The 56293-nt window shown below is 64.4% G+C and carries 55 protein-coding genes, 1 tRNA gene and 2 riboswitches (2 of these 58 cut by a window edge); of the genes, 44 read left to right on the forward strand and 12 right to left on the reverse strand.

Annotated elements, in window-relative coordinates; genetic code table 11:
* The 5 genes from parE to AC2FMM_RS08815 form a co-directional block, all read left to right on the forward strand.
* Positions 1–142, forward strand: the final stretch of a protein-coding gene (parE, locus tag AC2FMM_RS08795) for a DNA topoisomerase IV subunit B (protein WP_496796340.1). 1817 nt of this gene lie to the left of the window's left edge; only the last 142 of its 1959 coding nucleotides appear in the window; its start codon lies off the left edge, out of view; its stop codon occupies positions 140–142.
* A complete protein-coding gene (locus AC2FMM_RS08800) occupies positions 139–1014 on the forward strand; it encodes a hypothetical protein (RefSeq protein ID WP_496796341.1) in 876 nt (291 codons plus the stop codon). The genes parE and AC2FMM_RS08800 overlap by 4 nt, the downstream gene beginning before the upstream one ends.
* 234 nt (positions 1015–1248) lie before the next feature.
* Positions 1249–2022: a hypothetical protein gene (locus AC2FMM_RS08805; protein WP_496796342.1), complete on the forward strand. Its 774-nt coding sequence runs from the start codon at positions 1249–1251 to the stop codon at positions 2020–2022.
* Between the two features lie 86 nt (positions 2023–2108).
* On the forward strand, positions 2109–2846 hold the full coding sequence (ygfZ, locus tag AC2FMM_RS08810; protein ID WP_496796343.1) for a CAF17-like 4Fe-4S cluster assembly/insertion protein YgfZ: 738 nt from the start codon (positions 2109–2111) through the stop codon (positions 2844–2846).
* A gap of 106 nt (positions 2847–2952) precedes the next feature.
* Positions 2953–3897: an ABC transporter transmembrane domain-containing protein gene (locus AC2FMM_RS08815; RefSeq protein ID WP_496796344.1), complete on the forward strand. Its 945-nt coding sequence runs from the start codon at positions 2953–2955 to the stop codon at positions 3895–3897.
* Between the two features lie 55 nt (positions 3898–3952).
* Here AC2FMM_RS08815 and efp read toward each other — a convergent pair whose 3' ends face one another.
* On the reverse strand, positions 3953–4516 hold the full coding sequence (gene efp, locus AC2FMM_RS08820; protein ID WP_490361604.1) for an elongation factor P: 564 nt from the start codon (positions 4514–4516) through the stop codon (positions 3953–3955).
* Between the two features lie 216 nt (positions 4517–4732).
* On the opposite strand from efp, the gene AC2FMM_RS08825 reads away from it, so the two are divergent.
* Both AC2FMM_RS08825 and AC2FMM_RS08830 read left to right on the forward strand, forming a co-directional pair.
* Positions 4733–5053 carry a DUF6280 family protein gene (locus tag AC2FMM_RS08825; protein ID WP_005982071.1) on the forward strand — a complete coding sequence of 107 codons (321 nt, stop codon included), beginning with the start codon at positions 4733–4735 and terminating at the stop codon, positions 5051–5053.
* Between the two features lie 155 nt (positions 5054–5208).
* Entirely contained in the window at positions 5209–6666 is a 1458-nt protein-coding gene (locus AC2FMM_RS08830; RefSeq protein WP_496796345.1) for a cobyric acid synthase, read from the forward strand.
* A 3-nt stretch (positions 6667–6669) separates the two neighbouring features.
* Here AC2FMM_RS08830 and AC2FMM_RS08835 read toward each other — a convergent pair whose 3' ends face one another.
* The 3 genes from AC2FMM_RS08835 to AC2FMM_RS08845 form a co-directional block, all read right to left on the reverse strand.
* Positions 6670–7251 carry a hypothetical protein gene (locus AC2FMM_RS08835; RefSeq protein ID WP_496796346.1) on the reverse strand — a complete coding sequence of 194 codons (582 nt, stop codon included), beginning with the start codon at positions 7249–7251 and terminating at the stop codon, positions 6670–6672.
* Between the two features lie 302 nt (positions 7252–7553).
* Positions 7554–8972, reverse strand: a complete 1419-nt coding sequence (locus AC2FMM_RS08840; protein WP_496688960.1) for a TolC family outer membrane protein — start codon at positions 8970–8972, stop codon at positions 7554–7556.
* A 95-nt stretch (positions 8973–9067) separates the two neighbouring features.
* Positions 9068–9721 (reverse strand): protein-L-isoaspartate O-methyltransferase family protein, encoded by a 654-nt coding sequence (locus AC2FMM_RS08845; protein ID WP_496796347.1) that lies wholly within the window; start codon positions 9719–9721, stop codon positions 9068–9070.
* Positions 9722–9947: 226 nt separating this feature from the next.
* Between AC2FMM_RS08845 and AC2FMM_RS08850 the strand changes: the two genes are divergently transcribed.
* A tRNA-Cys gene (locus AC2FMM_RS08850) sits at positions 9948–10021 on the forward strand.
* Positions 10022–10163: 142 nt separating this feature from the next.
* Here AC2FMM_RS08850 and AC2FMM_RS08855 read toward each other — a convergent pair.
* Positions 10164–11120, reverse strand: coding sequence for an NAD(P)-dependent oxidoreductase (locus AC2FMM_RS08855; RefSeq protein WP_496680206.1), 957 nt, complete (start codon positions 11118–11120; stop codon positions 10164–10166).
* Between the two features lie 108 nt (positions 11121–11228).
* On the opposite strand from AC2FMM_RS08855, the gene AC2FMM_RS08860 reads away from it, so the two are divergent.
* The 8 genes from AC2FMM_RS08860 to cobJ all read left to right on the forward strand — a co-directional run bounded on the left by AC2FMM_RS08860 (position 11229) and on the right by cobJ (position 20432).
* A complete protein-coding gene (locus tag AC2FMM_RS08860) occupies positions 11229–12104 on the forward strand; it encodes a LysR family transcriptional regulator (protein ID WP_496794752.1) in 876 nt (291 codons plus the stop codon).
* Between the two features lie 72 nt (positions 12105–12176).
* Positions 12177–12381, forward strand: a riboswitch (cobalamin riboswitch).
* 82 nt (positions 12382–12463) lie between these two features.
* Positions 12464–12847, forward strand: coding sequence for a DUF1636 family protein (locus AC2FMM_RS08865; RefSeq protein ID WP_496711738.1), 384 nt, complete (start codon positions 12464–12466; stop codon positions 12845–12847).
* A 2-nt stretch (positions 12848–12849) separates the two neighbouring features.
* Positions 12850–13905: a cobalamin biosynthesis protein CobW gene (gene cobW / locus AC2FMM_RS08870; protein WP_496796348.1), complete on the forward strand. Its 1056-nt coding sequence runs from the start codon at positions 12850–12852 to the stop codon at positions 13903–13905.
* A gap of 6 nt (positions 13906–13911) precedes the next feature.
* Complete coding sequence (gene cobN / locus AC2FMM_RS08875) at positions 13912–17205, forward strand: cobaltochelatase subunit CobN (protein WP_496796349.1); 3294 nt, start codon at positions 13912–13914, stop codon at positions 17203–17205.
* Positions 17202–18329, forward strand: a complete 1128-nt coding sequence (locus tag AC2FMM_RS08880; protein WP_496796350.1) for a ferredoxin-like domain-containing protein — start codon at positions 17202–17204, stop codon at positions 18327–18329. Before cobN ends, AC2FMM_RS08880 begins: the two co-directional genes overlap by 4 nt.
* The gene (locus AC2FMM_RS08885; RefSeq protein WP_496742099.1) at positions 18329–18958 is read left to right on the forward strand and encodes a precorrin-8X methylmutase; all 630 of its coding nucleotides are present in this window, start codon (positions 18329–18331) and stop codon (positions 18956–18958) included. Before AC2FMM_RS08880 ends, AC2FMM_RS08885 begins: the two co-directional genes overlap by 1 nt.
* A complete protein-coding gene (locus tag AC2FMM_RS08890; RefSeq protein WP_496711734.1) occupies positions 18955–19683 on the forward strand; it encodes a precorrin-2 C(20)-methyltransferase in 729 nt (242 codons plus the stop codon). Before AC2FMM_RS08885 ends, AC2FMM_RS08890 begins: the two co-directional genes overlap by 4 nt.
* Positions 19680–20432 carry a precorrin-3B C(17)-methyltransferase gene (cobJ, locus tag AC2FMM_RS08895; protein WP_496796351.1) on the forward strand — a complete coding sequence of 251 codons (753 nt, stop codon included), beginning with the start codon at positions 19680–19682 and terminating at the stop codon, positions 20430–20432. The genes AC2FMM_RS08890 and cobJ overlap by 4 nt, the downstream gene beginning before the upstream one ends.
* On the opposite strand, the gene AC2FMM_RS08900 is transcribed toward cobJ, so the two are convergent.
* Positions 20405–21154, reverse strand: coding sequence for a cobalt-precorrin-6A reductase (locus AC2FMM_RS08900; protein WP_496796352.1), 750 nt, complete (start codon positions 21152–21154; stop codon positions 20405–20407). The two genes, cobJ and AC2FMM_RS08900, sit on opposite strands and share 28 nt — an antisense overlap.
* Here AC2FMM_RS08900 and cbiE point away from each other — a divergent pair.
* From cbiE to AC2FMM_RS08945, 9 genes are all read left to right on the forward strand, one after another.
* Positions 21153–22352, forward strand: a complete 1200-nt coding sequence (gene cbiE / locus AC2FMM_RS08905) for a precorrin-6y C5,15-methyltransferase (decarboxylating) subunit CbiE (RefSeq protein ID WP_496796353.1) — start codon at positions 21153–21155, stop codon at positions 22350–22352. The genes AC2FMM_RS08900 and cbiE overlap by 2 nt on opposite strands.
* On the forward strand, positions 22349–22717 hold the full coding sequence (locus AC2FMM_RS08910; protein ID WP_496796467.1) for a cobalamin biosynthesis protein: 369 nt from the start codon (positions 22349–22351) through the stop codon (positions 22715–22717). The genes cbiE and AC2FMM_RS08910 overlap by 4 nt, the downstream gene beginning before the upstream one ends.
* Positions 22714–23508, forward strand: a complete 795-nt coding sequence (cobM, locus tag AC2FMM_RS08915) for a precorrin-4 C(11)-methyltransferase (RefSeq protein ID WP_496796354.1) — start codon at positions 22714–22716, stop codon at positions 23506–23508. The genes AC2FMM_RS08910 and cobM overlap by 4 nt, the downstream gene beginning before the upstream one ends.
* Positions 23501–24817: a cobyrinic acid a,c-diamide synthase CobB gene (locus AC2FMM_RS08920; protein ID WP_496796355.1), complete on the forward strand. Its 1317-nt coding sequence runs from the start codon at positions 23501–23503 to the stop codon at positions 24815–24817. The genes cobM and AC2FMM_RS08920 overlap by 8 nt, the downstream gene beginning before the upstream one ends.
* Positions 24814–25542: a uroporphyrinogen-III C-methyltransferase gene (cobA, locus tag AC2FMM_RS08925; protein WP_496796356.1), complete on the forward strand. Its 729-nt coding sequence runs from the start codon at positions 24814–24816 to the stop codon at positions 25540–25542. The genes AC2FMM_RS08920 and cobA overlap by 4 nt, the downstream gene beginning before the upstream one ends.
* Positions 25535–26278, forward strand: a complete 744-nt coding sequence (gene cobF, locus AC2FMM_RS08930; protein WP_496796357.1) for a precorrin-6A synthase (deacetylating) — start codon at positions 25535–25537, stop codon at positions 26276–26278. Before cobA ends, cobF begins: the two co-directional genes overlap by 8 nt.
* A 44-nt stretch (positions 26279–26322) precedes the next feature.
* Positions 26323–26531: riboswitch (cobalamin riboswitch) on the forward strand.
* 35 nt (positions 26532–26566) lie between these two features.
* On the forward strand, positions 26567–26737 hold the full coding sequence (locus AC2FMM_RS08935; RefSeq protein ID WP_496680184.1) for a CbtB domain-containing protein: 171 nt from the start codon (positions 26567–26569) through the stop codon (positions 26735–26737).
* A gap of 4 nt (positions 26738–26741) precedes the next feature.
* On the forward strand, positions 26742–27440 hold the full coding sequence (locus AC2FMM_RS08940) for a CbtA family protein (RefSeq protein WP_496796358.1): 699 nt from the start codon (positions 26742–26744) through the stop codon (positions 27438–27440).
* A 64-nt stretch (positions 27441–27504) separates the two neighbouring features.
* Complete coding sequence (locus AC2FMM_RS08945; RefSeq protein WP_496796359.1) at positions 27505–27999, forward strand: hypothetical protein; 495 nt, start codon at positions 27505–27507, stop codon at positions 27997–27999.
* Here the strand turns inward: AC2FMM_RS08945 and AC2FMM_RS08950 are convergent.
* Positions 27987–28331: a DUF1636 family protein gene (locus tag AC2FMM_RS08950; protein ID WP_496680180.1), complete on the reverse strand. Its 345-nt coding sequence runs from the start codon at positions 28329–28331 to the stop codon at positions 27987–27989. The two genes, AC2FMM_RS08945 and AC2FMM_RS08950, sit on opposite strands and share 13 nt — an antisense overlap.
* Positions 28332–28475: 144 nt before the next feature.
* On the opposite strand from AC2FMM_RS08950, the gene AC2FMM_RS08955 reads away from it, so the two are divergent.
* The 3 genes from AC2FMM_RS08955 (at position 28476) to AC2FMM_RS08965 (ending at position 31807) form a co-directional block, all read left to right on the forward strand.
* Positions 28476–28937 carry a DUF302 domain-containing protein gene (locus AC2FMM_RS08955; protein ID WP_496796360.1) on the forward strand — a complete coding sequence of 154 codons (462 nt, stop codon included), beginning with the start codon at positions 28476–28478 and terminating at the stop codon, positions 28935–28937.
* 79 nt (positions 28938–29016) lie between these two features.
* A complete protein-coding gene (locus tag AC2FMM_RS08960) occupies positions 29017–30636 on the forward strand; it encodes a thiamine pyrophosphate-binding protein (protein ID WP_496796361.1) in 1620 nt (539 codons plus the stop codon).
* Complete coding sequence (locus tag AC2FMM_RS08965) at positions 30623–31807, forward strand: CaiB/BaiF CoA transferase family protein (protein WP_496796362.1); 1185 nt, start codon at positions 30623–30625, stop codon at positions 31805–31807. Before AC2FMM_RS08960 ends, AC2FMM_RS08965 begins: the two co-directional genes overlap by 14 nt.
* Before the next feature lie 130 nt (positions 31808–31937).
* On the opposite strand, the gene AC2FMM_RS08970 is transcribed toward AC2FMM_RS08965, so the two are convergent.
* On the reverse strand, positions 31938–32753 hold the full coding sequence (locus AC2FMM_RS08970) for a DeoR/GlpR family DNA-binding transcription regulator (protein ID WP_496796363.1): 816 nt from the start codon (positions 32751–32753) through the stop codon (positions 31938–31940).
* Positions 32754–32920: 167 nt separating this feature from the next.
* Here AC2FMM_RS08970 and AC2FMM_RS08975 point away from each other — a divergent pair, with 167 nt between their 5' ends.
* The 5 genes from AC2FMM_RS08975 (at position 32921) to AC2FMM_RS08995 (ending at position 39555) form a co-directional block, all read left to right on the forward strand.
* Positions 32921–34582, forward strand: coding sequence for a Na/Pi cotransporter family protein (locus tag AC2FMM_RS08975; RefSeq protein WP_496796364.1), 1662 nt, complete (start codon positions 32921–32923; stop codon positions 34580–34582).
* 93 nt (positions 34583–34675) lie between these two features.
* Positions 34676–35701 carry an ABC transporter substrate-binding protein gene (locus AC2FMM_RS08980; protein WP_496796365.1) on the forward strand — a complete coding sequence of 342 codons (1026 nt, stop codon included), beginning with the start codon at positions 34676–34678 and terminating at the stop codon, positions 35699–35701.
* Positions 35702–37918, forward strand: coding sequence for an ABC transporter permease (locus AC2FMM_RS08985; protein WP_496796366.1), 2217 nt, complete (start codon positions 35702–35704; stop codon positions 37916–37918). It abuts the gene before it with no gap.
* Positions 37915–38988, forward strand: coding sequence for an ABC transporter ATP-binding protein (locus AC2FMM_RS08990; protein ID WP_496796367.1), 1074 nt, complete (start codon positions 37915–37917; stop codon positions 38986–38988). Before AC2FMM_RS08985 ends, AC2FMM_RS08990 begins: the two co-directional genes overlap by 4 nt.
* Positions 38989–39555 carry a histidine phosphatase family protein gene (locus tag AC2FMM_RS08995; RefSeq protein WP_496680165.1) on the forward strand — a complete coding sequence of 189 codons (567 nt, stop codon included), beginning with the start codon at positions 38989–38991 and terminating at the stop codon, positions 39553–39555.
* A gap of 3 nt (positions 39556–39558) precedes the next feature.
* On the opposite strand, the gene AC2FMM_RS09000 is transcribed toward AC2FMM_RS08995, so the two are convergent.
* Positions 39559–40350, reverse strand: a complete 792-nt coding sequence (locus AC2FMM_RS09000; protein WP_496687404.1) for an inositol monophosphatase family protein — start codon at positions 40348–40350, stop codon at positions 39559–39561.
* A 295-nt stretch (positions 40351–40645) separates the two neighbouring features.
* Between AC2FMM_RS09000 and AC2FMM_RS09005 the strand changes: the two genes are divergently transcribed.
* From AC2FMM_RS09005 to mdoH, 4 genes are read left to right on the forward strand one after another with little or no spacing between them, the layout of a single operon-like run.
* Positions 40646–42016, forward strand: a complete 1371-nt coding sequence (locus AC2FMM_RS09005) for a tetratricopeptide repeat protein (RefSeq protein WP_496796368.1) — start codon at positions 40646–40648, stop codon at positions 42014–42016.
* Between the two features lie 29 nt (positions 42017–42045).
* Positions 42046–43263, forward strand: coding sequence for an OpgC family protein (locus tag AC2FMM_RS09010; RefSeq protein ID WP_496687401.1), 1218 nt, complete (start codon positions 42046–42048; stop codon positions 43261–43263).
* Complete coding sequence (locus tag AC2FMM_RS09015; protein WP_496796369.1) at positions 43260–44759, forward strand: OpgD/OpgG family glucan biosynthesis protein; 1500 nt, start codon at positions 43260–43262, stop codon at positions 44757–44759. The genes AC2FMM_RS09010 and AC2FMM_RS09015 overlap by 4 nt, the downstream gene beginning before the upstream one ends.
* Positions 44756–46627, forward strand: a complete 1872-nt coding sequence (gene mdoH, locus AC2FMM_RS09020; protein ID WP_496796370.1) for a glucans biosynthesis glucosyltransferase MdoH — start codon at positions 44756–44758, stop codon at positions 46625–46627. Before AC2FMM_RS09015 ends, mdoH begins: the two co-directional genes overlap by 4 nt.
* Here the strand turns inward: mdoH and AC2FMM_RS09025 are convergent, their stop codons facing one another.
* A complete protein-coding gene (locus AC2FMM_RS09025) occupies positions 46628–47446 on the reverse strand; it encodes a CE1 family esterase (protein ID WP_496680155.1) in 819 nt (272 codons plus the stop codon).
* Positions 47443–47877, reverse strand: a complete 435-nt coding sequence (locus AC2FMM_RS09030; RefSeq protein ID WP_496680153.1) for a rhodanese-like domain-containing protein — start codon at positions 47875–47877, stop codon at positions 47443–47445. Before AC2FMM_RS09030 ends, AC2FMM_RS09025 begins: the two co-directional genes overlap by 4 nt.
* 258 nt (positions 47878–48135) lie before the next feature.
* On the opposite strand from AC2FMM_RS09030, the gene AC2FMM_RS09035 reads away from it, so the two are divergent.
* Genes AC2FMM_RS09035 through selD form a run of 7 tightly spaced genes read left to right on the forward strand, consistent with a single transcriptional unit; the run spans position 48136 to position 56246 of the window.
* Positions 48136–51009: a monovalent cation/H+ antiporter subunit A gene (locus AC2FMM_RS09035; protein WP_496796371.1), complete on the forward strand. Its 2874-nt coding sequence runs from the start codon at positions 48136–48138 to the stop codon at positions 51007–51009.
* Positions 51009–51368: a Na+/H+ antiporter subunit C gene (locus AC2FMM_RS09040; RefSeq protein ID WP_496680150.1), complete on the forward strand. Its 360-nt coding sequence runs from the start codon at positions 51009–51011 to the stop codon at positions 51366–51368. Before AC2FMM_RS09035 ends, AC2FMM_RS09040 begins: the two co-directional genes overlap by 1 nt.
* On the forward strand, positions 51365–52924 hold the full coding sequence (locus tag AC2FMM_RS09045; protein WP_496796372.1) for a monovalent cation/H+ antiporter subunit D: 1560 nt from the start codon (positions 51365–51367) through the stop codon (positions 52922–52924). The genes AC2FMM_RS09040 and AC2FMM_RS09045 overlap by 4 nt, the downstream gene beginning before the upstream one ends.
* Positions 52924–53421 (forward strand): Na+/H+ antiporter subunit E, encoded by a 498-nt coding sequence (locus AC2FMM_RS09050; protein ID WP_496684569.1) that lies wholly within the window; start codon positions 52924–52926, stop codon positions 53419–53421. The genes AC2FMM_RS09045 and AC2FMM_RS09050 overlap by 1 nt, the downstream gene beginning before the upstream one ends.
* Positions 53418–53687, forward strand: coding sequence for a K+/H+ antiporter subunit F (locus AC2FMM_RS09055; RefSeq protein ID WP_490359877.1), 270 nt, complete (start codon positions 53418–53420; stop codon positions 53685–53687). Before AC2FMM_RS09050 ends, AC2FMM_RS09055 begins: the two co-directional genes overlap by 4 nt.
* A gap of 7 nt (positions 53688–53694) precedes the next feature.
* Positions 53695–54081 carry a Na+/H+ antiporter subunit G gene (locus AC2FMM_RS09060; RefSeq protein WP_496687391.1) on the forward strand — a complete coding sequence of 129 codons (387 nt, stop codon included), beginning with the start codon at positions 53695–53697 and terminating at the stop codon, positions 54079–54081.
* A 5-nt stretch (positions 54082–54086) separates the two neighbouring features.
* Positions 54087–56246 (forward strand): selenide, water dikinase SelD, encoded by a 2160-nt coding sequence (gene selD / locus AC2FMM_RS09065; RefSeq protein WP_496796373.1) that lies wholly within the window; start codon positions 54087–54089, stop codon positions 56244–56246.
* Here the strand turns inward: selD and mnmH are convergent.
* Positions 56186–56293, reverse strand: the end of a protein-coding gene (mnmH, locus tag AC2FMM_RS09070) for a tRNA 2-selenouridine(34) synthase MnmH (protein WP_496796374.1). Its footprint extends 996 nt past the window's final position; 108 of the gene's 1104 nt are visible here — the last part of the coding sequence; its start codon lies beyond the right edge, outside the window; the stop codon is at positions 56186–56188. The two genes, selD and mnmH, sit on opposite strands and share 61 nt — an antisense overlap.

Genomic DNA, 56293 nt, shown 5'->3' on the forward strand with positions numbered 1-56293 from the left:
CAAACTGATCCGCGTGACCATCGACGAGGACGAACCCGGCGAGACCGGCGACCTGGTCGAGCGCCTGATGGGCAAGAAACCCGAACTGCGCTTCCAGTATATCCAGGAGAACGCGCGGTTCGTGGAGGAGTTGGATGTTTGAGAACTGGAGTTTGTTGGCTGTGTGAGAAGGGGGCGGAACTTCATAATAGCCATGTTATTCCCAAGTTTGTTTTTCGCTGGTTAATTGAAACCGGCGGAACACCCTTCTTGCGGGCTGGAGCCAACCCTAATAGGAGGGTTCAAGACGGCGACAAGCATTTTCTGTATTGCTCGGATTGCGAGGCTGCGCTCTCTAAATGGGAGCAAAGAGCCAAAGAGCGTATTTTCGCACCAGCAACTAGAAGTGGCGAGTTAGCGAATAACTACGGTCCATGGCTATCTCGTTTTGCGTGTTCGCTAGCACTGAGAACTTTGCAATCTCAAATTTTTCGAGGGATCGACAAAAAGTATGATCCAACTTCACGAAAGCTCATAGCTGCCGCCGAGAAAAGCTGGAAGCAATTTCTCACCGCCTCCACCAAGCATCCCGGAGAGTTTAGCCAATACTTTCTATACCTTGGATACTTTGATAATTTTGATGATCCAACTTTGCCATCAAACTGGAATACTTGGGTAAAACGGTCCGTTGAAAGGGACATAATTTATACTACAAGCGGCAGTTTTCTTGCCACTTTTGTTAAACTAGGTCCCATCATCTTTTTCGGCAAAATACGCGACCAGAAGCAGATCTTGGGGAAAAATTTTATTCGTTGCTCAGAGGGCGAGTTTCCGCATCCGAGCTCCCTATTAAACTCCACGACATGGAATCTATTTAAAGATAGAGCGTCATCGGCTCAAAAGGTGATGAATTCTATGTCACAAAAACAAAAACAACTTGTTGACGAACAAATCTTGAAAGACCCAGAAAAATTTTTGAACTCGGGCTTGGCAGAATCGTTGTTTCAAGACTTTGAGCAATTCGGAGGAAGTTGACAATCGTAGAATGGGCACTCACACTCATCAATTTTCGCGCATCAAGCAAGCCGCAGCAACCCGTAGGGTGGGTTTCCAACCCACCTCCCCGCCGACAAATCACCTCGCAACGGCGGGGTAAAACCCCACCCTACCCCCGCGCCGCGGCATGGGCTGGCCCCACCCCCAAATCAACCCACCCTACATCTTCGTGAGCCCCATTGCCTGCGCCCCCCGGCCCCGTAGACTCGCCGCATGAGTTTCATCTCCGACAACCAGCTTCTGTTGCTGTTGCTGTTCTTTGCCGCCGGGCTGGTGGGCACCGCCTTTCTGTTCCGCAAACCGGCCGGGCACCGGGCGTGGAAGCTGGCCGATCTGGTCTGGGTCGTGCTGGGCGGGTTGGGCGCGCTGGTGGCCGTGCTGGCGGGGCTCTATACCGCCGACAGTTCGCGCCTGGATCGGCAGATCGACGTGGCCTATGCCGCCTCTCGGGCCTTTGACCGCGACGCCGCGCGCTTTCGCCTGCGCTTCTGCGACCCGGCCTATGACCCCGACACCGCCGTCCTGTGCGACAAGGTCGAATTCCTCTCGGCTTCGACCGCCAACAATGCCGACCTGCCCCTGTTCATCGCGGTCACCAACGAGGTCGCGCCGCTGCAGGGCTTGCACTTTCTGCTGGGCGGCCACAGCCGCGCGCAGATGGACGAGATGCACGAAAAGGCCGCCCGGGCCGACGCCTTCGACATCGAGCAGTTCCTCGTCTTCACCACGCTTGACGACAAAACTCAGGAGGCGATCGACAACATGCGCCGCAAGGTTCCGGCCATCGCCGGCGACTACATCATTCTGGCCCAAAGCTATGACGACCTGATCGAACAGGTCGGGAAGCTGAAGGATGAATGGGAATACCTGCAGGCCAACGCGCATATCCTGGTTCTGCAGATCATCGCGCTGTGCCTTGTCAGTTTTGCCGCCCCGTTCCGTCTGGGAAAATCGGTGGTCGAGCTGCGCAGCAGCCTGGGTGCCTGACCGCATGCGCCTCGTAGCGAAACCTCTGGCCTTGCCGGTCCATTCGCTTATATGAACAGCCGCACCGATTGCACGAGGACCCAAAGATGAGCACCCGCCGCATTGTGCGCCTGACCGGCGCGGATACCGACAGCTTTCTGCAAGGTCTGGTCACCAATGACATCCGCGGGCTGGACCACGGGCTGGTCTATGCCGCGTTGCTGACGCCGCAGGGAAAATACATCGCGGACTTTTTCCTGAAACGCGATGGCGACGGCGTGCTGCTGGACGTGGCCGAGGATCTGGCAGACATGCTGATCAAACGGCTGAGCATGTACAAACTGCGCGCGGACGTGACGCTCGGCGAAACCGAGCTGCATCTGCAGCGCGGAACCGGCCCGGCGCCCCAAGGCGCCCTGTCCGACCCGCGTCATCCGGATTTGGGATGGCGCGCCTATTCGCCCGCCGCCGAGGCCGATGACGGAACCGACTGGGACGCGATCCGGGTCGCCCATTGCATTCCCGAAAGCGGGATCGAACTGACGCCCGACACCTATATCCTCGAGGTCGGGTTCGAGCGGCTGCGCGGCGTGGATTTCAAAAAAGGCTGCTATGTCGGACAGGAAGTCACCGCCCGCATGAAGCACAAGACCCAGCTGCGCAAGGGATTGCAGGTGGTTGGAATCGAAGGCGCCGCCCCGGTCGGCACCCAGATCACGTCCGAAGGCAAACCAGCGGGCACCCTGTTCACTCAATCGGGGGGCAAGGCCATCGCTCATCTGCGGCTGGACCGCGCCGGCGCGGACATGCAGGCCGCGGATGCGCGGCTGTGGCTGATCGACTGACCTCTGTTGCTCAACCGGCACGACCCTGAACGGGGCTTGCGCAGGGCATTCCTCCGGTGCGGTACCCGGAGTAGAACAGGCAGGCACGAATTGAACGGGCCGAGGGATGCTGAGACTGTACGCAACCATCTGGCGCGCCAGCGCCAAGCGGCAGGTCATACTGATCCTGCTGTCTCTTGCAGTTGCTGCGCTGGCCGCTGCGCCGCTGGAATTTCAGCGTGACATCATCAACCACCTGACCTCGGATGCGGTCGAAAAGGCCCAACTGATCTGGATGAGTGCCGGCATGATGGGCGTCATCCTGCTGAGCCTCGCCCTGAAATGGTTGCTTGGATATCGCGCTGGCACGCTGGGCGAGGACATGATCCGCCGGATCCGCCGATTGCTTCTGGCGCGCGCAAAAGATGTTGACGAGGCCGACGAGGATGTCGGGAAAGGCACGCTGACAACGGCCATTTCCGCCGAGGCCGAAGAGCTTGGCAAATTTGCCGGCGGCGCCTTCACCGATCCGGTCGTGCAGATCGGCACATTGGTCAGTGTGATCGCCTACATTTCGTCCACCCAGCCCTGGCTGGGTCTGATCGCCTTGTCGATGATCGCACCGCAGATCGCCATCGTGCTGATTTCCCAGCGCAAGGTAAACCGCTTCGTCGCCGAGCGGGTGCGCATCCTGCGAAACGCCACCGACCATCTGACCACCGACGACCTGCAACGGGTCACCCAGGACATCCACCACCAGTTCGACGCCATCTATGAGACGCGGCGCCGCATGTTTTTGTGGAAACTGTCCGCCAAATTTGCCCTGAGCGTGATCAACGGCGCAGGTACGGTGGCCGTACTGATGCTGGGGGGATGGCTTGTCCTGAACGGAAAAACCGACGTGGGCACCGTGGTGGCGGCCACCAGCGGGCTGGCCCGCATCCAGGGCCCCACCGCGTTCCTGATCGCCTTCTATCGGCAGGTCAGCGCCAATCGCATCAAATTCGAACTGATGCTGGAACTGTTCGGCCCCGACCGCGAGCGATACCGCCAGCCCGATGCACGGGCATGAAACAGGCCGCCCCAGGTCTTCCGGCGCGGCCCTGATCCGTATCCGTGACGCGACGTTACGCGCGCTCGGAATATTCCATGGTTTCGGTATTCACCACGATCATCTCGTCCTGCGCGATAAAGGGCGGAACCATGACCTTGACGCCATTGTCCAGAACCGCCGGCTTGAACGAGTTCGCCGCTGTCTGGCCTTTGACGACCGGCTCGGTCTCGACGACCTTGCAAGTGACCTTTTGCGGCAGCGTCGCGTTCAACGCCTCGTTTTCATAAAATTCGACGACGATGGTCATGCCGTCCTGTAGAAACGGCCGGCGCTCGCCCAGCAAATCGGCAGGCAATTCAATCTGTTCATAGGTTTCGGCATCCATGAATACCAGCATGCCGTCGTTCTCGTACAGGAATTGCTGGTCCTTCTGTTCCAGCCGCACCCGCTCGACCTTGTCCGCCGAGCGGAACCGTTCGTTCAGCTTGGTGCCGTTGCGCAGGTTGCGCAGTTCGACCTGAGCAAAGGCGCCGCCCTTGCCGGGTTTGACATGCTCGACCTTGACCGCTGCCCACAGGCCGCCGTTGTGCTCCAGCACGTTGCCCGGACGAATTTCGTTCCCGTTGATCTTGGGCATGAGATAAATCCTTCACACAAGGTTGATGCGTTCGTTGCCGTCCCTATATCTGGCGGGAACATTCCATGCAAGACAACGAAACCTAGTGCTGCACCCGCAGAGAGCTATGCAAATGACGCAACGCAACCATGCAAAATAGGTGTATCCGAATCGCACTAAATCGGTCATAAGGACCGCCACGCCGAAAATTACAAGAGCAAGAACAAGGAAGACGAGATGAGAGATTTCGTTGACGGCACCGCCTTTAACAATGAACAAGGCAACCGTGCCCGCAAACTTTTCGCGGCTGTTGTACTGGCTGCCCTGGACGACGCCATTGCCGATGACAAGAAATACGGCAACGGCCCGGAACAGATTGCCCGCTGGGCCCGCTCGCGCGATGGTCGTGAGGTGCTGACCTGTGCCGGTATCGACCCGAACGAACGTGTCGTCAAAGGCCTGATGGAATTCGTGGGCCGCGGTGTGCGGACCTCGGTTGCCCTGTCGCGCGAAGAAAGCGAGCGTCGCAACGCTGCACAGCAGGCCGAAGCCGCCTGAGGCTTTGCGGTATCTCAAAAAGGCGCGCCCGCGATTGCGGCGCGCTTTTTTGTTGCCCGGACACCTGATGTCGGATTCAGCGCGCCATTCGCCCGTTCCGCGCTTTCCTTGGCCGCTCAAATACGATCATCTGCCACCAACCGCAGGAGGCATGAATGGTGCGCGCGATCATGATTCAAGGCACCGGCAGCAATGTCGGGAAATCGGTTCTGGTGGCCGGCATGGCGCGGGCCTTTGCCCGGCGCGGCCTTCGGATGGCGCCGTTCAAGCCGCAGAACATGTCGAACAACGCGGCCGTCACCGAAGACGGCGGCGAAATCGGCCGCGCACAGGCCCTTCAAGCCCGCGCCGCAGGCCGCGCCCCACATACCGACATGAACCCGATCTTGCTGAAGCCAGAGACCGACACCGGCGCCCAGGTCATCGTACAGGGCCAGCGCGCCGGAACTATGCGGGCCAAGGATTACCGCAAGGACAAGTCGCGCTTGCTGGCCGCCGCGCTTGAGAGCTTTGACAGACTGTGCGCCGATGCCGATCTGGTTCTGGTGGAAGGCGCGGGCAGCCCGGCCGAGACCAATCTGCGCAGTGGCGACATCGCCAATATGGGCTTTGCCTGTGCCGCCGGTGTTCCCGTGATCCTGGTGGGCGACATCCACCGGGGCGGCGTAATCGCGCAGATCGTGGGAACACAGGCGGTTCTGGAAGCGGGCGATCTGGCGATGATCCGGGGCTTTGCGGTCAATCGCTTCAAGGGAGACGTCAGCCTGTTCGATGATGGCCGCGATGACATCGTGGCCCGCACCGGGTGGCCCTGTCTGGGCGTGGTGCCCTGGTTCGACGACGCGTGGAAACTGCCCGCCGAGGACATGATGGACATCCGTTCGGCCCCGGGCGGAGCGGTCAAAGTGGCCGTGCCACAGCTTGAGCGGATGGCGAATTTCGACGATCTCGATCCGCTGTCAGCCGAACCCGGTGTCACGGTCGAAATCGTTCCCGCCGGCCGCGCCCTGCCCGGCGATGCCGATCTGGTGCTGCTGCCGGGCAGCAAATCCACCATCGGCGATCTTGCATTCTTGCGCCGTCAGGGTTGGGATATCGACCTGTACGCGCATGTGCGCCGCGGCGGCCATGTTCTGGGCCTGTGCGGCGGTTATCAGATGCTGGGAAAGACCATCTCGGACCCCGACGGCGTCGACGGGCGGCCGGGTACGGTCGAAGGCCTGGGCCTGCTGGATGTCGAAACGGTCATGGCCAAGGACAAGCAAGTCCGCCTGCGCAGGGCCAAAGCACGGCCCGGCGGCGAACCCGTCAGCGGATATGAAATCCACATGGGGCGCACCGACGGCCCCGATTGCGCACGCGCCTGGCTCGAGGTCGAGGGCCGTGCCGAAGGCGCAGCCAACGCCAGCGACCGGGTCCGCGGCAGCTATCTGCATGGGGTATTTTCCTCGGATGCCTTTCGGGCGCGCTATCTGCGGCAGTTGGGCGTCAAATCGGACCTGGCCTATGAGGACGGCGTCGAACAGACCCTCGATGCCCTGGCCGATCACCTTGAAAAGCACATGGATCTGGATCTTCTGCTGTCCATGGCGGCGAAACCGCAGCGCGGCTGAGGACTACTCGAGCTCTCTTGCATCCAATGCGCGGTTGATTTCGCGCCGGACCAGCTTGCGAATGTTTCGGGTGATCCGCTCGCCCAGTGCGCCTTGCAGTTCTTCGCGCACGACCTGGGCGATCAACGCCTTCAGTTCATCGACCTCCATCGTCGCGGTGGCCTCTGCATCGGTCGCGACGGGCTCGACCGCCCCGCGATCCCGCACGAATTGCGCTGTCGTCTGCGGCTGCTGCGCTTGCAAAGACTCGTCGCGTTCGGTCTCGGCTGCCGTTGTGGCGCCCCCGCCGGCTTCGAAATCCCAGTGGATGCGCCGAGTGCGGGTTCCCGCATATTCGTCGCCGCTGTTTCCATCGGGTTCCCATTGATCTTCTGTCCGAGCGATTGCCGCCTCCAGGGCTTCAATCTTGGCACTCAGACTGCCGGCAAGATCCCGTGGACCGGTCTGATTCTCTTTTGGCAGAGCGCCAGACTTTTCTGCCGTCGTTTCGGTGGCGGTCGGATAGACCCGGTCGGACGCACTGAGAACCATCGGCTCGGGCTTCTGGTTTGCGGGATGAATGCTCGCGAACTCGGCGTCCTTCATCAGAAAGGCGTCAACCGAGAAGTCCCGTGCAAGGCTCGACAACCCGGTTCCACTCTGCGAAGGCGGATCGGGTGCGTCCGAGACTCGCAGCGACTGGGACAAAACCAGCCGCCCCGGTTTCGGCCGGGAGCCGGCGCCTGGCTCAGCCTTGCGCCCCTGATCGCCGACAAGTCGCTTGATCGACGCTAAAACGTCCTCGACACCTGCTGTGACACTGCTATCCGACATGGCTCTCTACCGATCTGGCCTTTTGATCGACTGTAACCAAACAATCGGTGCGGAACAACAGATAGTGCGCGCGATCACTCGCGACGCAACGCCTTGAGCACACGATCCAGATCCCGGCTCTGCTTGCTGATCTGCGCCGGCGCTTTCTTGACCAGGTTGTAGTATAGCGTCGGGTCATAGATCTGGACGGCCAAACCAAGACGTTCGGCGGTCAAAAGCCCCTGCGCCTGAAGCAACTGGTAGGCGGCCAGCGAGCGTTCGGTCCGCGATGCGATCTCGGCCAGTTGCGCATCGAGCAGGTCTTGCTGTGCGGTCAGAACATCCAGCGTGGTGCGCGCGCCCAAGGTGGCCTCTTCGCGGATGCCGTCAAAGGCGACCTGAGAGGCCCGGACCCGCTCTTCGGACGCGCGCAGGCTGGCCGTCGCGGTCTGGAAGCGGACATAGGCGTTGGTCACCCCCTGCGTGATGTCTTTCTGCACGTTCAGCAGATTGGCCCGCGCGGCATCCCGCTGCGCCATGGCGCGGCGAACGTTTGCGGCCAGACGGCCGCCCGCATAGATGGGCTGGTTCAGATTCAGAGAGATCGACGCGTCGTTGGTGTAGTCGTCGTTGTCGTAGCTCTCGGTAATCCCGACATCGGCATTCAGGCTGACATTCGGGCCAAGACCCGCGCGTTGCTGCTGAACCACCAGATCGAGGGCGCGCACCTGATGCTGTGCGGACAGAATGGCCGGGTGGTTCCGCATGGCCAGGCTGATCGCCTCGTCCGCAGATCGCGGCAGTGCCGGCAGACTGGGCTGCCCCGCAGTGCGACCCGGAGTCTTGCCCACCGCATTGACATATTCAGCCTGCGCCGTGCTGAGGTTGCCGCGCGCATCGGCAAGATCGGCCTGCGAGCTGGCCAGTTGCGACTCGGACAGGGCCACGTCCGTGCGGGTCACTTCACCCACCTCGAAGCGGTCCTGGGTCGCGCGAAGCTCCTCACCCGACAGGTTTACGTTGTTTTGCCGGATTCGGACCCGCTCTTCTTCCAACAAAACACCCAGATAGGCCGTTGCGGCTCGGAACAGCACCTGCTGCTCGATATCGATCAGCGCCTGCCGGGTGGCCAGAACGGTTTCCTGCGCCGACTGCTTGCCCAGCAAGGATGCGCCGCCGTCGTACAGCAGTTGGCTGAGCGTTATCCCCGAAAAGAATCGCGAGGGTTCGACCGATGTTACCGTCGTTCTGATCCGGTTCTTGGTGTAATCCTGACTGACCCGAACGGTCCAGTTGATGATCGGGCGCAGGGCCGAAAGCGCGATCGCGACGTCTTCATCAGCGGCCCGCAAAAGCGCGCGGTTCTGCTCCAGCAGGCCGCTGGAGTTGTAGGCCCCGATGAACGCATCGGTCAGGTTGTCTGCCCAAGCCGTCCGCTCGGACGCTACATTCAGTGCAAGGCAGGCTGAAAACACCAACCCCTTGATCAGTTTCGCTGCTGATGTCCCACGCATAATCCAACCCCGTAAACCAAAATTTGTTCTGATTTCGGAACAGTTTGCGGCCAGATTCTCAACTAATCAATAGGGAACGGAAAAGTGTTTCCGAACTATAGCGAAAATGCCCGTTCTTCAGCAAATCCCGGCAAGACCGGCGCCGCGGCATTGAACGCGTGGCGCCAAGTCACGCGCCCGCCGACCTTGCGACCGATCCGGACGGTGCCCAGATTGCCATCAACGAACAGGCAGGCAATGCGGCCATGTTCCTTGAGCTGGTCCAGCAACGCGTCCGGAACCCGTTCAACCCCGCCCTGAACCATGATCACGTCATAGGGGCCATGCTCGGCGGCCCCTTGCACCAATGGGCCGACATGGATGATTGCATTGTCGATATCGGCCTGGCTGAGATTGGCCTGCGCCTCGGCGGCCATTGCCTCGTCTTCCTCGACGCCCACCACCAGTTGCGCCATGCGCGCGGCGACGGCCGTCGAATAGCCATAGGCCGGACCGATATCCAACACGACCTCGTCATTGGAAATATTAAGCGCGTCCAGCATTTTGGCCAGGGTCCGCGGCTCCAGCAGGCACCGACCGCCCCCCAGATCGATCAAATCGCCGACATAGGCCACCTCGCGCTGGGAATCCGGCACGAAATCTTCCCGCCGGATTTTCAGCATGGCATCGATAATCGGAAACTTTGTGACATCGGACGGCCGAATCTGGGTATCGACCATCGTTTGGCGTCGGGCTGCGAAATCCGTCATGTGACCGCTCAATCATTTCCCTGGTTCGGATGGCTTTTGCCACAATGCACGCGCCCCGGCAACGGCCCTTGCACGCAAATTCCGGCCCGCGACAATTGGCGTTGCGTCTCGAATACCGGTGACGGTCATTTCCCGTGCAGATTCTTTGCGCGCCCTCTGGACGCCGCGCGGGAAAGCTGCTAGAACCGCTGCTGCACCACGGCAAGTAATTGATATTGCTTGAAAAGGCGAGTTGGCGGAGTGGTGACGCAGCGGATTGCAAATCCGTGTACACCGGTTCGATTCCGGTACTCGCCTCCACTGCTCCGACTTGGTTCCGCGTCGCTGCCTTCCGATTGGTCGAAATCCAGCTCGAACTGTTCTTGGCCGCGCAAGGGGACACCGCCACCTTGGGTTTCACGCAAGACGCCCCCCGAAGGCCGCCGTTTTGCTGACCGTCGGTTCAGACCGTGCTTCGGCCTTGCGGAATCACCTCGTACCCCGGCTCTTCCGGTTCATCGTCCTGCATCTCGGCCGGAAAACCGGGCGCGGTAATGCTCAGCCCGGTTGCATCCTCGAGCCGTCGAATGACGTTGGGCGACAGCTCGCGCGCGCCATAGCGGGCGATGGCGTCGTCGAAAATCTTGATCATCAACGGGTTCATCTCCAACGGCACACCGGCGCGGTCTGCGACCTCCTGGAACAGGCCGATATCCTTTTTCACCAAGTCCATGGTGAAGGAAATGTCGCGCGAGCCGTTCAGGATCACCTGGCTTTCGGTCTCATGCACGAAGGACGTACCGGACGAGATCTTGATCGCCTCGTAGGTGGTGTTCAGGTCCATCCCGGCGGCCTTGGCGGTCACCAGCGCCTCGGCGCAGGTGATCAGGTTGGCTGTGGCCAGATAGTTGGTCAACACCTTCAGAACCGAGGCAGTGCCCAGATCGCCGGTATGCAGGATGCGCCGGCCCATCGTCGTCAGGAACGGCAGAATCCGCTCGAACGTGGCCCGGTCGCAGCCCGCGAAGATCGAGATATTGCCCGTGGCCGCCCGGTGGCACCCGCCCGAAACCGGGCAGTCCACCGCCGCGCCGCCGCGTTCGATCACCATGGCCCCAAGCCGTTTGACCTCGGCCTCATCGGTGGTGGACATCTCCATCCAGATCTTGCCCTGGCTCACCTCGGGCAGCATCTGCTGCATCACCGCGTCCGAGGCAGCGGGCGACGGCAGGCAGGTGATGACCGCATCGCAATCGCGCATCATCTGGGCCGGGCTTTCGCCGGCCTTGGCCCCCTTGGCCGCGAATTCCGCCACAAGATCGGGGTTCAGGTCGTACACCGTCAGGTCGATACCGTTGCGCAGCAGCGACCCCGACAGCTTGCCCCCCACATTGCCCAAACCGATGAACCCGACCTTCATGTTCTGCCCTCCCGCAGGCGCGTTTTCGTTGGTCCGAGTATTTCCGTTGCCCATCGACAAAAGAAACGAATAATAAAGCTATCTATACAAAAATTATTTTGGTGCTAAATGGACCGCCTGCCCAATCCGGCGTGGCTGCGTAGCTTCGAGGCCGCCGCCCGCCACCTGAATTTCACCACCGCCGCGCAAGAATTGGGCCTGACCCAGACGGCGGTATCGCTGCATATCCGCTCACTCGAGGCGGACCTCGGGCAGCCGCTTTTTGCCCGCAACGCGCGACACCTGTCGCTGACCGAGCTGGGCCAGTCCTATGCGCTGACCGTGCGCCGGGCGCTGTCGGATATCGCGCTTTCCACCAACAGCTTGTTCGGCCCCGCCTCGCGGCAGGCGCTGACCATCCGGGCGGCGATATCGACGATGACCTACTGGATCGCGGCCGAGCTGCCCGAGTTCAGCGCTCAGCACCCCGAGATCCCGGTGCGGCTGGTGTCACATATCTGGAACGACTCGGCCGCGCCCGCGGATGTAGACGTGGAAATCCGGCTGGGCTATGGCGACTGGCCCGGTGTTGCGGCGGACCGACTGTGCTCGGAACGGCTGGTGCCCGTCTGCCGGGCGCAGGACTCGTCGCCAGACCTGCAAAACGGCCCGTTGATCCACATTCTGGGGTACGAGGACAACTGGGCGCGGTACTTCGAGGCCACGGGCATCGACCTGCCCGACCGCCCCGCGCGCCATTCGGCGGATACGACCGTCACGGCGCTGCAACTGGTGATGGCCGGCGCGGGCTACGCCACCGTTCTGGAGCGGTTCGCGCGCAACGCCATCGCCCAGGGTGCGCCGATCCGGATTGCGGGGCCGGCGATTCCCTTTGCCCAGTCGCATTACCTGATCCGCAGCGTCAGCGCGGCGCCTCCGTCCATCCCTGCCCAGTTGTTCCTGGCCTGGCTGCGCGACTGCCTGGCCAGCGATGCCGCGGATTGATCCTGGCAAGTCGCTTTTTCGATCCGAGGCAAGGCACTTGGCCCCGCGCGCTTGACAACCCCCCTGCCCGTGCCGCATGTCGCTTGCGTTGGTGTCTGTGCAAGCAGATGAAAAGGGAATGCGTCAGCGGTTTTCCGTCAAACGCAGCCGCCCCCGCGACCGTGACCGGAGAGGGTGCCCAAATGCCACTGGCCGCAGGCCGGGAAGGCGGGACATCCGACAGAGCACCGCTCTGACATCCGCAAGCCGGGAGACCTGCCAACGCCCGAAGACAAACCGGACGGGGTGTTCCGGTGTCGGGCCCATGTCGGCAACGTGGCCCGCGCATACCCCGTCCCCCGACAACCAATTGAGGGGGGATGAGAGACGTGACCGAGACCGCACCAGTCGAGCTGCTGGTCTGCACCACCTGCCGACGCGGGCTGCCCATCGAGGATGACGCCCAGCGCCCCGGCACGCTGCTGCACAAGGCGCTGGCCGCAGCCGACCTGCCCGAAGGCATCACCCTGAAGCCGGTCGAATGCCTGTCGAACTGCGATCAGGGCTGCTCGATCGTTTTGCGCGGCGGGCCGTCTCGCTGGACCTTCGTCTATGAGAACCTGAACGAATCCGACCATGTCGAAATCATCGTCGAAGGCGCTGCCAAATACCTGGCCACCGAGGATGGCCTTGTGAAATGGCGCGACCGCCCCGAACATTTCCGCAAGAACTGCGCCGCCCGCATTCCCCCGATTGGAGCCTGAGCATGAGCACCCTCGAAAAACTTCCCGTCACCGTCATCACCGGCTTTCTCGGCTCGGGCAAGACCACGCTGATCCGCCATCTGATGCAGAACCCGCAGGGCAAGCGGCTGGCCGTGGTGGTCAACGAATTCGGCGATGTGGGTGTCGATGGCGAAATCCTGAAGAGCTGCGCCATACCCGAATGCCCGGCGGAAAACATCATGGAACTGGCCAATGGCTGCATCTGCTGCACCGTGGCCGATGACTTCATCCCCACGATCGAGGCGCTGATGGCGCTGGACCCGCGCCCCGATCACATCCTGATCGAAACCAGCGGTCTGGCCCTGCCGAAACCGCTGCTCAAGGCGTTCGACTGGCCCGATATCCGTTCCAAGATCACCGTGGACGGCGTGATCGCCCTGGCCGATGCCGAGGCCGTGGCCGCAGGCCGCTTTGCCCCGAATGTCGCGGCGGTGGACGCCCAGCGCATGGCCGATGACTCGATCGACCACGAAACACCCCTGTCCGAGGTGTTCGAGGACCAGATCTCGTGCGCCGACATCATCCTGCTGACCAAGCCCGACCTGGCCGGCCCCGAAGGCGTGGCCAAAGCGCGCGAGATCATCGCCTCCGAGGCGCCCCGCCCCCTGCCCGTGGTCGAAGTGGCCGAAGGTGCGGTAGACGTGCGCGTGGTGCTGGGGCTAGGCGCCGCGGCCGAGGACGACATGGACGCCCGCCCCTCGCATCACGATGGCCATGACGACCACGAACATGATGATTTCGAAAGCATCGTGGTCGAACTGCCCGAACAGACCGACCCGGCGCAGTTGGTCGCCAATATCGAACGTCTGGCGAACGAGCTGAACATCCTGCGGGTCAAGGGCTATGCCGCCGTTCGGGGCAAGCCGATGCGTCTGCTGGTTCAGGCGGTCGGCGCGCGGGTCCGGCACCAGTATGACCGCCCGTGGAAACCGGACGAAGAGCGCCGCTCGCGCCTTGTGGTCATCGCCGAGCATGACGACATCGACGAAGCCGCGATCCGCGGCATCCTGACCGGTGTCACTGAGGCCGCCGAGTAAGCACCGATGCACGTCGTCTTCCGCGAAAGCCACGGGCTCGAAGAAACCGAGACCCCGACCGATCTGGGCCAGAGCCCGGCGGATCTGGTGGTGTTGTCCTTTTCGGATAGCGATCTGGGTGCTTTCGCGGCCGGCTGGCATCGCGGCGGCGGGCCCGAGGGGCGGATGCCCTCGTTGCGGCTGGCGAACCTGACGGCGCTGAAACATCCACTATCGGTCGATACCTATGTCGAGCAGACGCTGGAGGGCGCCAAGGGTATCCTGATCCGCCTGATCGGCGGCGTGCCCTACTGGTCCTACGGGTTGCAGCAGGTGCTGGCGCTGGCGCAGGCCAAGGGCATCGCGCTGGCGGTGCTGCCCGCCGACGGGCGCGAGGATACGCGGCTGGACGATTATTCGACCCTGCCGGTCTCGACCCTGCGGCGACTGGCGCATCTGTGCGACACCGGTGGCGAGGTCGCGGCCCAAGCCGCACTGGCGCAGATGGCGCTGGCGGCGGGGCTCTATGCCGGGCCGGTTATGGGGGCCAAGACCCTGCCCGAATGCGGAGCGTGGTGCCCGGATCGCGGCGTAATCGCGCCCGAGGACGCGTTCGCAGGCGAAGGCCGGCGCATTATCGTAACCTTCTACCGCGCCTATCTGACTTCGGCCGATACCGCGTCGGTCGCGGCCCTGATCCGGGAAATCCGCGCGCGGGGCCACCAGGCAGTCGGGCTGTTCGCACCCTCGCTCAAGGCGCCTGCGGCGGCGCAATGGCTGGCTGAGAATATCCCAGCGATGGCGCCCTCTGCCATCATCAATGCCACCTCGTTTTCGGGCAAGGGCGCGTCGGGCACATCGCCCTTGGACGTGGCGGGCGTGCCGGTGTTTCAGGTCGCTCTGGCCACTTCGCGCCGCAAGGCCTGGGCTGAGGCCGAGCGCGGCCTGTCGCCTGCCGACCTGGCCATGCATGTTGTGCTGCCCGAGGTGGACGGGCGCATCTCGGCCGGTGTCGCCTCGTTCAAGGAACCGGGCAGGCGCGACCCACACCTGGAATATTCCCGCTTCGCCCACCGCCCCGAGCCCGACCGGATTGCCGCCATCGTCGACCGGGCGATGGCTTGGGTGGACCTGGCCGAGAAACCAAAGGCGCAACAGGTCCCCGCGCTGGTCCTGTCCACTTATCCCGGCAAGGACTGGCAGATGGCCCATGCGGTGGGGCTGGACGCGCTGGCCTCGGCCGAGGCGATCCTGTCCGACCTGCAGGGCGCGGGGTATGACACCGCCCCCGCCCAGCCGATTGCCGACACGCTGCTGGACGCCCGGATTTCATGGCCGGTCTCGGCCTACCGCGCCGCACTTGCGCAACTGCCAGAAGCGTTGCGCGCCGATCTGGAAACCGTCTGGGGTGCGCCCGAGGATGACCCGGCCTGCGCCGATGGGGCCTTCCACTTCACCGCGCTTCGGCGCGGCAAGGCGCTGTTGGCGCTGCAGCCCGAACGCGGCACGCCGGAATTGCGGGACGACGAATATCACGACCTGTCGCGCACGCCCCGGCACGGATATGTGGCCTTTTACCTGTGGCTGAGGCACGGGTTGGGGACGGATGCGCTGATTCATATCGGCGCACACGGAACGTTGGAATGGCTGCCGGGCAAATCGGTGGCGCTCTCGGCGGAATGCTGGCCCGAGGCGCTGATCGGCGATCTGCCAGTGATCTACCCGTTCATCGTGAACGACCCGGGCGAAGCCGCGCAGGCCAAGCGCCGGATCGGGGCCGTCACGCTGGGCCACATCCCGCCGCCGATGAAGCAGAGCAGCACGCCCGACCGCATGGTGCGGTTGGAATCGCTGCTGGACGAGTTCTCGAACGCCGACGGACTGGACCCCAAGCGGCGCGACCGGCTGCAGGCCGATATCCGTGACGAGGCCCGCGCCATCGGGCTCGAGGCCGATCTTGGGCTGGATCAGGCCACCAGCACCGCCGAGGCGATCACCCGCATCGACCGTTTCGTCTGTGACATCAAGGAAAGCCAGTTCGGCGACGGGCTGCATGTCTTTGGCCGCGCGCCGCAGAGTGCGGGCAATTTCGACACTGCCGCGTCGGCACAGGCCGAACGGCAGGCCCTGCTGGATGCTTTGGCCGGCAAACGGATCGAGGCCGGGCCGTCCGGCTCGCCCTATCGCGGGCGCACCGACGTGCTGCCCACGGGCCGCAACCTGTTCACCACCGATCCGCGCTCCGTCCCGACCCGCGCGGCCTATGCGCAGGGGGTGAAACTGGCCGAAGAACTGGTGCGCCGCCACCTGCAGGAGGAAGGCGACTATCCCAAGGGCCTGATCGTCGATCTGTGGGGCTCTGCCACGATGCGTACGGCGGGCGAGGAATTCGCCATGGCGCTGCACCTGCTGGGCGTCAAACCGGTCTGGGATCCGGGGTCGGAGCGCGTGAGCGGGATCGAGGTTCTGCCGATCACCGATCTGGAGCGCCCCCGGCTGGACGTGACTCTGCGCGTCTCGGGCCTGTTCCGCGACGCGTTCCCGACCCTGTCGGCCCTGTTCGGACAGGCGGTCCGGGCGCTGTCGGAACGCGACGAGGCGCCCGACTGGAACCCCTATGCGGGTCAGCCGCCCACCGCCCGCGTCTATGGCCCGGCGCCAGGCAGCTATGGGCTGAAGATGACCCACCTGTCTGAAACCTATACAGACGAGGCGCGCGCGCAGGCCGGTCAGGCCTGGCTGGACGCCAGTGCCTTTGCCTTCGAGGGCGAGCACATCGCCCACGACCCCGACGGGATCACCCAGCGCGTGGCGCAGGCCGACAGTTTCGTGCACCTGCAGGACCTGACCGAAACCGACCTGCTGCTGGCAAACGACTATGCCACGCACGAGGCCGGCTTTGCCGCCGCCAAAAAGCTGACCGGCGGGCAGGCGCAGTTGTATCATCTGGACAATACGCGCCCTGAAACGCCCCGCGCCCGCACTCTGCCCGAGGAAATCAGCCGCGTGGTCCATGCGCGCGCCGCCAATCCTGACTGGATCGCCGGGATGCAGCGCCACGGCTTCCGCGGCGCAGCCGAGATCGCGGCAACGCTCGACCACATGGCGTCTTTCGCGCATTTGTCAGGCAGCGTCGCCCCGCATCTGTTCGACCTCTACCACGATGCGACCCTGGGCAACCCCGAGGTGGACGCGTTCCTGCAGCAGGCCAATCCGCAGGCCCATCAAGCCATGAAGGACCGGTTCCGCGCGCTGTACGAGGCCGGGCTGTGGAACACCCGCCGCAACTCGATCCGCGCCGATCTGGAGGGGCTGGGATGAGCGCCCCGGTCGTTCAGGGCTGGTGCCCCGGCGCGCATCGCCCGATGATGTCCGGAGACGGGCTGGTCGTGCGGGTGCGCCCGCGTCTGGCCCGGCTGAGCGCCGCGCAGACGCTGGGGCTGTGTGATCTGGCCCTGCGGTTCGGCAACGGGACCATCGACCTGACCAACCGCGCCAACCTGCAACTGCGCGGCGTGGCCGAGACGGACCATCATGCGCTGCTGGCCGAGCTGTCGGCGCTGAACCTTCTGGATCCTGAGCCGGGGCTTGAGACCCGGCGCAACATCCTTGTGTCGCCGCTGCACCAGCCGGGCGACCTGACCGCGCGCCTGACACAGGCATTGGCCGACCGGCTGGGCGACCTGCCCGCCCTGCCCGCCAAGTTCGGCTTTGCGGTGGATACCGACCAGGCGCGGCTGCTGGCCGGGGACTCGGCCGATATTCGGCTGGAGCGGGGACCTTCGGGCCTGATCCTGCGCGCCGACGGGGCCGAGACCGGCCGTTTGGTGACCGAGGACGCGGCGATCGACTGCGTGATCGAACTGGCCCAGTGGTTCGCCGAGCGCTTCACTTCTGACACCCGCCGCATGGCCCGTCTGATCGCAGCGCAGGAGCTGCCCAAGGAATGGCAGGGCCACGCCCCCGGCCCCGTGGCACCCGCGCCACAACCCGGCAATAACGCAATCGGCCCGATCTACGGCGCGGCCTTCGGGCAACTGCCCGCCGACGACCTGCGCGCGCTGGTCGAAGCCTCGGGCGCCGCTGCCCTGCGTGTCACGCCCTGGCGGCTGTTCATGTTGGAAGGCGGGGCGGCGATCCCCGCCCCGGCCTTCGTGACCGACGGCGCCGACCCTCTGCTTACCACCGACGCCTGCCCCGGCGCGCCATTCTGCCCGCAGGCGCAGGCCGAGACCCGCGCCATCGCCCGCGCGCTGGCTCCGCGCGTGTCCGGCAGCCTGCATGTCTCGGGCTGCGCAAAAGGCTGCGCGCGCATGGGCGCAGCCGATCTGACGCTGGTGGGCCGCGACGGGCGCTTTGATCTTGTAAAACACGGCCGCGCGGGAGATGAGCCCCTGCAGCGCGGGCTGGACCCCGAAACACTGAAGACCATGGACCTGACCTGATGCCCTATGAATACGAAACCGACGGCGCGGCGATCTACAAGCAATCCTTCGCCACGATCCGGGCCGAGGCCGATCTGGCCCGTTTCGACCCCGACGAAGAGCAGGTCGCCGTCCGCATGATCCATGCCGCCGGGATGGTCGGTTTGGAAGAGTTCATCCATTTCTCACCCGGCTTCGTGCGCACCGCGCGCGCGGCGCTGGAGAACGGCGCGCCGATCCTGTGCGACGCGCGGATGGTGTCCGAAGGCGTCACCCGCTTTCGCCTGCCCGCCGAGAACGAGGTGATCTGCACCCTGCAGGACGAGCGCGTGCGCCCGCTGGCCGAGAAGATGGGCAACACCCGATCCGCCGCCGCGCTGGAACTGTGGCGCCCGCACCTTGAAGGCGCGCTTGTCGCCATCGGCAACGCGCCCACGGCGCTGTTTCACCTGCTGAACATGCTCGAGGACCCAGACTGCCCCCGCCCCGCCGCGATCATCGGCTGCCCGGTGGGATTTGTCGGCGCGGTCGAATCCAAGGACGCGCTGTGGGAGGCGCAGCCCGTCCCCAGCTGCATCGTCAAGGGCCGCTTGGGCGGCAGCGCCATCACCGTCGCCGCGATCAACGCCATCGCAAGCCGGGCGGAATGACCATGGGCACGATCTATGGCGTGGGCCTCGGCCCAGGCGATCCCGATTTGATGAGCGTCCGGGCCGACCGCCTGTTGCGCAACGCGAAACACGTGGCCTATTTCCGCAAGCCCGGCCGAAGCGGGCAGGCGCGCAAGATCGTCAACGGGATGATCCGCGACGATGCGGTCGAGTTTCCCATGGAATACCCAGTCACAACCGAGATCCCGGTCACCGATCCGCGCTACAACGCGCTTCTGGCCGAGTTCTACGAACGCTGCACCGCGCGCTTGAAAGAACTGGCCGATCAGGGCGAGGACGTGGTGGTGTTATGCGAGGGAGACCCGTTCTTTTATGGCTCGTTCATGCATCTCTACACCCGCCTGCGCGACGTGGTGCCCGTCGAGGTGGTGCCGGCGATCACCGGCATGTCGGGCGCTTGGACGGCCTCGGGTGATCCGATCACCTGGGGCGACGACATCCTGACGGTGCTGATGGGCACCCTGCCCGAAGAGGTTCTGGCCGACCGAATGGCGCGCACCGACGCGCTGGTGGTGATGAAGATCGGCCGCAACATCGACAAGGTGAAACGCGCGCTCAAAACGGCGGGCCTGTTCGACCGGGCCTGGATCGTGGAATACGCGCAGATGCCCAACCAGACCGTCCGCAAGCTGAGCGACGCCTGCACCGAGGTCACGCCCTATTTCTCGATCATCATCGTGCACGGACAGGGGCGGCGGCCATGAACGGCTGGGTCAAGATCGCCGGGCTTGGCCCCGGAAACGAGGCGCTGGTGACCCCCGAGGTGACCGCCGCCTTGGCCGATGCGACTGATGTGGTGGGCTATATTCCCTACGTCGCGCGGGTGGCCGAACGGCCGGGCCTGACCCTGCACGCCAGCGATAACCGGGTCGAGATCGACCGCTCGCAGCACGCGCTGCGCATGGCGGCCGAGGGCAAGCGGGTGGTCGTGGTCTCGTCGGGCGACCCGGGCGTGTTTGCCATGGCTGCCGCCGTGTTCGAGGCGCTGGAAAACGGCCCCGACACCTGGCACGAGATCCCTGTCGAGGTTCTGCCCGGCATCACCGCCATGCTGGCCGCCGCGGCCCGGGCGGGCGCGCCGCTGGGCCATGATTTCTGCGCCATCAACCTCAGCGACAACCTCAAGCCCTGGGCCGTGATCGAGAAACGCCTGCGGCTGGCCGCGCAGGCCGATTTCGCAATGGCCTTTTACAACCCGCGCTCGAAGTCGCGACCTGAAGGCTTTGTAAAGACGCTGGAAATCCTGCGGCAGGAATGCGAGCCCGAGCGTCTGATCATGTTCGCTCGCGCCGTATCGCGCCCAGATGAGGCAATCCGCATCGCGACCCTGGCCGAGGCAACGCCCGACATGGCCGACATGCAGACGGTGGTGATCGTCGGCTCGTCGCTGACCCGCGTCATCGACCGGCCCATCGGCCCCATCGTCTATACTCCAAGGTCCACGCCGGAATGAGCCAGCCAGTCCAGAACCTGCGGCACGCTTGTCAACTCGACCCGGCGGGGCAGCCTGGGCCGGTCGATCATCAGCACCGGGATGCCCAACGCTCGCGCGGCGTCCAGCTTGGCGCGGGCCCCGGTGCCGCCAGCGTTCTTGGACACCACCAGTTCGGTTCGGTGCCAGCGCATCAGCGCCGTGTCGTCCTGAACGGAGAACGGCCCGCGCGACACGACGACCTCGCAATCGGCAAAGGGCAACGCGCCGGGTTTATCGACCAGCCGCAGAAGGTAGTGGTGTTGGGGCTGCGCCGCGAAATCCTCAAGATGCATGCGCCCGACCGCAAGGAACACCCGACGCGGCGGCCCGGCCAGCGCGGCGACGGCGCCGGCGATGTCGGGCACGCGTTGCCACCGGTCGCCGGGCACGGCCGTCCATTCCGCGCGGGTCAGCGCGGCCAGCGGCGTCTGCGTTTTCTGGCAGGCGGCGATGGCATTGCGGCTCATCTGCGCGGCAAAGGGATGGGTGGCGTCGATCACATGGGTCACGCCGGTGTCGCGGATATGACGCGCCAGACCCTCGGGCCCGCCAAAGCCACCCACGCGCGTGGGCAGCGGTTGCGGCCGCGGGTTGTCGACCCGGCCCGCATAGGAATAGGTTGCCGCCACACCCAAATCCGCCACGGCGCGGGCCAATGCGTTGGCCTCGGTCGTGCCGCCAAGGATCAGGAGGTTGGGCATGTCTGAAACTCCGTGGCTGACCATCCTGGGCCTGGGCGAGGATGGACTGGATGGCCTGTCGGCCGCAAGCCGTCAAGAGTTGGAGCGTGCCGAGGTCATCATGGGCCCGCCCCGGCACCTGTCACTGGTTCCCGAAACCGGAGCCGAACGCATCGAATGGCCGGTGCCGTTCGCCGACGGGCTGCCCTTTCTGCAGGGGCTGAAGGGCCGGCGCACGGTGGTGCTGGCCTCGGGTGATCCGTTCTGGTTTGGCTCCGGGTCGGTGATCGCGCGCAATTTCGCCCCCGAAGACTGGGTGGCACGGCCTGGGCAGTCGACCTTCTCGCTGGCGGCCGCGCGGTTGGGCTGGCCGTTGGAAAGCACTGCCACCTTCGGCCTGCACGCCGCCCCCCTGACCCGCCTGCGTCCGCATCTGTCGCGCGGCCTGCGCGCCATCGTCCTGCTGCGCGACGGTGCCGCTGTGGCCCAGCTGGCCCGCTATCTGACCAAGACCGGATTCGGCGATACGACCCTGCACGTGATGGAGGCCCTCGGCGGCCCTCGGGAACGCGCGCGCAGCATGTCCCTGACCGAAGCCCTGCTGGGTTCGTTCGGGCATCCGGTCTGCGTTGCGCTCGAGGTTTCGGGCGACGGGCGTGCGCTACCGTTGGCCTCGGGCAAACCCGACGAGATCTTCGAAACCGATGGGCAGATCACCAAACGGCCGGTGCGCGCGCTGACCCTGTCGGCGCTGGCGCCCGCTCGGGGCGAGCATCTGTGGGACATCGGCGGCGGCAGCGGCTCGATCGGCATCGAGTGGCTGATGTGCGACCCGTCCCTGACCGCCACCACGATCGAGCCGCGTGCAGACCGCGCCGCGCGCATCCGCGCCAATGCCGACGCGCTGGGACAGGATCGGTTGCAGATCATCCATGGCCGGGCGCCTGACGCGCTGGACGGCCTACCCTTGCCTGACGTGGTGTTCATCGGCGGCGGGCTGAGCGACGCGCTGCTGGACTGGCTTGCGGCCAACCTGCCCTCGGGCACCCGGCTGGTGGCCAACGCCGTGACATTGGAAAGCGAAGCAGTGCTGAGCCGATGGCACGCCAAGCTGGGCGGCGACCTGCTGCGGATCGAGCTGGCGCAGGCCGGCGACCTCGGCCCGCGGCGTGGCTGGAAATCGGCCTATCCGGTCGTTCAGTGGAGCGTGACCCTATGATCGTGGCCGGGCTTGGGTTTTCGTCCACCGCGACCTGCGCCAGCCTGCGCGCCGCGTTCGACCGCGCCACTGCCGGGCAGGCGGTGGACGCGCTGGCCACCGCCGCCGACAAGGCCGGCCATCCGGCGCTGGCCGAATTTGCCGCCGCCTGCGCCCTGCCCCTGCATTTCGCGGACCCGGCCGATCTGGCCGGGCAACGCACCCTCACCTGCTCGCCCCGCAGCCGCGCCAGTCATGGCACCGGCAGCGTGGCCGAAGCTTCCGCCCTTGCCGCCGCCGGACCGGGCGCGCGGCTGCTTTCACCCCGACAGATCTCGGACGACCGGCTTGCCACCTGCGCGGTCGCCATCGGAGGACAGACATGACCGTTCATTTCATCGGCGCCGGACCGGGCGCCGCCGACCTTCTGACCCTGCGCGGTCGCGACATCATCGCCGCTTGCCCGGTGTGCCTGTATGCCGGATCGCTTGTGCCCGAGGAGATCCTGGCGCACTGCCCCGAAGGCGCGCGCATCGTGAACACCGCGCCGATGGATCTGGATCAGATCATGGCTGAAATCAAAACCGCCCATGACGCCGGTCAGGACGTGGCCCGCCTGCATTCGGGCGACCTGTCGGTCTGGTCGGCGATGGGCGAACAGATCCGACGCCTGAAACAGATGGGCATTCCCGTCAGCGTGACCCCCGGCGTTCCGTCCTTTGCCGCCGCCGCGGCCGCTTTGGGCACCGAACTGACCCTGCCCGGGCTGGCACAATCGGTGGTGCTGACGCGGACCCCGGGGCGCGCCTCGTCCATGCCCGAGGGCGAAACGCTGGAAAACTTCGCCGGCACTGGCGCCACACTGGCCATCCACCTGTCGATCGGCAATCTGGACAAGGTAGTGGCTGACCTGACCCCCGCATATGGCGCCGATTGCCCCGTGGCCGTGGTGTACCGCGCCAGCTGGCCGGACGAGCGGATCGTCCGCGCCACCCTGGGCACGCTGAAGGAATCGCTGGACGAGAGCATCTCGCGCACCGCGCTGATCCTGGTCGGGCCGGCGCTGGCCGGTGAAGGATTCGACGAAAGCTGTTTGTATTCAAAGACCTATGACCGCCGTTACCGCCCACAAAGCGCCGACAGCCCGTGGTCGAGCTGGAGTCACGGAGATGACTAACCCGCCCGGACTGCTGATCTCGGCCCCATCCTCGGGGACGGGCAAGACCACGGTGATGCTGGGCCTGCTGCGCGCGCTGGCCGAGGACGGGCTGACCGTGCAACCCTTCAAGAGCGGTCCCGACTACATCGACCCGGCCTTTCACCGGGCGGCGGCGGGGCGGGCCTCGTTCAACCTGGACAGCTGGGCGATGGGCGCGCCATTACTGGGCGCGATTGCAGCGCAGGCCAAAGGCGCCGACATCGTGGTGGCCGAAGGGTCGATGGGACTGTTCGACGGGGTAGCAAAGCCGGGCGAGCTGGGCCATGGGTCCAGCGCCGAGACCGCGCTGCGCATGGGCTGGCCGGTGGTACTGGTGCTGGATGTGGGTGGCCAGGCTCAGTCGGCTGCGGCCACGGCGCTGGGGTTTCGGATGTACAACCCCGACCTGCCCTTTGCTGGCGTGATCCTGAACCGCTGCGCCAGCCAGCGCCACGAACGCCTGACCCGTCTTGGGATGGAGCGCGCGGGCCTGCCGGTTCTGGGCGTTTTGCCCCGGCGCGGCGACCTGACCCTGCCCGAGCGGCATCTGGGTCTCATCCAGGCGGTCGAGCACCCCGATCTGGAAAGCGCGATTTCCGGATACGCGGCCTTTCTGCGCGAACATGTGGATCTGGAGGCGATCAAGCGGGCGGCCTCCTCGGGCCCGATGGGGCCGTCGTCGGCCGCGCTGCCGCGCCCTCCGGCGCAACGGATCGCGTTGGCCCAGGACGCGGCGTTTTCCTTTACCTACCCGCATCTTCTGGAAGGCTGGCGGGCGGCCGGGGCCGAGATCCTGCCGTTCTCCCCTCTGGCGGACGAGGCGCCGGCCCCGGATACCGATCTGGTCTGGTTGCCCGGCGGGTACCCCGAACTGCACGCCGGAACCCTGGCTGCGGCAGAGCGGTTCCTGACCGGCTTGCGCAAACATGCCGAAACGCGGCCCGTGCATGGCGAATGCGGCGGCTACATGGCCTTGGGACAAGGGCTGATCGACAAGGACGGCACCCGCCACCGGATGGCCGGGCTGCTGGGCCTGGTCACTTCGTACGAAAAGCGCAAATTCAACCTAGGCTATCGCCGGGCCGAGTTGCTGGCCGACATGCCCGGGTTCTCTGCTGGAACCGCGCTGCGGGGGCACGAGTTCCACTATTCCTCGATCGTCGAGCAGCCCGACGCGCCCTTGGCACGGGTTTTTGACGCCGAAGGCGCCGAAGGTCCGCAGACCGGATCGCGTCGCGGACATGTCACCGGTACGTTCTTCCATCTGATCGCAGAGGCCAGCGCATGAGCGGTTTCGTTTCCTTCATCGGGTCCGGTCCCGGCGACCCGGAGTTGTTGACCCTCAAAGCCGTGGACCGGCTGCAAAAGGCCGACGCGGTGCTGTTCGACGATCTCAGCAGCGGGCCGATCCTGAGCCATGCGCGCAAAGAGGCCGACCTTGTGGGCGTGGGTAAGCGCGCCGGGCGGCCCTCGCCCAAGCAGGACCACGTCAGCCGCCTACTGGTGGAGTACGCCCAGACCGGCCAACGGATCGTGCGGCTGAAATCGGGCGATGGCGGCCTGTTCGGGCGGCTCGAAGAGGAACTGGTAGCCCTGCGCGCCGCCGGGATCGCATACGAGATCATTCCGGGCATCCCCTCGGCGATTGCCGCGGCCGCGGCGGCGGGCATCCCGCTGACTCGCCGGCTGACCGCGCGGCGGGTGCAATTCGTCACCGGCCACGATGTCAGCGGCAAGCTGCCCGAGGACCTGAACCTGCCCGCGCTGGCCGACCCGGGCGCGACGACGGTGGTGTTCATGGGCAAGCGCACCTTTCCCCTGCTGGCACGAGTTCTGCACACGCATGGGCTGCCGCTGGACACCCCTGCGCTGATGGCAGAATCGGTTTCGACGCCTCAGCAGTCGCTGCACCGGTCCACCGTCGGTGCACTGGCCGAGCGCCTAAACTCCGAGATCGGTACCGCGCCGGCGCTGATCCTCTATGGCCCGCTGGCGGAGAGCGACGATGATTGATCTGGTCTTGATCGGGATCGGCACCGGCAACCCCGATCATGTGACGCTTCAGGGCGCGCAGGCGATCCGCGCGGCCGATCTGATCCTGATCCCGCGTAAGGGCGTCAACAAGGCCGATCTGGCGGGGGTGCGCGAGGAAATCATCCGAAAGGTCACCGACGCACCGCCCCAAATTGCCTATTTCGACATCCCCGAGCGCCGGTCACAGGACGGCTACCTGCGCGGCGTGGATGAATGGCACGACGCAATCGCCCTGCGCTGGCAGGAGGCGATGGCTCGGCACCCCGAGGCACGCACCGTCGCCCTGCTGATCTGGGGCGACCCGTCGCTCTATGACAGTTCGCTGCGAATCGCGGCGCGGCTGGACCCGCAGCCAAACACCACCGTGATCCCAGGCATCACGGCGCTGCAGGCGCTGACGGCGGCCCATGCCATGCCCATCAACGAGATCGGCGCGCCTTATCTGGTCACCACCGGCCGGCGCATCCGCGACGAGGGCTGGCCCAGAGACGCGCATACGGTTGCGGTGATGCTGGATGGCGCGTGTTCGTTCCAGACGCTGAACATGGCCGATTTTGACATCTGGTGGGGGGCTTACGTGGGTATGCCCGAGCAGATCCTGATCAAGGGTCCACTGGCCGATGTGACCGACGAGATTCTGCGCACGCGCACCGAAGCCCGCGCCCGGCACGGGTGGATCATGGATATCTATGTCCTCAAAAAGCGCGGGATTTGACGCGAAAGGTCGCAAATGGCGATTGCGCCAAAGCGGCATTCACGTCTAAATGGTCGGGTCTGGTCCTGCCGGAGACATCCGGATGCTAAGAGGGAATTTGGTGCGGCCTGCGCGCAGGTCAAATCCAAAGCCGCCCCCGCGACTGTAAGCGGTGAGCCCTGTTCAACCTGCCACTCCCGATCCGTTCGGGGGGAAGGCGAACAGAGGCGCTGACCCGCAAGCCAGGAGACCTGCCAGGCGAACAATGAAACACCGGCCGTCGGGTGCGGCGGCACAGGAGGACAGAAAATGACGACACAAACGCAAACCGCATCAACGGTACGCGCCGGCATGCTTTCGGCAGTGTTCGCGGCGGCCTTGGGCCTGGGGATCATCACCGTGGCCGGTCACGTTCAGGCATCGGCGCTGCATGACGCCGCCCATGACGTGCGCCACGCAACCGGCTTCCCCTGCCACTAAACCAATGTTCAGCCGCATTCTGACCAGCGCGTTGTTCGCTGGTGCCGCAGCCGGGTTGATCGTCGCCCTGCTGCAGTTGCTATTCGTGCAGCCCGTGTTGCTGCACGCTGAACTCTATGAGTCCGGGGAGTTGGTGCATTTCGGGGCCGAGGCCGTGTCGGCCCATCCCGAGCTGCCGAGCATGTTCTCGGACCTGACCCGCGACGGGCTGAGCGTGGTGTTCACCATGCTGACCTATACCGGCTATGCGCTGGTTTTGGTCGCCCTGATGTCGCTGGCCGAGGCGCTGGGCCACCCGGTTGACGGGCGCACGGGCGTGTTGTGGGGCCTGGCCGGTTTCATCGCCTTTCATCTGGCGCCGGGTTTCACCCTGGCCCCCGAGGTTCCGGGCGTAGCCGCAGCCGATGTGTTCGCGCGGCAAATCTGGTGGTGGGCAACCGTCGCGGCTGCCGTGGTGGCGCTGTGGCTGATCGCCTTTGGTGGCAACATCGTCAGCTATCTGGTCGCGGCCGTGCTGCTGATGGCCCCGCACCTGATCGGCGCGCCGGAACCCGACGTGTTCACCGGGCCGGTTCCGACCGAGATCGGGGCCCTGTTCGCCGCGCGCGCCTTCGGCGTGGGTCTTGCGGCCTGGGTGCTGCTGGGTGCTTTTTCCGGGTATTTCTGGCAAAGCGAGGGCAAGCGCGTCGAAGCCGCGGCCTGATCCCCGAAATCCCACGATCCGCCGGCGACCAACTGGCGGATCATCTGCTTTTCAAGGAAACAAGATGACACGCTCGCTTGCACTATTTGCGATCGGTCTGGTCTTTGGCGGGGGCGCCGGGTTCGTGCTGGCCGCAGCCAACGGCGTCACCTTCGACGGTCACGACCATACCGACCCCGCTCAACACGGCGGCCATCACGTCGAGGCCACGGCCCATGATCACAGCACCGCCATCGACCTGCCCGCCGGACCGGATGCGCCGGGGCTGGAGATCGCCGTCACCCCTGACCCGATGGCGGGTTGGAACCTGCATGTGGTGCCAAAGAACTTCCACTTCTCTCCGGAGAACGCCTCATTGGCGGACAGGCCTGGCGAAGGCCATGCGCATGTCTATGTGAACGGCGTCAAGCTAGCGCGGCTTTATGGTAACTGGATGCACCTTCCGGACCTGCCCAAGGGCGAAGCCACCATTGAGGTCTCGCTGAACGCCAACAGCCACAGCCCGCTGGTCGTGGATGGGGTGCCTGTCAGCGCCTCAGTCACGGTTCAGGTGGACTGAAGCGCGGGGATCCGCGCCCGCAGACACAAGCGAAGCCGCCCGCACGGCCGGGCGTCCTCGATCCAGCCATTCGGGCTGTTCAGAATGGTCCGGCAGGTCGCCGCAATGTCATCGGCATCTGCAACCGGATCGATCCCCGAAAACACGTAAGACGCCAAGCTTTCCCCCTGAATCGCCACCACGGTCGGTTCATTGCAGCCACTGAAACAGGCGTGCTCGGCGATCGCGACCTGCCCGTCCAGTCCCGCAGCGCGCAGGGCTTCCAATACGGCCTGTCGCTCGGCCGGCTGGTCGCGCTCGCCCGCGCAGCTGCTGCAGATCAAAACACGCATGCCCCTCGCCTGCCTTTTCCGATTCACACTGTCGCTTGTGCGGGTTTCGCAACCCCGGCGCAAGCCCGCCACCCACGATATTGTGACTGTACGCGCCCGTGATTTCGGCAAGACTCGAGCCAACCACGACTTGGAGAGCCCGCGATGAAACATCTTGTGTTTTTCCTCGGCCTGCTGGCGCTTCCCGCGCTGGCGGCCGATATCGAACCCCGGCCGGGTTGGGCCGTCCACCCGTCGGCCAAGGCCCATGACGCGCTGGTGGCCGACACGATCGCAGCGGTCAAGGCAAACGGGATGGCCGTGGTCACCCAGGCCGGGCCGACCAAGGCCGCCGCCGCGCGCGGCATCACCATTCCGGGCAACTGGGTGATCGGCGTCTTCAACAACGACTATGCGGTGCGGGTTCTGGAACAATCGGTGCCCGCGATGATCGAGGCGCCGATCCGCCTCTATGTCACGGAAAACGAGGACGGAACCGCTACGCTGTCCTACAAGACGCCCAGCCTGGTCTTTACCCCTTACACCGATGGCACCGGCGCCCTGACCGCGATCGCCGCAGAGTTGGACGCCAAGTTCGCCGCCATCGCCGAGATGGCTGTCAATTAGTCACACTGACGTGATGCGGCTTGCGCCGGCCCGGAACCTCCGCAATCTGCTGCGCAACGGAACTTACGGAGCTTGTTCGATGCAGGACCTGTCCCCCCGCGCTGCGGACCTTCTGGCGCAACGGCTGTACGAGGCCGGGTGCCGCCACGCCTTCGGCATGCCCGGAGGCGAGGTGTTGACACTGGTCGATGCACTGGAACAGGCCGGGATCACCTTTCACCTGACCAAGCACGAAAACTCCGCTGGTTTCATGGCCGAGGCGGTGCACCACCGCGACGGCGCGCCAGCGATTCTGGTGGCGACTCTGGGGCCGGGGGCAATGAACGGCATCAATGTCGTGGCCAACGCGCTGCAGGATCGGGTGCCGATGATCGTGCTGACCGGCTGCGTCGATGCCGACGAGGCGCTGACCTATACCCATCAGGTCATGGATCACGCGCAGGTCTATCGCTCGATCACCAAGGGTACGTTCACCCTGACGGCCAAGGGCGCCGACATCATCGCCGACAAGGCCGTGTCGCTGGCCACGCAGCCTCGACCGGGACCGGTGCATATCGACGTGCCGATTTCCGTCGCCGATACCCGGGTGTCGGTCACCAAACGCCGACGGCTGACCCGGGCCGCCCGCGTCGCGCCCGAGGGGACATGCCTCGAGAAGGCCCGCCGCTGGGTGGCCGAGGCCGAGCGTCCGCTGGCGATCATCGGGCTGGACGTGCTGTATGACGACTCGCGCAGCGTTGTGCGGGCGTTTCTGGAACATTTCGGCATCCCGTTCGTCACGACCTACAAGGCCAAGGGCGTGGTGCCCGAGGATCACTCGCTGTGCCTGGGCGGTGCGGGCCTGTCGCCCCTGGCCGACGCGCTCCTTGTGCCGCTGGTCGAACAGGCCGACCTGATCCTGTGTCTGGGCTACGACCCGATCGAAATGCGCCCAGGTTGGCGCGAGATCTGGGACCCGGACGAGAAACGCGTGATCGACATCTCGGCCGTGGCGAATGACCACTACATGCACCAGGCGGGGCTGAACCTGGTGGCCGATACCGGCGCCACGCTTGAGGCGATCGCCAAGGGCAACCCTGCACGACCGACTTGGCCCCAAGGCCAACCGGCGCAGGTCAAGGCCGCATTGGCTGCGGCCTTTCCGACCGATGACGACTGGGGCCCCGCCGCCGTGATCGCCGAGGCCCGCGACACCCTGCCCCCCGAAACACTGGCCACCGCCGACAGCGGCGCGCACCGCATCCTCCTTAGCCAGATGTGGCAATGCTCCGAAGCGCGCGGCCTGATCCAGTCGTCGGCGCTGTGCACGATGGGTTGCGCCGTTCCAATGGCGATCGGCTTGAAACTGGCCGAACCAGACCGACCGGTGATCAGTTTTTCCGGCGATGCCGGTTTCCTGATGGTGGCCGGTGAGTTGTCGACCGCCGCAGAAATGGGCGGAAACCCGATCTTTCTGGTCTTTGTCGATGCCAGCCTGGCACTGATCGAATTGAAACAACGCCAGCGCCAGATGGGCAACCGGGGCGTCGATTTCGACCGGCATGACTATGCCGCGATGGGCCGGGCGTTCGGCGGAAACGGCCACACCGTACGCAACCGCGCCGAACTGCGGGCGGCGCTGAAGGCCGCGATGGCCGCCGACACGTTCACCGTGATCGCCGCCGAGATCGACCGCGGAGGCTATGATGGCCGCATCTGACGGACCGCTGAAGGGCGTCAAGGTTCTGGATCTGTCGCGCATTCTGGCCGGCCCGACCTGTACGCAACTGCTGGGCGATCTAGGCGCTAGCGTGATCAAGGTGGAAAATCCGGCCACCGGGGGCGACGACACCCGCCAGTGGGGGCCGCCCTATGTCACCGATGCGGATGGCAACCCGACCGATCTGAGCGCCTATTTCATGGCCGCGAACCGCAACAAGAAGTCCGTCGCCATCGATATCGCCACGCCAGAGGGGCAGGAACAGATCCGGCGGCTGGCTTCCCATGCCGACATCTTCATAGAAAACTTCAAACCCGGCGGGCTGGCCAAATACGGGCTGGACCATGAAACCCTCTCGCGCGACTTTCCGGGGCTGATCTACTGTTCGATCTCGGGCTACGGCCAGACCGGCCCGAACGCGGCCAAGCCTGGCTATGACCTGATGGCACAGGGCTATGGCGGGATCATGTCGCTGACGGGCGAACCGGACGGAGCCCCTATGAAAGTGGGCGTGGGCATCGCCGACGTAATGTGCGGCATGTACGCGACCGTTGGCATTCTGGCGGCGCTGCGCCACCGGGATCAGACCGGCGAAGGCCAGCAGATCGACATCGCGCTGGTCGACAGCCAGATCGCATGGCTGATCAACGAGGGCGTGAATTATCTGACCTCGGGCCAGGTTCCACAGCGGCGCGGCAATGGGCACCCCAACATCGTGCCCTACGATGTTTATGAATCCGCCGACGGCCACGTCATTCTGGCCGTGGGAAATGACAGCCAGTTCCGGCGCTTCTGCGGCTTTCTGAACCTCGATCACCTACCCGACGATGCGCGGTTCGCCACCAACCCGGCCCGGCTGGAACACCGCGATGCCCTGAACGCGGTTCTGCGGCCCGCGCTGCAGCGGCTGGACACCAAGGCCATCATCGATGGCCTCGAGGCGCTGAAAGTGCCGGTCGGCCCGGTTCAGACACTGGATCAGGTCTTTGCCTCGGACCAGGTGGCCGCGCGGCAGATGCAGATCAACATGCAGGCCGGCTCCGCCCCCGTCAATCTGATCGGAAACCCGCTGAAGCTGTCCCGCACGCCCGTGACCTATCGAACGGCACCTCCGACCTTTGGGGCGGATACCCAAGCCGTCCTGGACGCGGACGACCCGTTCGAGGCATGACCAGGAACTGCCTTGATCGGGCATATGTGGGGCCATCGCCCCGACGATCACACTGAACTGGGCGCAAAGTTGGACAACGGAAGTTTGGCGCGGCTCTGTGCGGCCCTTCTTGGACCAGAGCTTGCCGGTTTCAGCCAAAGTCCGCCAACACGATTTCCACGTTTGCAGCGTCGAGCGCCGCGCGCAGCGGCCCCGTCGGCGCGGTATCGACCACGACGCTGTCCAAATCGGCCAGCGCGCCGGCGCGGACCAAACCCTTGCAGCCGAATTTCTGCGCATCGATCAGCAGGTGCCTGTTGGCCGCGCGCTGCAGCATCGTCCTCTTGATCGCCGCAAAGCCGCTGATCGCCTCTGACACCCCCTCGTCGGTCAGGCCCGTCGCGCCGATCAGGCAGCGATCGACATTGAACCGCGAGAGATACTCGAGCGTATCGGCGCCGATCACGGCCGATTCAGCCGGCAGGAATTCCCCCGGACAGAGGATCACGTCGGCCGCGCTGTCACCCAGCGCTGCGGCGACCGGAATCGAGTTCGTTATCACCGTACAAGACCGCCCCTGCAACGCCAGAGCGCGGGCCAGTTGAATCGTTGTTGACCCGGAGTCGATCATTACCGTGTCGCCCTCCTGCACCAGCTCAGCCGCCGTTTCCCCGATACGCGTACGCTCGGCGGCGCGGGCGGCCGTACGCTCGTCAAGGCTGGGGTAATGGCCTTGCGACGCGGTCGAGGCCCCGCCATGCGCGCGCGCCAGCAGGCCATCCTTGGCGAGGGCGTCAAAATCCCGCCGGACGGTCTCGGTCGAGACGTTGAAGCTGCGGGCCAAATCGCTGATCCGGACATGCGGCCGCAATTTCAGCTCGAGCAGGATCTGGCGCCGCCGGTCTGATTTCTTCAGCCGGTCCTTTCCCTTCCTGGCGTCTTTCTGTTTTGCCTTGGTGTTTGACATCTTTAACTCCGGCCCGGTCAACAAGGCAAAACTGTGGGCTTTCCAGCATTTTTGCAAATATTTTGTTGCAAAACCCTCAAATCGGTGGTGACACTTGCCAAACTTCGAGAATACAAACGCGGTTGGTCAACAATGCGCCACCAAAGACTGAAGCGGGCGACTTCCACATGATCGTACTTGCCACACATCTCGCGGCGGCGGTGGCGCTGCTGTTGTGGTCAGTCCGGCTGATCCGAACGGGCATCGAACGCGCCTTTCTGCCGGAACTGAAGCGTGGGCTGAAAACCTTGTCCGAACGCAAGCTGTCGGCCGCACTTGGCGGCAGCCTGACGGCCATGCTGATGCAAAGCGCGACTGCGGTGGCCCTGATCGGCGCAGGATTCGCCGTATCGGGGATGTTGGCGGCGCAATCGGCTCTGGCCTTGATTCTGGGGGCCGAGTTGGGCTCGGCCTTGATGACGCAGGTTCTGTTCCTGCCGGTCGAGGCGGTGATACCCTTTGCCTTACTTGCGGGCGTGGTCACCTTCTTGAAGGCGCAGCGCCGCAAGACCAAACAGGTCGGCCGCATCGTGATCGGATTTGCCCTGGTGCTGCTGTCGCTTGGCATGATCCGCGAGGCCACCGCGTCGATCGGGGCCAACCCGATCGTCCAGAGCATTGCCGCCTATTTTGAGAACGATCTGCTCAGCGCCTATGTGATCGGCGCATTGCTGGCCTGGGTGATGCATTCCAGCCTGGCCTCGGTACTGACGTTCGCAACCTTCACTGCATCGGGACTGATCGCCGCCCCGGTCGCGGCCGCACTGGTGATCGGGGCCAATCTGGGCGGAGCGGTGATTCCGGTAGCCCTGCTGTGGGGACACGAGCGCCCGGCCAGGCTGGTGGTTCTGTCGAACCTCGTGGCACGTGCGGGTCTGACGCTGGTTGCCCTGACACTGCTGCTGGCCGGGATACTGAACATGGACATGCTCACTGCTGCGCCGGGCCAGCAGGTTGTCCTGCTGCATATCCTGCTGAACGCCATCCTTCTGGTGGTCGCACTGCCGCTGACCGAACCTCTGGTTGCATTGGTCGACAGGTTTCTGCCGCGCCACGCGGCGTCAACCACCGAAAGCGTTTCGGCGCTGGATCCCGGCGCCCTCGACCACCCGCCCCTGGCAATGGCCTGCGCACAGCGCGAGCTGCTGCGTATGGCAGAAACGGTGCAGGCCATGCTTGTGCCGGTGGTTCAACTGTTTCGGAACTGGAATCCGGAACTGGCCCGGGTGATCCAGCTGCGCGAGGACGAGGTCGACCGGATGCACTTCGCCATCAAGATCTACATCTCGCGCATGCGCGAAAACGACCTGACGCCGGAGCAGGAAAAGAAATCGCTGGGCATTGTGGCCACGGCCAACAACCTGGAAGAGGCCGCCGACCGGCTCGCGGTCAACCTGGTGGCGGTGGCGCAAAAACTGGCCGACGAAGCGTTGACCTTTTCCAAGGAAGGGTTGGCCGACATCGAACATTTCCACGATCAGGTCGTTACGAACGGCCAGTTGGCGCTAAGCGTTCTGACAACCGGCGACGCCGAGGCCGCTCGTCAGTTGGTGGCCGAGAAGGACCGGATCCGGATCGAGGAACAGAACCTGCAGGAACGGCACCTGAAACGTCTGCAGAACGGCGCGGCGGCCAGCATTGAAACCACGAACATCCATCAGGAAACACTGCGCCTGCTCAAGCAGGTGAACGCGGCCCTCGCCTTCGTGGCCTATCCGATCGCCGAGGAAACCGGTGATCTGCTGGGCAGCCGACTGGCCCGCCCCCGCAAGATCGGAGGCGCATCCTGAAGGAAACTGACTGAAACAAAGCGGCGCAAGACCGTGTGAGGACGAGTACGAGGCGGCCAACCCGGCCACCGACATGCAACTGGGAGGAAAGACATGAAACGACTCACACTGACATTCGCAGGTTCACTCGTGGCCCTGACCACCTCGGTCTCGGCCTCCTACGCGGACAAGCTGACCCTGTACTGCTCGGCGCAGGAAGACTGGTGCCAGTTGATGGCGCGCAGCTTCGAGGACGCCACCGGCATCGATGTCAACATGACCCGCAAATCCTCGGGCGAGACCTTTGCCCAGATCCGCGCCGAGGCGTCCAACCCCAAGGGCGACGTGTGGTGGGGCGGTACGGGTGATCCGCACTTGCAGGCCGCAGAAGAGGGCCTGACGATGGAGTATCTCTCGCCCATGCGCGACCAGCTGCATGACTGGGCGCTCGCGCAGGCCGAAAGTGCCGAAAACCGGACGATCGGCATCTATTCGGGCGCGCTGGGCTATGGCTACAACACCGAGTTGCTGGCAGCCAACAACCTGGCCGAGCCGTCCTGCTGGAAGGATCTGCTCAAGCCCGAATACAAGGGCCATATCCAGATGGCGAACCCGAACTCGTCGGGGACCGCCTACACGACGCTGGCCTCGATGGTGCAGATCTTCGGCGAGGACGAAGGGTTCGACTTCATGAAGGGCCTGCACAAGAACATCAATCAATACACCAAATCGGGCTCGGCCCCGATCAAGGCGGCGGCCCGTGGCGAGACGACCATCGGGATCGTCTTCATGCATGACGCGGTAAAACAAGCCGTGGCGGGCTTTCCCATCCAGGTGGTCGCCCCGTGCGAAGGCACCGGCTATGAGATCGGGTCGATGTCGATCATCGACGGCGCCCGCAACGTCGAAGAAGCCAAGAAATTCTATGACTGGGCCTTGAGCGCTGAGGCGCAGAACCTGGCGCTCGAGGTCAACGCTTTCCAAGTACCGTCGAACAAGGCGGCCAAGACCTCGGACAGCGCGCCGGACATGAGCCAGATCAAGCTGATCGACTATGATTTCAAGAAATACGGCTCGTCCGACGAACGCAAACGCCTGCTGCAGAAATGGGACGAAGAGGTTTCGGTTCTGCCGCAGTAAATGACGCGTTCCACCACAAAAACGGCCCATTCGGTGCTGACCTTCTGGATCGCCGCCGGGTGGGTCGGCTATTGGCTGCTGCCGTGGTACATGGTCGAGGACGGCTTCTGGTCGTTCCACTGGCTGGTCGATGGCTATCCGTTTGACGACGACTATGCCCCTGCGGCCTTTCTGATTGCACAGGGCAAGAAGCTTTGGCTGGCGCCGATGGTCCTTGCGCTCGCCTTGCCACTGCTGGCGCTGGGCCGGCCGAAATCCGACCCGCTGCACGCCCGCATCCTGATCCTATCGGGGGCGTTCGGCTTTGCCTGGCTGATCGCGCAGGGGTTCGGCATCGGCATCCGCGGTTTCTACTTCGACTGGCTGACCGCCCTGTTCGGAGAGCTGGGCGACCGGCAGTTCGGCATGGGCTATGGCGCGATGATCTGCGCCTCGAGCTTTCTTTTTTTGCTGACCCAGGGGATCGCTGCGCGCGGCGCCGTGAACGGAGACGTGTTCGTCGTCAGCGCCATCGGCGGCGTCATCACCATCGTCACCGCCTTTGTCTTCTTCCCGATCGCCAGAATGCTGTTTGCCGCCTTCGTGACCGAGGACGGGGCCTATTCGGTGGCGGTCTTCTTCTCGAAATTCTTCGACGACCGGCTGTGGGGGCTGGGGTGCCTGTGGGGCGCGAAATGCGGTGCGGCCTGGAATTCGCTGGTGCTGGCGGTTCTGGTCGGGCTGCTCACCACCGCGTTGGGCCTGTGTTTCGCGCTGGTCGTCACCCGGTCGGGCTTTCGCTACAAACGAGCGCTGCGCGCCCTGACGGTGCTGCCTATCATCACCCCGCCCTTCGTGATCGGACTGGCGCTGATCCTGCTGTTCGGCCTGTCCGGATCGATAACGCGCTTCGTCGCCGATCTGTTCGGCACCCAGCCCACGCGCTGGCTGTACGGGATGCCCGGCATCCTGATCGCACAGACCCTTGCCTTCACGCCCATCGCCTTCCTGGTGCTGATCGGCGTGGTCGAGGGTGTCTCGCCCTCGATGGAGGAGGCCGCACAGACCTTGCGGGCCAACCGGTGGCAGACCTTCAGAACCGTCTCGCTGCCCTTGATGCGACCGGGCCTCGCGAACGCCTTTTTGCTGGGCTTCATCGAGAGCATGGCCGATTTCGGCAACCCGCTGGTTCTTGGCGGCAATTTCGACGTGCTGTCGACCGAGATCTTCTTTGCCATCGTCGGCGCCCAGTACGATCAGGGCCGCGCGGCGGTGCTGGCGATGGTGCTTTTGTTCTTTACCCTGTCGGCCTTCTACGCCCAGCGCGTCTGGCTGGGCAAGAAAAGCTATACCACCGTGACCGGCAAGGGCGATTCCGGTGTGCATCCGCTGATGCCCACGGGCCTGTCGATCCCGGTAGCGGTAATCGCGCTGGGCTGGGCGCTGTTCACGGTGGTCGTCTATGCGATGATCGTCTATGGCAGCGTGGTCGAGCTGTGGGGGGTCAACAACACGCTGACCTTCAAGCACTACGTCACCGCCTTCTCGGTGCGGCTGGACGCGGAAGGCATCCGCTGGACCGGCGCCGCCTGGGACAGTTTCTGGACCACCATAACCATCGCCGCCATCGCCGCCCCGCTGACCGCCGCCGTGGGTCTGGTGACGGCCTACCTTCTGACCCGGCAGAATTTTGCGGGCAAGAACGCCTTTGAATTCGGCACCATGCTGTCCTTTGCCATTCCCGGCACGGTGATCGGCGTCAGCTATATTCTGGCGTTTAACGTGCCCCCGATCGAGATCACGGGAACCGGTGTCATCCTGGTGGTCAGCTTCATCTTTCGCAACATGCCGGTGGGTGTGCGCGCCGGCATCGCCAGCATGTCACAGCTGGACCGCAGCCTGGATGAATCCTCGCTGACGCTGGGGGCGAATTCCTGGCAGACCTTCCGGCGGGTCATCCTGCCGCTGCTGCGGCCGGCGATCCTGGCTGCGCTGGTCTACAGCTTCGTCCGCGCGATGACCGCCATCTCGGCCGTGATCTTCTTGGTCAGTGCCGAATATGACATGGCCACCAGCTATATCATCGGGCGGGTCGAGAACAACGATTACGGCCTGGCCATCGCCTATTCCACGACCCTGATCTTCGTGATGCTTGCGGCGGTCGGGCTGCTGCAACTTCTGGTGGGCCGGGTCCGCATCGGGCGGCGCACAGTGCACGAAACGGAGACATTGCCATGACCGACACTCATATCGGCTCGAAGGCCGCCCCGGTCCGCTTTGAACGCGTGTCCAAGGTTTTCGGAAAGGATGTCGTCGCCGTCGACGCCATCGACCTGCATGTCGAAGCGGGCAAGCTGGTCACGTTGCTGGGTCCGTCGGGCTGCGGCAAGACCACGACCCTGCGCATGATCGCGGGGCTCGAGATGGCCAGTTCGGGCCGCATCCTTATCGGCGACCGCGACGTGACAAAGCTACCGGCGACCGACCGCGACGTGTCGATGGTGTTCCAGTCCTATGCCCTGTTCCCGCACATGAGCGTGCTGGAAAACGTCATGTATGGCCTGACCTTTTCGGGCTTCGGCAAGGACGAGGCCCGCAGCCGCGCGTTGCAGGGGCTGGATCTGGTGGGCCTCAAGGGGTTTGACGCGCGGTTGCCATCGGAACTGTCGGGCGGTCAGCAGCAGCGGGTCGCCGTGGCGCGTGCGCTGGTTCTGGAACCGCAAGTACTGTTGTTCGACGAGCCGCTGTCGAATCTGGATGCCAAGCTGCGCCGCCAGGTGCGCGAGGACATCCGCGCCATCCAGCAGGATCTCGGCCTGACAGTGGTCTATGTCACCCATGACCAGGAAGAGGCACTGGCCGTATCGGACGAGATCGTGGTGATGCGCAACGCCGCCATTGCCCAGATCGGAACGCCCCGACAGCTTTATGATGCCCCCAACGACCGCTTCGTGGCCGATTTCATCGGCGAGGCCAACCTGCTGGCCTGTCAGATCGTTGCCATCGAAGGCGAAACCGCAACGATCGAAATCGAAGGCTATCGCCATTGCCTGCCATCCCGCGGGCTGCCCCAAGGGCCGGGCACCGTCGCCGTCCGCCCGTCGCGGCTGGTGATCGGGGCCGAGCGGGGAATTCCGGCCACGGTGGCCAAAGCAACCTATGTCGGTGTGCGGATGGAATACACGCTGACCGGCAATTTCGGCCAGGTCTTCGCGGTGCACGAAGACGTGGACACCCCGCTGGCCCCCGGCGCGCAGGTGCGGATGGCCTTCGCCGACAAAGGCCCGGTCTTGCTGCCCGAGACATAGATGCCCGACCTGCTGGTGATCACGCACCCCGAAGTCGTCGTCGACCCCGACATCCTGGTGGTGGACTGGCCTCTGTGCGACTTGGGCCGCCGCCGGGCCAAGGCATTCGCCGCCAGCCCCGAAATGGACAAAGTTTCACATATATGGGTCAGCACCGAAAGAAAGGCCCGCGAAACCGCTGCGATCCTTGCGGCGCCTCGCGCCTTGCCTGTGGCACAAAACGCGGCCTTGGGCGAAAATGATCGCAGCGCCACAGGATATTTGCCCCACACCGTATTCGAAAGCGCGGCCGACGCGTTTTTTGCCCAGCCCGACCAGAGCTTTTGCGGATGGGAAACCGCTCGCGCCGCGCAGACCCGGATGCTCGGTGCCGTTTCCCGGATTGTCGCAACGCATGACGGGGCGGATCTTGCGGTCGTGACCCATGGGGCCGTCGGCACGCTATTGTGGTGTGCCTTGTCGCACCGGCCCATCGACCGCCAATTCGACCAACCTTTCCAAGGACATTTCTGGCGCGCGGATCTGGCTACCTTGCGGCCTCGGACCGGGTGGCGCTCAATCGGCTAGCGGTCAGTCCGCCCAGGCCTGCTCGGCGATCTCGCGCAGGGTGTCGAACACGTCGGGCGTGCCCGCGATCACGCGGCCGCCCTGGCGGATCATGGCATCGGCATCCTGATCTTCAACACAGCCACCGGCCTCGGCGATCATCAGTTGCCCCGCCAGGCAGTCCCAGGCGTTCATGTGCTCTTCGACATAGCCCAACAACCGCCCCGCCGCGACATAGGCCAAAGACAAGGCCCCACTGGCATTGCGGTGAAACATCGCCCCGCGCGCAATCAGGTCTGACACGATCGGCACGACATGGCGCGCCTCGATCCGGTTCGAATAGCCAACCGCCACCGTGCCCGAATTCAACGCGACGCCGGAAGCAACCTGCATCGGTGCTCCGTTCAGCGTGGCGCCGCCACCGCGCGCGGCCGCAAAGGTTTCGTGCACATTCGGATCATGGATCACGCCGATCTGGGTCCGCCCATCAGCGACCCCGGCCAGAACCACCGTCCAGACCGGGATTCCATTGACGAAATTCGTTGTGCCGTCTATCGGGTCGATCACCCAGTCAAAGCCGCTGGTCCCCGGCGTGCGGCCGTGTTCCTCGCCCACCACCCCATCCTCGGGCCATGTCTCTGCGATTTTCTGGCGAATGAAGGTCTCGACATTCCGGTCGGCCTCGCTGACCCAGTCCTGCGCGCCCTTCCGGTCGACGACCAGCGCACTGCGATCCGCAAAATAGCGCATGGCGAGTTCACCGGCCTGCTTGCAGATTGCAACGGCAAAATCCTTGCGGGTCAGGTCGTTTGTCACGGGGCACCTCCATGTTATGCGCCGTACTGTGGCAACTGTGGCCCCGAAAGGCAAACCGACCGTCCCTTGCGAGATACCTCTGGGTGATCGCGCGGCAAACACAGCCTGCAACTGAAACACTCTGGCCCGTTTCGGCGGCAAGTTGCTGAAAATGTGCCGGAACAGGCGGATTTTTTCGCGTTTGCCGCACACGGGCTTTCACCAATTCGAGAGCAGGCCCGATACTGGTACGTCGCACCCGAACACTCTGCTAAGCCCAGAGGTGTCACTTTGCGCAGCCGGATTGGACCCAAGCATGAAACAAGACCTTTTTGGACAGATGAACACCCTGACCGACCCGATCGCGGTCGAGGCGTGGAACGGTGTGCTGCTTGGTTTCCTGGCCCACGCGGCCGTAACACCCCAGCATCTGGGCAGAGTGCTGGAACTGGAACCGGAATTTGCGCTGGGCCATGCGGTCAAGGGGTTGTTCATGGTGCTGCTGGGCCGGCGCGAAATGACGGCCGTCGCCCAAGAGGCCGCCGCAACCGCCCGCGCCGCCGCCGATCACCAGCCGATCACCCCGCGCGAGGCGTTGTATCTGGACGCCCTGGATCAGTGGCTGGCGGGTCATCCGTCGCGCGCGATCCAGACGTTCGAGACCATCCTGCGCGCCCACCCCGAGGACGCGCTGGCCATGAAGCTCAGCCATGCCACCCGGTTCGTTCTAGGCGACGCGGCTGGCATGCGCCGCTCGATCGAGAGGGTGCTGCCCGCCTATGCGCCCGATCATCCGGGCCGCGGCTATCTGCTGGGCTGCCATTCCTTCGCGCTCGAGGAAACCGGCGACTATGACAAGGCCGAGATCGCGGGCCGGCAGGCGCTATGGATGGTGTCGGACGATGCCTGGGGCCTGCACGCGGTGGCGCATGTGCACGAGATGACTGGCAACGCCAAGGCCGGCCTGGACTGGTTCGCGGGGCGCGAGGCAGCCTGGGCGCATTGCAACAATTTCCGCTATCACGTCTGGTGGCACAAGGCGCTGATGCATCTGGATCTGGGTCAGGTCGATCAGGTGATCGCGCTCTACGATCACGAGATCCGCAAGGACAAGACGGATGATTACCGCGACATCTCGAACGCGACTTCGCTGCTGTCGCGGCTTGAACTGGAAGGCGTCGATGTCGGCAGCAGGTGGGAAGAACTGGCCGATCTGAGCGCGGCGCGCACCGAGGACGGTTGCCTGATCTTTGCCGATCTGCACTATCTGCTGGCCCTTACCGGAGACAGCCGCGCCGATGCCACGGCCAAGTTGCTGGGGCGCATTCACAAGGATGCCCAGACCCCCGAGACCGACACGGCAAGGCGCATGGCCGATCCCGGCCTAGCGGCTGCCAAGGGGCTCGAGGCGTTCGGAGAGGGCGACCATGCCCGCGCCTTTGACCACCTGCTGGCCGCGCGCGACAGCATGCAGCTGGCGGGCGGCAGCCACGCGCAACGCGACGTCTTCGAACGCATCACCATCGATTCCGGCCTGCGCGCGGGGCGGTTCGACGCGGTCGAGCGCATTCTGGACGACAGGCGGGCCAAGCGCGGAGGCGCCGAGGACAATTATGCCCTAGCCCGGCGTGCGCTGATCGACGCCGCGCGCGACCAGTCGGATGCGCAAAGCGTGCCTGCAGAATAACGACAAGACCAAGAAGGACCCGAGACCGCATGGCGACCGCATCGCCCGTTTCTGATTTTGCCCCGGTGGAAACCCACGCCGCAGCCCGCCCCGCGACGCGGGACCCGCGGCTGGATTTCTATCGCGGCATCGCGATGTTCATCATCCTGATCGCACATATTCCCAACAACCCGTGGTCGCGCTGGATTCCGGCGCGGTTCGGCTTTTCCGACGCCACAGAGATTTTCGTCTTCTGTTCGGGCATGGCCTCGGCCATCGCCTTTGGCGGAGCGTTCCTGCGCAAGGGCTGGTGGATGGGCACGGCGCGGGTCAGCTTCCGCATCTGGCAGGTCTACTGGGCGCATATCTGCCTGTTCTTCTTCGTCGCCATGTCCATGGCGGCCTTGGATCTGTCGGGTACCTTCGACAAAAGCTATGTCAACGCTCTGAACCTGCAGCATTTCTTCAACGACCCGGCGCCGCAGATGGTGGGTCTTTTCACGCTGACCTATGTTCCGAACTATTTCGACATCCTGCCCATGTACCTGGTGGTTCTGGCGATGATGCCGCTGTTGATGGGGCTGTCTCGGGTCGGGGTCTGGGCGGTCGGGCTGGTTTCGGTCGCGATCTGGCTGGTCGCGCAAACCGGCGCGTTGGCCCTGCCGGCCGAGCCGTGGTCGGACCGGCAGTGGTTCTTCAACCCGTTCGGCTGGCAGCTTCTGTTCTTCACAGGCTTTGCCTTCATGCGCGGCTGGCTGCCGGCGCCCCCGGTGTCCAAGACCCTGATCTGGGCGGCGGTGGCGTTTCTGGTCCTGTCTGCGCCCTTCGGATCATGGAAAGTGTTTCTGTGGGTTCAGGCCGCAGCCCCCGACCTGGCGGCCGAAATCCGCAAGGTCTGGCCGCTGACGGCCGAACTGCGCGAAAAGACGGATTTCGGCCTGTTCCGCTATGTGCACTTTCTGTCGCTGGCATATCTGGGCTGGGTCGCGGCGGGCACCCATGGGCACCGGCTGATCGCAACGGGACACGGCGCCTACGCGCGGATCTGGCAAGTGGTCCTGAAGCTGATCACCAAAGTCGGCCAGCAATCGCTTGCCGTGTTCGTATTTTCCATGGCAGTGGCACGACTTATCGGCGTTTTCCTGGATGAATTCGGGCGGGATTTCGCCGCCGTTCTGACCGCCAATCTTTTTGGATTTGCAATGCTGATCGGCGTTGCCTATCTGGCCGCTTGGTTCAAATCACACCCGTGGAAGTCGAAGACATGAAGCTTACGCGTCGTTCCTTTCTGGCGTCGACAACGGCGCTCGCCTTCGCCCGGGCCGCATGGGCCACGGGCGGCGACGTTGCGTTTGACCGGGCCGATGTAATCGCCATGGCCCGAGACCTGGCCAGCCGCCCCTATCAGGCGCGCGCCCAGGTTCCGCAAGAGTGGCTGGACCTGACCTATGAGCAGTACCGGTCGATCCGGTTCCGGCTGGATCACGGGCTTTGGTTCGGGTCCGACACCCCGTTCAACGTGGATTTCTTTGCACCCGGCCTGTACTTCCCCCGCCCGGTCCAGATCTCGACCGTCGAGGGCGGCCGGGTCGAGGCCGTACCCTTCGATCTCGAGATGTTCGACCGGGCCGAGGACGTTCCGCCCTTGCCTGTCAGCGACACACTTGGCTTCTCGGGGTTCCGTCTGCGCACCGAGATGCACCGCCCCGGCAAGACCGACGAGTTCTGCGTGTTCCAAGGCGCCAGCTATTTCCGCGCCATCGGGCTGCACGAGGTCTATGGCCTGTCGGCGCGTGGTTTGGCGCTGAAAACCGGCGACCCCGAGGGCGAAGAATTCCCCGAATTCATCCGGTTCTGGCTGGAACGGCCCAGGCCCGGCCAACGCAACATGATCGTGCATGCGCTGATGGACAGCCCCAGCGTGGCCGGGGCCTACCGGTTTGACATTACCGCCGGAGAAGACTGCCAGATGCAGGTCGAGGCAACCCTGTTCCCGCGCACCGACCTGACCCATGTGGGCATCGCGCCGGGCACCTCGATGTTCCTGTTCGACCAGACCAACCACAACCGGTTCGACGATTTCCGCCCCGCCGTGCATGACAGCGACGGGCTGATGATCCGCAATGGCGCCGGCGAAGTGATCTGGCGGCCACTGGCCAACCCCACGCGGCTGCAGATTTCATCTTTCGTCGACATGAACCCGCGCGGCTTTGGCCTGATGCAGCGCAAGCGCGCCTTTTCCGACTATGCCGATCTCGAGGCGCAATACCACAAACGCCCGGGTCTGTGGGTCGAACCGATCGGCGATTGGGGCAAGGGCACCGTGACGCTGGTGGAAATTCCGGCAGACCAGGAGATCTATGACAACATCGTCGCCTATTGGCGCCCGGCCGAGCCGATGGCGGCGGGCACGCAGGTCGATCTGGCCTATCGCCTGACTTGGGGCGAGCAGCCACAGCGCACGGCCATGCCCCGGGTGATCCGCACGGCCATGGGCGAGAACACCTTTGGCGAGGGCCGGCTGGCCGTGATCGACTTCGAGCCCAGCGAATTGTTCGAAGACCCCGACGCGCTGAGCGTCTTCGTGCAGTCACCCCATGCGGAAACGTCGGATGGCGTACTGCAGCGCAACCCCGACACCGGCGGGCTGCGGCTGGCATTTTCCTTCCAGCCGGGCGACCGCGACCATGTCGAATTGCGGGCGCAGCTGCGTCTGGGCGAGGCCCCGGCCTCCGAGGTCTGGCTTTACCGGTGGACCGCATGAGCCCCGATCTTCATATCATGCCGCCCGAGGCCCCCCTGCCGATGCCCGCGCAGGACTTCCGCGCCGGGTTTCGCGACGCGAAAGTGCCCGAACGGCCCGGCGACCGGTCTGCGGGCCTGTGGCGGGCAATGGCGTTTTCCCCCGCCATGGGCGCGACGCTGGCCCTGTTGTGGTTTCTGGTGGACTGGTTCGACACCGAGGGCATCAACCTGGTCGAGGCCATTCTGCTAACGCTTATTTCGTTCAACTTCTTCTGGATCGCATTCACCGTCAGTACGGTTCTGCTGGGAATGGTTTCCTTGTCCCGCCAAGACCGGCCCCGGCGCGCGGCCCGGCCGCAGCCGTTGCGCGTGGCCCTGCTGATGCCGGTCTACAACGAAGTGCCGTGGAACGTTCTGGGCAATGCGCGCACGATGCTGGAAGACCTGCGCGCGCGCGGCGGTCAGCATCACTATGCGATGTTCATCCTGTCTGACACGCGCGATCCCGATATCGCCGCCCAGGAACAGGCCAGCGTCGAGGCGCTGCGCACCACGCTGGCCCCGGGGCTCGAACTGTGTTACCGCCGCCGCGCCGAAAACACCGACCGCAAGGTGGGCAACATCGCCGATTGGGTCAGCCGCTGGGGCGGCGCCTGGGATGCGATGCTGGTTCTGGATGCCGACAGCCTGATGACCGGGCGCGCCATTGCGCGGCTGACCGACGCATTGGCCCGTGACCCCGGCGCCGGGCTGATCCAAAGCTATCCGCAGTTGATCGGCGCCCAGTCGGTCTTTGCCCGGATGCAGCAATTCGCCAACGGCGTCTATGGCATCGCCTTTGCCGAGGGGCTGGCCCGCTGGTGCGGGCAAGAAGGCAATTACTGGGGCCACAACGCGATCATCCGCACCAAGGCCTTTGCGGCCTGCGCAGGCCTGCCAAAACTGCGCGCTCTCAACGGACGCGAGCAATTGATCATGAGCCACGATTTCGTGGAGGCCGGCCTGCTGCGCCGGGCCGGATGGGGGGTCCGGTTCCTGCCCCGCATCCGCGGGTCCTACGAGGAAACACCCCCTACCCTGATCGACCATGCCCTACGCGACCGTCGCTGGTGCCAGGGCAACCTGCAGCATCTGCGGCTGCTGGGGTCGGCGGGTTTCAAGGCCGTATCGCGTTTTCACCTGTTCCACGGGGCCGTCGGATATCTGATGTCACCCCTGTGGTTCGCTCTGCTTCTCATGTGGGCGCTGATCGGCCAGGGCAAGGATGCCTCGGTCCTGCATTACTTCAGCCCCGACAATCCTCTGTTCCCGCAATGGCCGGAAATGACCGAGACACGCCACGTGCTGATCATCCTAGTGATGTACGCGATGCTGCTGACGCCCAAGATCCTTGGTGCGCTGGCCCTGCCGCTGAGCGGTGTCCGTTATTCCGATTTCGGCGGCGCCGCGCGCTTCTTTGCGTCCTTCCTGTTCGAGGTTATCCTGTCGATCCTGTTCGCCCCCATCCTGATGGTCCAGCAGATGATCGCGGTATTCCGCACGATGTTCGGGGTGCAAAAGGGCTGGGCGCCCCAGGCGCGCGCGGGTGGCCGATACGGGCTGCGCACGCTGCTCCTGTTTCATGCGCTGGAAACGGTCATCGGCGTGGCGCTGAGCGTCGGCATCCTGTCCGGGCTGGTCTCGGTCTGGCTGGCCCCGATCGCCGTCAGCCTGACCTTCGCGGTGCCGCTCTCGGCGCTCAGCGGGGTCTCGGCGGCCCGGGCGCGGCGGTTGCTGCGGATGCCTGAGGATGTCAAGGAACCAGCGATCAGCCGCGCCGCCCGTGCCCACCGCAACGAGTTGAAGCGCCTGATCAAGGGCAAACGAACGCTGACCGCGGCGGAATGATCAGCCGCCCGGTAGGCCTTCGTACCAATCCAGCATCATGTCGGCCCAGCCTGCGGGCACAGTGTGGCCACCGGGGAACAGGGCGAATTCAAGCGCGCTGCCATCGGCGCAGCGGGTCCATTTGCGGCGCAGGAACGGCCCCGTAGTGGAAATCCCGTCCGGGCGGTTATCGGCGCAACCATTGGCCTGCCGCCAGATTTCCAGACCGGCAAAAATATCACCCTGCAGGAACCGGCCGCCACCCAGCGCCCGCCCCTCGAGCGGTACCACGTTGTCGGTCCAGCCATGGGTGTGGAACAGGCGGACAGGCCCGGCGCAGCCGTCGGGATGCGGGCGCCAGAACCCGCCCGATACCGGAACAAAGGCCGAAAACGCGTCGGGCTTGGCGCAGGCCAGGTAGTTCACCATGAACCCGCCGCCCGAAAACCCGCCAAGGATGACGCGGTCGGGGTCGATGTCAAACCGGCGGACGGCATCCCGGACCACTTCGGCCAGGAATGCGGCTTCGTCGCGGCCCTCCCAACCGGGATAGAAGTTCCAGCTTTTGCGCCCGTTGCGCAGCGCGCCGTCGGGTGCCATCACCGCGTATCCGCGCGCCAGCAGCGGTTCGACCATTCCGCGGTTCCTGAGGGTCCCCGACGCGCTGCCGCCGTAACCATGTAGGAACACTACCAAGGGCGGATGGTCCTGGTCGGGGACCTCGATCAGATAGGTACCCCGCGCGGTTTCACACGCCCCTTCGACCTCATCGCAGGCCGCCAGCGCCGGTCCGGCAAGCAACGCGGCCCAGACCGACAGCCACCGGGCAACGGCACTCACGATTGCACCTCGTAGGGGTCGACCGGCAACCCGGCCCGGATCCAGCCCGGCCCGGCCGCCGAGCCCAACATGCCCTCGGGGACGTCGATGATGTTGGAAAAACCGGCGCGGGTCAGGGCGTTGCTCAGCCGGGCCGACCGGACACCGCGCGCGCAGATCAGGGCAACCGGACGGCTGCGGTCGCCGCCGGTCAGACGGTCGAGTGCGGCCACGAAATCGTCGCGCCGCATATCCAAGGGGATCGCGCCCCGCCCGATACCCGTCGCCCGCCATTCCCGCGGTGTACGGATGTCGATCAGAAGAACGTCGCCGGACACGGCGCTGGCCTGCGCCTGCGCGACGCTCAGCTTGCCGCCGGAAAACTCCTCGGGGATCAGACGGTACTCGCGCATCGCAAACCCCACGGCCAAAGCGGCCGTTCCAACCAGCAACACCCATCTGCGCGGTTTCAACCTCTGCTCTGCCAACTCGAACCCTCCGGTTGGGATGGCCCGTTTCTAGCACAAGGGCCCTTTCACCGCCGCGCCAAATTCGCGCGCGGAAATCAAGTTTGCGTCATTTTTTCGCATTTGGGTCGGCGGAATCCACGGGCGTTAGGGCAAGGTGAAAAACTTGCAATAGCTGGACAGCCAATAAATTATCCTTACAAATTCAAGCCCACACTGACCGCTCAGCCCGGAGTATCGCACTTGTCCCTATTCCTCATCGCGGCCCTTCCGTTTCTTGGCGCTGTCTTTCCGGCCTTGCTGGTCCGGGCCGGTCGCAATGCGGCGGCCTCGGCTGCCGGGCTGACCACCTTCCTGGCGCTCATGGGGCTGTTGATCCACATCCCCGCCGTCATGCAGGGTGAGGTCGTGACCGCCCGTTTCGACTGGATTCCCGGGCTGGGGCTAAACGCCAACTTCATGCTGGACGGGCTGGGGTTTCTGTTTGCCCTGCTGATCCTTGGCATCGGTCTGTTGATCATCCTGTACGCGCGGTTCTACCTGTCGCGCGAGGATCCGATGGGGCAGTTCTATACCTATCTGCTGCTGTTCCAGGGCGCGATGGTTGGCATCGTTCTGTCGGACAACATCCTGCTTTTGCTGATTTTCTGGGAGCTGACCTCGCTCAGCTCGTTTCTGCTCATCGGCTATTGGAAGCACCTGCCCGAAGGTCGCCAGGGCGCGCGGATGGCGCTGGCCGTGACCGGGTCCGGCGGGCTGGCGATGATCGCAGGTATGCTGATCCTTGGCAACATCGTGGGGTCCTATGACCTGAGCGTGATCTTGCAAAACCGCGAACTGATCCAGGCCTCGCCTTATTACCTGCCGGCGCTGGTGCTGATCCTGCTGGGGTGTTTCACCAAGTCGGCCCAGTTCCCGTTCCATTTCTGGCTGCCTCATGCCATGGCCGCGCCAACGCCGGTTTCGGCCTATCTGCACTCGGCCACGATGGTGAAGGCCGGCCTGTTCCTGATGGCACGCATGTGGCCGGTTCTGGCGGGGACCGAGGCGTGGTTCTACATCGTCGCAACCACCGGTCTTGTAACAATGCTGATCGGTGCAGTGATCGCGCTGTTCAAGGATGACCTCAAGGCGTTGCTGGCCTTTTCGACGGTTTCGCATCTGGGACTGGTCACGATGCTGCTGGGGTTCGGCACCAAGATCGCCGTCGTGGCCGCCATCTTCCACATCATCAACCACGCCACCTTCAAGGCCGCCCTGTTCATGACCGCGGGGATCGTCGACCATGAAACCGGCACTAGGAACATCAAGCGGCTGGGAGGATTGCGCCACCTGATGCCGATTACGTTCACCATTGGCACCATCGCCGCGCTGTCGATGGCCGGCATTCCGCCGCTGAACGGCTTCCTGTCGAAAGAGATGATGTTGGAAGAGACGGTCCACACCGTCTGGCGCAATTCCCACTATTTGGTGCCAGGTCTGGCTCTGCTGGCAGCGATCTTTTCCGCGGCTTATTCCTTCCGCTTCATCAGCCACGTGTTTCTGGGCCCCGAGCGTGACGACTATCCCGCCCATCCACACGACCCCCCTGCAGGCCTGTGGTTGGCCCCCGCGTTCCTGGTGGTTCTGGTCGTCCTGATCGGCCTGAACTCGGCTGTCATCGTCGGCCCCTTGGTCGCGGTTGTGTCTTCCGCGGTGATCGGCGGCGAGAAGCTGCCTTATTATTCATTGAAACTGTGGCACGGGTTTACGCCGGCGCTGTATATGTCGGTCATCGCTACGCTGGGCGGTCTGTTTCTGCTGGCCCTGCACCGTCGCGGCGAAACCGCCTGGAACGCCCTCCCCCGCCCCGAGGCCAAGTCCATCTTCGACGCCGTCATCGGTGCGCTGACCGCCGCCAGTCGCTGGATCACGGACGAGCTGCACAACGGTGTCATCAGCCGCTATGCGATCATCCTGATCGCCTTCACCGTCGGGCTGGGGTACTATGCTTTCGCAACCGGCACGATCGGGTTGGAAACGCGGGTTCCGCTGGAGGCCCCCATCATCCCGACCATCGGCTGGCTGTGCCTGATCGTAGCGACGATGGGCATCATGTGGTTCCACCGCAACCGTCTGCTGTCTCTGGTCCTGATCGGGGTGGTGGGGCTGATCGTGTCGATGGCCTTCAACTATCTGTCCGCGCCTGATCTGGCTCTGACACAGATCTCGGTCGAAGTTGTCACGATGATCCTCCTGCTGCTTTCGCTGAATTTCCTGCCGACCGAGACCCCATGGGACAGCAGCGCGGCACGGCGCTGGCGTGATGCTGCCATTTCGGTGGTGGCCGGTATCGGAGCTGGGGGCTTGATCTATGCGCTCATGCTGCGCGATTTCGCCTTCCCGACGATTTCGGAATTCCACTTGGCCAATTCCTACAAGGGTGGCGGCGGCACCAATGTGGTCAACGTGATCCTGGTGGACTTCCGGGGATTTGATACCTTCGGCGAGATCATCGTGCTGGGGATCGCGGCACTGATCATCTTTGCTTTGACCGAGGCCGTGCTAGGCACCAGTGTTCGCGCCTACCTGCTGAACCGCAAACCACACTGGCCCCAATCGGGCGACTCTCACCCGCTGATGATGGTTGTTGCGACACGTGTGATGATGCCGATTGCCCTTATGGTGGGTGCCTATATCTTCTTCCGGGGACACAACCAACCCGGAGGCGGGTTCATCGCCGGTCTCATAGTCGCGATCGCCTTCCTGATGCAGTACATGGCCAGCGGCTACACCTGGGCGATCGAGCGGCAACGGTTCTACTACCATGGCACCATCGGCTGGGGCGTATTGATCGCTGCGGCTACTGGTTTGGGCGCCTGGTTCAACGAGCGGCCCTTCCTGACCAGCGATTTCGGCTATCTGCATTGGCCACCACTGGAAGAGTTCGAATGGGCCACTGCCATGCTGTTCGACACAGGCGTGTTCCTTGCCGTTCTGGGCGCTGTGATGTTGGCTCTGGACAGCCTGTCGCGCTTTGCGTGGCGGCCGGGCATGGCGCAAGAATTCCCGATGGACATCAACCCTTTGCGCGATGACCCGATCGAAGAAGAACAAGAAAAGAAGGAGCAGGGCTGATGGAAGCTCTCGTCGCCTCGGCCGTTGGCGTGCTGACCGCCGCCGGGATTTTTCTGATCCTGCGCCGTCGGACCTTTCCGGTCATCCTGGGCCTGTCCTTGCTGACCTATGCGGTCAACGTATTTCTATTCGCCACGGGACGGCTGGCCGTGAATGCACCTGCAGTTCTGAACAAATACGAAGAGGTTCCCTACACCGACCCGCTGCCGCAGGCGCTGGTGCTGACGGCCATCGTGATCTCGTTCGGGATGACGGCGGTGATCGTGATGATCGCGTTGGGCGCCTATCTCTCGGCCAAGGATGACCACATCGACATGGCCGCGCGCGACAGCGTGGACGGCGCGGGAGAAGACGCATGAACCACTGGATCGTTGCGCCGATCGTCCTGCCCGCGATCCTGGCCCCGTTCATCATCATGGTCCTGCGCTATCATCTGGACCTGCAGCGCATCTTTTCGGTGGCGGGCGTGGTGGGCCTGCTGGGTATCGCGTTGACCATCACCGCGCAGGCGGCGGGTGGCGACATCCATGTCTACGAGCTTGGCAACTGGCCCGCCCCGTTCGGCATCGTGGTGGTGCTTGACCGGCTCTCGGCGATGATGGTGCTGCTGACCGCCTTGCTGGCCTTGCCCATCGTGCTGTACGCCATCGCGTCCGGATGGGACGAGCGCGGTGATCATTTCCACCCGCTGTTCCAATTTCAGCTGATGGGGGTTTGCGGCGCCTTCCTGACGGGGGACGCCTTCAACCTGTTCGTGTTCTTCGAGGTGCTGCTGATCGCATCATACGGTCTGATGACCCATGGCGGCGGCGCTGTGCGTCTGAAGGCCGGAGTTCAATACGTCACCTACAACCTGCTGGGGTCGACCCTGTTCCTGTTTGCATTGGGCACGATCTATTCGGTGACCGGAACGTTGAACATGGCTGATCTGGCCTTGCGCGTGGCCGAGATGCCGACCGAAGACACCGCCCTGTTGCGCGTGGGCGCGGTTCTGCTGCTACTGGTCTTCTGCATCAAGGCCGCCGTCCTGCCGCTGCATTTCTGGCTGCCGGCAAGCTACGCCAATGCACCATTGCCGGTGGCCGCCTTGTTCGCGATAATGACCAAAGTGGGGGCCTACTCGATCCTGCGGGTCTATACGCTGGTCTTCGGCCCGGACGTCCCGGTCTCGCAGGGACTGGTCGGCGACTGGCTGCAACCCGCCGCATTGGTGACGCTGGCCATCGGATCCATCGGTATATTGGGAACCCAACACATCGCCCGAATGGTGGCCTTCTGCGCCATAGCCTCGATGGGAACGCTGCTGGTCGCCATATCGCTGTTCACCGAGTCGGCGACCGCCGCGGCCTTGTACTATGTCTACCACTCCACCCTAGCCACCGCCTTGCTGTTTCTTGTGGCCGATCTGGTCATGCAACGCCGCAGCGGGGCAATCGCGCCGCGGCCGCCGATGCCGCAGAACGGGCTGATCGCTTCGCTGTTTTTCGTCGGCGCAATCGCCATGGCCGGCATGCCGCCCCTGTCAGGCTTCATCGGAAAACTGCTGGTGCTGGATGCCGCGCGGAACGCGCCTGATGCCACCGCCATCTGGGCCGTGGTCCTGATCGGCTCGTTCGTCACCATCGTGGGGCTTGCGCGTGCCGGCTCGTTGATCTTCTGGAAAAGCCACGACGCCAGCACGCAGGATGATCCGACGCCCGAAGCGGAAACCGCCCCCGAAGACGCAGACCCCGCGCCACCGCCGCCGCCCGAGCCGCAGCCCGGCCTTGCCTTCACTTCGGTCTTCGGCCTCGTCGCGGGGCTGGTCCTGCTGACCCTGTTCGCCGGGCCGGCACTGGACTACACTCGCAGCACGGCGGCGCAGTTGTTTGCGCCGGAACAGTACATCTCGGCCGTATTGGGAAGGGAAGACTGATGAAACTATTGCGCCGGATATTTCCCCACCCGCATCTGAGCTTTCTGCTGACGATCGTTTGGGTGCTGCTGGCCAACGCGCCGTCGCTGAATTCGCTGGTTTTCGGGTTGCTTCTGGGTATCGTCATCCCCTTCATTACGCAGCCCTACTGGCCCGACCGTCCAGTGCTGCGCAACTGGCCAATGGTGGTGGAATACATCCTCGTCGTGCTGTGGGACATCGTGGTGGCCAACATCACCGTCGCCCGGATCATCCTGTTCAAGCCGGATGCCGAGCGCCAGCCCAACTGGGTCTCGATCCCGCTTGAACTGCGCACCCCCGAGGCGATCACCGTTCTGGCCGGTACCATCACGATGACACCCGGGACCGTCAGCTGCGACCTGTCCGCCCAGGGCCACTGCCTGCTGGTGCATTGTCTGGATTCCCCCGATCCGGGCGCCGTCCGCGACCAGATCAAACAGCGGTACGAGCGCCGCCTGAAGGAGATCTTCGAATGATCGAGTATGCAATATACTTTGCCTTTGCCTGTTTCGGCGCCGCGATCATGATGTGCCTTTGGAGGATCATCACCGCCGACGGCGTCGGAACCCGCGTACTGGCGCTTGACACCATGGTCATCAACACCATCGCCTTGATGATTCTGTATGGCCTTGCCGTCGGAACCGAGATCTTCTTTGAATCCGCGATGATCATCGCCATGCTGGGCTTTGTCTCGACCGTGGCCTACGCGCGCTTCATGCTGCGCGGAAACATCATCGAGTGAGGCCGGCATGGAGTTTCTGTTTGAACTGCTGATCGCTTTTTTCCTGATCGTGTCAGGCATCTTCGGCTTTGTCGGCTCATTCGGGATGATCAAGCTGAAAGACCCGATGTCGCGCTTGCATGCGCCCACCAAGGCAACCACGCTGGGCGTGGGCGGCGTTCTGCTGGCCTCTATCTTCCATTCGGTTCTGATCGAGGGGCGCCTGTCGATGCACGAACTGCTGATTACCCTGTTTCTGTTCCTGACCGCGCCGATCACGGCCCTGTTCATTGCCAAATGGCATATTCACCGCCATGAAAAGCCCGAGAACCTGCCCGATGCCGGCGAGGATGGCCTGTGGGCCACCCACGCGGTCGAGCAGATGGAAGACGTCCCGGACCACAGCAAGAACTGAGCCGCATGCAAACGCCGTCCCTGCCCCTGACCCGCGATCTGGTTCTGATCGGCGGAGGCCACACCCATGCCCTGGTGCTGCGCAAATGGGGCATGAACCCGCTGCCAGGCGTGCGTTTAACCGTGATAAACCCGGGGCCGACGGCCCCCTATTCTGGCATGTTGCCGGGATTTGTCGCGGGGCACTACGCACGGGAAGATCTCGATATCGACCTGGTGCGCCTGGCGCGGTTCGCGGGCGCTCGGCTCATCCTTGGCCCCGCCACCGGGCTTGATCCCGAACGTCGCGTCGTTCAGGTGCCCGACCACCCCGAGATCGGTTTTGACGTGGCCTCGGTCAATGTGGGGATCACGTCCGACATGCCCGACCTGCCCGGTTTTGCCGAACATGCAGTGCCGGCCAAGCCTCTGGGTCCGTTTGCCGCGCACTGGGCCGGTTATCTGAACGGCTCGGGCCCGGCCTCGGTTGCGGTCATCGGCGGCGGGGTCGCCGGGGTTGAACTGGTCATGGCCATGGCCCATGCCTTGCGTGCGCGCAACCGCAAGGGGCTAGTGACGCTTATCGACCGCGACCAGGCCTTGTCGGCGGTTGGTTCCAAGGCGGCGGCGACCCTTCGTCGAACCATGCTCGACCTAGGTATCGACTGCATCGAACAAGCCGGCATTCTTCGCGTCGGACCGGATTACCTGGAACTGGCAGATGGTCGCCACATCGCCGCAGATTTCGTGACCGGAGCCGCAGGCGCCCGCCCCTATGACTGGATCGCGCAGACCGGTCTGGCCCTGCACGAGGGGTTCATCCGCGTGAACAGCCACCTACAGTCCAGCGATCCGTTGATATTTGCGGCCGGGGACTGCGCGCACCTGTCCGAAGATCCCCGGCCAAAGGCGGGAGTCTTTGCGGTCCGCGAAGCACCAGTGTTGTTCGACAACCTGCGCGCCGCGCTGGGGGCCGGGCGGATGCGGAGTTACCGGCCGCAGAAGGACTACCTCAAACTGATTTCAATGGGCGAGAAATCGGCGCTGGCCGAGCGGCTGGGTACATCTTTCAGCGGCCCGCTGATGTGGAGATGGAAGGACCACATCGACCAGAAGTTCATGGATCGGTTTCGCGACCTGCCACGCACGAAAGCCCCACCCCTGCCGCGTCACCACGCCGCCGGCCTGCGCGAGACGTTGGGAGAAAAGCCGATGTGCGGCGGCTGCGGGGCCAAGGTCGGGCGCGGCGCGCTGCGCGCGGCCCTTTCGGTCGTGCCCGGCAGCGACCGCCCGGATATCACACCTTTGCCCGGCGATGACGCCGCGCTGCTGACCGTCGGCACGGCCCGGATGGTCATGACCACCGACCACCTCAGGGCCTTCGTTGCCGACCCGGTGTTGATGACCCGGATCGCCGCGGTGCATGCGTTGGGGGATGTGTGGGCAATGGGCGCCGCGCCCTACGCCGCCATGGCAACCCTGATCCTGCCGCGCATGTCCACGCAACTGCAGAACCGGACGATGGCGGAAATCATGGAGACCGCGACCCAGGCCATGCGGCAGGCCGGGGCCGAGATCGTCGGCGGCCACAGCTCGATGGGCGACGAGATGACCATCGGCTTCACGGTGACCGGCCTGTGCGACACCGACCCGATCACCCTGTCCGGCGGACGGCCGGGCGACGCGCTGTTGCTGACCAAACCGTTGGGCAGCGGGGTCCTCATGGCCACCGAAATGTCCGGTGATGCACGCGGCGACTGGGTGCAGGCGGCATATGATCTGATGACGCAGCCCCAGGGCGAGGCGGCGCGTATACTGAGCGCGGCGCATGCAATGACCGACGTCACCGGCTTTGGGCTGGCCGGGCATCTGGCCGGGCTGTGCGAGGCCTCGGGTTGCGGCGCAATTCTGGACCTGAACGCGGTGCCGGTCATGGATGGGGCGGACCAGCTGAGCCGCGCCGGCATCCGCTCGACCCTGTTTGCCGACAACCGTGCGATCGTTCCCGAATTGCCCGAAGGCAACAAAGCCGATCTGCTGTTCGACCCCCAGACCGCCGGAGGCCTGCTGGCTGCCGTCCAACCCGACGCCGCCACGGCCCTGCGCGACCGGCTGCGGGCTGCGGGTTATCCGGCCGAAATCGTGGGTGAACTGATCGAGGATCCGGGGCTGAAGCTTCGGGGTTGAACCAACAGCTCTTCGATTTGCGATGCCAGACTGTCCAGCGCTGTTGC

The organism is Ruegeria sp. BHSC043 (assembly GCF_059612985.1).

Coding starts and splice junctions, on each gene's coding strand:
- AC2FMM_RS08805 (WP_496796342.1), top strand. CDS start 1,249: ATGAGTTTCATCTCCGACAACCAGCTTCTGTTGCTGTTGCTGTTCTTT.
- ygfZ (WP_496796343.1), top strand. CDS start 2,109: ATGAGCACCCGCCGCATTGTGCGCCTGACCGGCGCGGATACCGACAGC.
- AC2FMM_RS08815 (WP_496796344.1), top strand. CDS start 2,953: ATGCTGAGACTGTACGCAACCATCTGGCGCGCCAGCGCCAAGCGGCAG.
- efp (WP_490361604.1), bottom strand. CDS start 4,516: ATGCCCAAGATCAACGGGAACGAAATTCGTCCGGGCAACGTGCTGGAG.
- AC2FMM_RS08825 (WP_005982071.1), top strand. CDS start 4,733: ATGAGAGATTTCGTTGACGGCACCGCCTTTAACAATGAACAAGGCAAC.
- AC2FMM_RS08830 (WP_496796345.1), top strand. CDS start 5,209: ATGGTGCGCGCGATCATGATTCAAGGCACCGGCAGCAATGTCGGGAAA.
- AC2FMM_RS08835 (WP_496796346.1), bottom strand. CDS start 7,251: ATGAAGGACGCCGAGTTCGCGAGCATTCATCCCGCAAACCAGAAGCCC.
- AC2FMM_RS08840 (WP_496688960.1), bottom strand. CDS start 8,972: ATGCGTGGGACATCAGCAGCGAAACTGATCAAGGGGTTGGTGTTTTCA.
- AC2FMM_RS08845 (WP_496796347.1), bottom strand. CDS start 9,721: ATGACGGATTTCGCAGCCCGACGCCAAACGATGGTCGATACCCAGATT.
- AC2FMM_RS08855 (WP_496680206.1), bottom strand. CDS start 11,120: ATGAAGGTCGGGTTCATCGGTTTGGGCAATGTGGGGGGCAAGCTGTCG.
- AC2FMM_RS08860 (WP_496794752.1), top strand. CDS start 11,229: ATGGACCGCCTGCCCAATCCGGCGTGGCTGCGTAGCTTCGAGGCCGCC.
- AC2FMM_RS08865 (WP_496711738.1), top strand. CDS start 12,464: ATGAGAGACGTGACCGAGACCGCACCAGTCGAGCTGCTGGTCTGCACC.
- cobW (WP_496796348.1), top strand. CDS start 12,850: ATGAGCACCCTCGAAAAACTTCCCGTCACCGTCATCACCGGCTTTCTC.
- cobN (WP_496796349.1), top strand. CDS start 13,912: ATGCACGTCGTCTTCCGCGAAAGCCACGGGCTCGAAGAAACCGAGACC.
- AC2FMM_RS08880 (WP_496796350.1), top strand. CDS start 17,202: ATGAGCGCCCCGGTCGTTCAGGGCTGGTGCCCCGGCGCGCATCGCCCG.
- AC2FMM_RS08885 (WP_496742099.1), top strand. CDS start 18,329: ATGCCCTATGAATACGAAACCGACGGCGCGGCGATCTACAAGCAATCC.
- AC2FMM_RS08890 (WP_496711734.1), top strand. CDS start 18,955: ATGACCATGGGCACGATCTATGGCGTGGGCCTCGGCCCAGGCGATCCC.
- cobJ (WP_496796351.1), top strand. CDS start 19,680: ATGAACGGCTGGGTCAAGATCGCCGGGCTTGGCCCCGGAAACGAGGCG.
- cbiE (WP_496796353.1), top strand. CDS start 21,153: ATGTCTGAAACTCCGTGGCTGACCATCCTGGGCCTGGGCGAGGATGGA.
- AC2FMM_RS08900 (WP_496796352.1), bottom strand. CDS start 21,154: ATGCCCAACCTCCTGATCCTTGGCGGCACGACCGAGGCCAACGCATTG.
- AC2FMM_RS08910 (WP_496796467.1), top strand. CDS start 22,349: ATGATCGTGGCCGGGCTTGGGTTTTCGTCCACCGCGACCTGCGCCAGC.
- cobM (WP_496796354.1), top strand. CDS start 22,714: ATGACCGTTCATTTCATCGGCGCCGGACCGGGCGCCGCCGACCTTCTG.
- AC2FMM_RS08920 (WP_496796355.1), top strand. CDS start 23,501: ATGACTAACCCGCCCGGACTGCTGATCTCGGCCCCATCCTCGGGGACG.
- cobA (WP_496796356.1), top strand. CDS start 24,814: ATGAGCGGTTTCGTTTCCTTCATCGGGTCCGGTCCCGGCGACCCGGAG.
- cobF (WP_496796357.1), top strand. CDS start 25,535: ATGATTGATCTGGTCTTGATCGGGATCGGCACCGGCAACCCCGATCAT.
- AC2FMM_RS08935 (WP_496680184.1), top strand. CDS start 26,567: ATGACGACACAAACGCAAACCGCATCAACGGTACGCGCCGGCATGCTT.
- AC2FMM_RS08940 (WP_496796358.1), top strand. CDS start 26,742: ATGTTCAGCCGCATTCTGACCAGCGCGTTGTTCGCTGGTGCCGCAGCC.
- AC2FMM_RS08945 (WP_496796359.1), top strand. CDS start 27,505: ATGACACGCTCGCTTGCACTATTTGCGATCGGTCTGGTCTTTGGCGGG.
- AC2FMM_RS08950 (WP_496680180.1), bottom strand. CDS start 28,331: ATGCGTGTTTTGATCTGCAGCAGCTGCGCGGGCGAGCGCGACCAGCCG.
- AC2FMM_RS08955 (WP_496796360.1), top strand. CDS start 28,476: ATGAAACATCTTGTGTTTTTCCTCGGCCTGCTGGCGCTTCCCGCGCTG.
- AC2FMM_RS08960 (WP_496796361.1), top strand. CDS start 29,017: ATGCAGGACCTGTCCCCCCGCGCTGCGGACCTTCTGGCGCAACGGCTG.
- AC2FMM_RS08965 (WP_496796362.1), top strand. CDS start 30,623: ATGGCCGCATCTGACGGACCGCTGAAGGGCGTCAAGGTTCTGGATCTG.
- AC2FMM_RS08970 (WP_496796363.1), bottom strand. CDS start 32,753: ATGTCAAACACCAAGGCAAAACAGAAAGACGCCAGGAAGGGAAAGGAC.
- AC2FMM_RS08975 (WP_496796364.1), top strand. CDS start 32,921: ATGATCGTACTTGCCACACATCTCGCGGCGGCGGTGGCGCTGCTGTTG.
- AC2FMM_RS08980 (WP_496796365.1), top strand. CDS start 34,676: ATGAAACGACTCACACTGACATTCGCAGGTTCACTCGTGGCCCTGACC.
- AC2FMM_RS08985 (WP_496796366.1), top strand. CDS start 35,702: ATGACGCGTTCCACCACAAAAACGGCCCATTCGGTGCTGACCTTCTGG.
- AC2FMM_RS08990 (WP_496796367.1), top strand. CDS start 37,915: ATGACCGACACTCATATCGGCTCGAAGGCCGCCCCGGTCCGCTTTGAA.
- AC2FMM_RS08995 (WP_496680165.1), top strand. CDS start 38,989: ATGCCCGACCTGCTGGTGATCACGCACCCCGAAGTCGTCGTCGACCCC.
- AC2FMM_RS09005 (WP_496796368.1), top strand. CDS start 40,646: ATGAAACAAGACCTTTTTGGACAGATGAACACCCTGACCGACCCGATC.
- AC2FMM_RS09010 (WP_496687401.1), top strand. CDS start 42,046: ATGGCGACCGCATCGCCCGTTTCTGATTTTGCCCCGGTGGAAACCCAC.
- AC2FMM_RS09015 (WP_496796369.1), top strand. CDS start 43,260: ATGAAGCTTACGCGTCGTTCCTTTCTGGCGTCGACAACGGCGCTCGCC.
- mdoH (WP_496796370.1), top strand. CDS start 44,756: ATGAGCCCCGATCTTCATATCATGCCGCCCGAGGCCCCCCTGCCGATG.
- AC2FMM_RS09040 (WP_496680150.1), top strand. CDS start 51,009: ATGGAAGCTCTCGTCGCCTCGGCCGTTGGCGTGCTGACCGCCGCCGGG.
- AC2FMM_RS09045 (WP_496796372.1), top strand. CDS start 51,365: ATGAACCACTGGATCGTTGCGCCGATCGTCCTGCCCGCGATCCTGGCC.
- AC2FMM_RS09050 (WP_496684569.1), top strand. CDS start 52,924: ATGAAACTATTGCGCCGGATATTTCCCCACCCGCATCTGAGCTTTCTG.
- AC2FMM_RS09055 (WP_490359877.1), top strand. CDS start 53,418: ATGATCGAGTATGCAATATACTTTGCCTTTGCCTGTTTCGGCGCCGCG.
- AC2FMM_RS09060 (WP_496687391.1), top strand. CDS start 53,695: ATGGAGTTTCTGTTTGAACTGCTGATCGCTTTTTTCCTGATCGTGTCA.
- selD (WP_496796373.1), top strand. CDS start 54,087: ATGCAAACGCCGTCCCTGCCCCTGACCCGCGATCTGGTTCTGATCGGC.